The organism is Rhodoplanes tepidamans (assembly GCF_030813915.1).
Classification (GTDB): domain Bacteria; phylum Pseudomonadota; class Alphaproteobacteria; order Rhizobiales; family Xanthobacteraceae; genus Rhodoplanes; species Rhodoplanes tepidamans.
Genome location: NZ_JAUSUJ010000025.1, coordinates 56479 through 112857, shown reverse-complemented (window position 1 = coordinate 112857; position 56379 = coordinate 56479). Strand labels below are relative to the sequence as shown.

Here is a 56379-nt window from a genome sequence, read left to right as displayed (position 1 = left end):
GAGGCGGCGCGGGCCGGCGAGGCCGGCAAGGGCTTCGCCGTGGTCGCCTCCGAGGTGAAGAACCTGGCCGGCCAGACCGCCAAGGCGACCGAGGATATCTCCAGCCAGGTCGGCGCCATCCAGGAGGTCGCCGACCAGGCGCTCGCCGCCATGCGGCGCATCGGCACCACCATCGCCGAGGTGTCGACCGTGGCGAGCTCGATCGCCGCCGCCGTCGAGGAGCAGGGTGCGGCGACCGCCGAGATCACCCGCAACACCCAGGAAGCGGCCCGGCGCACCCAGAACGTCACCGACAACATCGCCGGCGTGCGGGCCTGCGCCGACCAGACCGGCACGGCCGCCGGCGGCGTCGAGTCGAGCGCTGCCGTGCTGACCGTGGAGGCCGCGCGGCTGCGCAACGAGGTCGACAGCTTTCTGGAGAAGATCCGCGCCGCCTGAGCGGCGCGCAGGTCGTGGATCCCTCGTCAGGAAAGCCGGCGGTCGCGAGGCCGCCGGCTCTTTTGTCGCTCCCGGCGCCACCGTTCGGATCCTGGACGGCGAGGAAGAGGAGGCATCGCGTTACCACCCTTAAAAGTTGCTAAACGGAGACTTAATCACGAGTGATTAGAACCAGCTCGTTGCTGTCCAGTGAGCGGATGAAATGTTTCGCACCTTGTCCTCGAACGTTCTTCTCAAGTCCGTCATCGTCGTGATGGCGACCACCATCGTCCTGGTGCTCGGATCGGGTGCCTGGACGGCCTGGCAGACCCTCGCCACGGCGAACCGCGTCTCCGACGTCGCCGGTGCCGCCGGCCACCTGTTCCGGGCGATGTCGACCCTGCGGATGAGCCGCGCCATCACGATCCGCACGCTCAATATCGACGCCCCCGCCAATGCCGACCAGACCAAGATGGTCGCGGGCTTCACCGCCACCATCACGCCGGCCCTGCAGGCGAGCCTGAAGGCTCTCCCGGGCATCGACTTTCCGGGCCGTGCCGAGCGCGTCGCCACGCTCGCGCAGCTCCTGCAGACGCAGATGCGTCTCGACGGCGAGATCGCGGCGAATCTGGCGAAGCCGAAGCCGCAGCGCCGCGCCGGCCTCGCCCGCGAGGCGGAGGCCAACATGACGGGGCTGCTCGACGTCATCAACGCGATCAACCCGGCGATCGCCAAGGTGGTGATGAACAACGAGGCGTTCGTCGACCAGATGATGCAGCTGAAGGACGCCGCCTGGCTGGTGCGCGACAATGGCGGCGCCGCCTCCGCGACGGTCGCCTCCGCGCTCGCTTTCAAGCAGCGCGTGCCGGAGGGCACGGTCCAGACCCTGTGGAACCAGATCGGCCGGCTCGATGCCGGCTGGCAGATCATCGAGTCGGCGAGGAGCGGGCTCGCGCCGGCCTCCCCGCTGCACGCCGCCATGGACAAGGCCAAGGCTCTGTTCTTCGCGCCCGACTATGTCGCCACCCGCCGGCAGACCATCGCGGCGCTGGCGGCCGGGCAGCCGGTCGACATCAAGAGCAGCGACTGGAGCGTCGATTCGATCCCGCGCCTGCAGTCCCTGGTCGCGCTCGCCGAGACGGCGCTCGACGCGGCGACCGACCATGCCCAGGCCAAGGTCGCCGAAGCCCGCACCAACCTGATCGTCAGCCTGGCGCTGCTGATCGGCGCGCTGGCGCTGGCCGCCGGCGGCCTCGCCATCGTCAGCCGCCGGGTCATCCGCCCGCTGCAGGGCATCCAGGGCGCCATGGTCAAGGTCGCCGACGGCGACCTCTCGGTCGAGGTCCCCTATCGCGACCGCACCGACGAGATCGGCAGCCTCGCGGCGGCGCTGGCCACCTTCAAGGAGAATGCGCTGGAGAAGGCCCGCATCGAGGCCGAACAGAGCCGCCGCCGCGATCAGGCCGGCCAGCGCCAGCAGGCGGTCGAGCGCGCCATCGGCGAGTTCGAGGCCGGCATCGGCGCGGCGCTCGAGGCGCTCGGCTCCGCCGCCGGCGAGATGCGCCGCACCTCCGAGACGCTGACCGCGACCGCCACCCAGACCAACGGCCAGGCGCACGACGCCGCCGTCTCTTCCGACGAGGCCGCCCAGAACGTGCAGACGGTCGCCGCCGCCTCCGAGGAGCTGTCCTCCTCGATCGGCGAGATCAGCCGTCAGGTCTCGCACGCGGCGACCGTCGCCAAGCGCGCCGTCACCGAGACGCAGGAGACCGACGCCACCGTGCAGGGCCTCACCGACGCGGCCCATCGCATCGGCGAGATCGTCAGCCTGATCACGGCCATCGCCAGCCAGACCAACCTGCTCGCCCTCAATGCGACGATCGAGGCGGCCCGCGCCGGCGAGGCCGGCAAGGGCTTCGCCGTGGTCGCCTCCGAGGTGAAGAACCTCGCCGGCCAGACCGCCAAGGCGACCGAGGACATCTCCAGCCAGGTCGGCGCCATCCAGGAGGTCGCCGACCAGGCGCTCGCCGCCATGCGACGCATCGGCACCACCATCGCCGAGGTGTCGACCGTGGCGAGCTCGATCGCCGCCGCCGTCGAGGAGCAGGGAGCGGCGACCGCCGAGATCACCCGCAACACCCAGGAAGCGGCCCGGCGCACCCAGAACGTCACCGACAACATCGCCGGCGTGCGGGCCTGCGCCGACCAGACCGGCACGGCCGCCGGCGGCGTCGAGTCGAGCGCCGCCGTGCTGACCGAGGAAGCCGCGCGGCTGCGCAGCGAGGTCGACAGCTTTCTGGAGAAGATCCGCGCCGCCTGAGCGGCGCCTGCTCGACAAGATCCGCGCCGCCCGAGCGGCGGCGCCGATCGCACCGATCCTCGTGAAAAAGCCGGCGGTCGCGAGACCGCCGGCTTTCGTTCGTCTGGCGTCGAGTCCCGGCGGCACGCCGCCGGGACGACCACGGCCGTCACATCATCAGCCTCGGCAGCACCAGGAAGCAGGTGCCGACGATGACGATCCAGAACACGCCGATGAACGCCATGAAGCCCCACACCTCCTTGAGCTTCATGCCGACCAGTGCCAGCGCCGGAATGACGTAGAGCGGCTGGATCATGTTGGTCGCCTCGTCGCCGTGGACGAAGGCGTTGAACACCAGCGGCATGTTCGCCTTGAGGGCGAGCGCCGCCTCGGTGAGGATCGGGCCCTGGACGATCCACTGCCCGCCCTGCGACGGGATGAACAGGTTGATGAAGCAGGCCGAGAGGAACGACCAGAGATAGATGGTGTCGACGGTCGCGACCTGGATCAGCAGCCCGGCCAGCACCTTGCCGAGCCCGGACGCGGTCATCATGCCCATGATCCCGCCGTAGAACGGGAACTGCAGCATCACCTCGGCGGCCGGCCGCATCATGTCCTTGAAGGCGGCGACGAAGCGGCGCGGCGTGTTGTAGAGGAACGCGTTGAGCGTGAGGAACAGGAAGATCACGAAATTGAAGTCGAGCGACTTCATCACGCCCTTGGTGACGATGCTGTCGACGATCACGGCGATGCCGGCGACGCCGATGATCAGCATCAGGATGCGGCTCTCGTTCATGCGGTCCGCGAAGGTCCGCTCGCCCGCCTCCTCCTCGACCTCGACGACCGGGACCGGATCCACCTTCGGCGCGAAGGCGATCACCTCCTCGGCCGGCGGCCGGGTGAACACGCCGATCAGGATCACGGTGACCACCATGATGAAGAAGATCGTGGTGTTGACCGGGTTGTAGACCGTCTGGTCCTGGGTCCACACGCCGATCGAGCTCTCCAGGAAGTGGCCCTTGGTGGCGACCAGGGCGTAGACGCTGGCGCTCGGGCCCCAGGTCTGGCCGATCACCATGGTGGCGTAGCCGGCCGCGATCATCAGCGGGAAATGCATCCCCTTGACGTTGCGCGACAGCTGCATGGCGAGGATCGGCGTCAGGATCGTCGAAAACGCCCAGTTGATCAGGCTGGAGACGAAGCCGAAGACCAGCAGCACGACCATGCCGACCCACGGCGCCCGCGGCAGGCGGGCCACCGCGGCGAGGCCGCGCTCGATCAGCGGCGCCTTGGCGGCGGCGCCGCAGCACACCACCATGAACGACATCTGGAAGGCGAAGCCGATCATCGACCACAGGCCGTTGTACCAGCCGATCACCAGGCCCATCGGCTTGTCCGGGCTCACCATCAGGCCGCAGACATAGGCGAGCAGCGTGAGGATCACGCAGAAGACGAACGAGTCCGGGATGTACCGGTCGGCGGCGAATTGAAACGACTTGGACAGTCGCCAGAGCATCTGATTTTCCCCCGTGTGTTCTTGTCGGTTCCGACGCGGCTCACGCGTAGAACGCGGACGCCTTGAGCTGATGGACGAGCTTGCGCATGAACTGCTTGCGGATCGCCGCGACCCGGTCGGGCGGATAGGTGAAGAACCCCTCCCCCGACTTGAGGCCGAGCTTTCCCTCCCGCACCTTGGCGCGCAGCATCTCGTTGGCGCGGCGGGAGTCGTCCATCACGGCGAGCAGGTTGTCGCCGACCACGCACCAGATATCGAGGCCGCCGAAGTCGGCGACCTCGAGCTGGCCCGTGGTGGCGTAGCGGAACGCCGGCCCGAACTTCAGCGCCCGGTCGACGTCCTCCGGCGCGGCGATGCCCTGCTCGATGATCGAGAACACCTCGCGGGCGACGCCCTGCTGGATGCGGTTGGCGACCAGCCCCGGCACGTCCTTGAGCACCTTGACGGTCTGCTTGCCGATGGCGCGGTGCAGCGCCTCGACCTCGGCGTAGATCTCGTCCGGCATGTTGCCGAAGAAGGAGAGCTCGACGATCGGCATCAGGTGCGCCGGGTTGTACCAGTGCGTCACCATGATGCGGCGCCGGCGCTCGGGCCCGAGCCGGGCCGTCATGCCGTCGAGCGGCAGGCTCGACGTGTTGCTGGCCAGCACCGCGTCGGGCCGGCAGATCGCGTCGAGCTCGGCGAACAGCGTCTGCTTCAGCTCGAGCGTCTCGGGCGCCGCCTCGATGACGAAGTCGCAGGACGCGACCGCCTCGCTCAGGTCGGCGACCGGCACGATGCGGTCGAGGGCCGCGGCGGCGGCCGCGGCGTCGACGTAGGCCTCCTCGACCAGGAGGTCGAGCTCCTCGCGGATCAGCGGCTTGGCGGCGGCGAGCACCGCCGCGCTCGGATCCTGGAGTCTCACGTCGAAGCCGCCGAGCGCGAAGGCCTCGGCGATGCCGTGGCCCATCGTTCCGGCGCCGACGACTCCGATGGTTCTGATCATCGTCGCCCCCTAGCGCCGCAGGTCCAGGATCTCGCGCACCTCGGCCGGGGTCGCGACCTCGTTGTTGGCCTCCCGGATCAGCCGCGCGGCCCGCTCGACGAACTCGGCGTTCGACTTCGCCAGCCGCCCCTTGGCGTAGTAGACGTTGTCCTCCATGCCGACCCGGACGTTGCCGCCGAGCGCGATGGTGGCGAACAGGATCGGCAGATGCGCGGCACCTATGCCGAACGCCGACCACTTGGCGTCGGGCGGCAGCAGCCCCTTCAGGAAGACCAGGTTCTCCACCGTCGCGGCGATGCCGCCGGCGGCGCCGAGCACGAACTGGAAGTAGCCGGGCGACGGGATGACGCCCTTCTTCATGTAGTGCTGGGCGTTGTAGAACATGCCGGCGTCGAACACCTCGATCTCCGGCCGCACGCCGTGCTCGCCCATCGTCCGGCCGAGCGCCTCCAGGAAGTTCGGATGGTTGATGAACAGGGACGTGTGCATCCAGTTCATCGAGCCGCAGTCGTAGGAGGCGAGCTCCGGCTCCAGCGCGATCAGATGCGCCATCCGGGTCTCGTCGGTGGCGTTCAGGTCGCCCGAGGTGGTGAGGTTGAGGACGATGTCGCACCTCTCGCGGATCAGCGCGACCGTCTCGGCGAAGCGGTGCTTGTCCATGGTGCCGCGGCCTTCGGCGTCGCGCATGTGCAGATGCGCGATCCCGGCGCCGGCCTGCCAGCACTCGTAGACGTCGGCGGCGATCTCCTTCGGGGTCAGCGGAACGTTCGGATTGTGCTCCTTGGTGGGCCAGGCGCCCGTGGTGGCGACGGTGATGATCTGTTTGGCCATGCGATCGTGTCCTCGACGGTTGTGCCGAGGACCGGGCAGCAAGATGAAAGCCAGCAACAATCGACGGTGCACGAAGGACTTTTCGGCGGGCCCCGATGCGCCCCGTCATCGCGATCCCGCGATCCGCGCGTCGGACCGCACGGCCACGGGGCCTCCGCCGCGATGACGAACGGCATCACGACCGATGACGTCCGTCATCGCTCGATGCGCAGGCCGAGCCGCTTCGCCTTCTTCACCACGGTCGACTGGTCGATGCCGAGCAGCTCGGCCGCGCGCCGGGTGCTGCCGCCGGTCGCGAGCGCCCCTTCGATCGCCCGGCGCTCCACCTCGGCGACGATCGCCTGGAGGCTGCGCTCGGACACGGCGCAGCGGCCGGCCGGCAGGTCGAGCAGCGGCGCCAGCAGCGCCTCGTCGATCACGGCGGCGCGCTCGGAGACGATCACCAGCCGCTCCATCAGGTTCTGCAGCTCGCGCACGTTCCCGGGCCAGGCGTAGCGCATCATCATGTCGAGCGCCCGCCGCGCGAGCCGGACCGTCTTGTCGTACTTGGCGTTGCCGGCGGCGAGGAAGTGGCCGGCCAGGACCTCGACGTCCTCGGGCCGGCCGCGCAGCGGCGGCAGCACGATCGGGAACACGTCCAGCCGGTAGAACAGGTCCTCCCGGAACCGGCCCTGCCGGGCGAGGTCGCGCAGGTCGCGATTGGTGGAGGCGAGGATGCGGACGTCGAGCCGGTGCCGGCGGGTGCCGCCGACCCGGGTGATCTCCTTGTGCTGGATCGCCCGCAGGAGCTTCGCCTGCAGCTCGATCGGCATCTCGCCGATCTCGTCGAGCAGCAGCGTGCCCTTGTCGGCGAGCTCGAACAGCCCCATCCGGCCGCTGCCCGACGCGCCCGTGAAGGCCCCCTTCTCGTGACCGAACAGCTCCGACTCGAGCAGGCTGGCCGGGATCGCCGCGCAGTTGACCTTGATGAAGGGGCGGGCGCGGCGGCTGCCGCGGCGGTGGATCTCGTCGGCGACCACCTCCTTGCCGACGCCGGTCTCGCCACCGATCAGCACCGTCACGTCGAGGTCGGCCACCTGCTCGATCTGGGTCAGCACCGTGCGGATCGCGTCGCTGCGCCCGAGCAGGCTGCGGTTCGGCGCCTGCCGGCGCAGATGCTCGATCTCGCGGCTGGTCTTCACGGTGGCGTCCGCCACCGCCTTCATCTTCTCCTGGGTGGCCTCCAGCTCGGCCTGCATGGCGGAGAGGTCGGTGATCTCGCGGTCGACCACCACCACCATCTTGACCTGCCCGGCGCGGTCGAGCAGCGGATTGCCGCTGATCAGCATCTTGGTGCCGTTGCGCACGCTCTCGCCGACCGCGTTGACCTGCCGGCGCCGGCGGATCACCTCCGGCGTCACGGCGTTGCGGTAGAGGCCGGCCTCCAGCAGATCCTCCACGTTGCGGCCGACGATCTCCTCGGCGGCGATGCCGGTGATGCGCGTGTAGGCGCGGTTCACCCACAGGGTCCGGCCGCTGCCGTCGGCGATGTAGATGCCGTCGTAGAGATGATCGCCGATCTCGCGGAAGTCGAGCTCGCGGGCGCGGCGCAGGGCGTCCCGCACGGCCTCCAGGTCGCGCCGCAGGGCCACGGGCTCGAGCGCCGCGGCGCCGCCGGCCGCGATCGTGTCGATCAGTCCGTCCAGGATGGCGGCGGCATCGGTCTCGCCGGGCACGGGCATGGCGCGTCTCCGATCGGGCGACGGGGCCGGAGCGGAGACGGAGAGGACGCGCGGACCGCCGGGCGTCCGGACCGCCGCGACCGGCGCGGGGTGGGACCGGCGAACACTACGGCACGGCGGAACGCCGGCCATCGGGGACGCTACCGAGGCCCGGTCAGCGGACGAGGTCGCGCACCACCCGGACGCCGACGATGGCGCTGCGGTCGTCCGGCCGGTTCATCACCCGGGCGGCGGCGCGCAGCCGCTTCGCGTCGTCGACCCAGGAGCCGCCGCGCAGCACGCGGCGCGTGCAGTCGCCGGTCCGTCCGGCCTCGCCGTTCACCGGGACGGCGGCATGGCCGTCGCGCCAGCAGTCGGCCGTCCACTCGGCGACGTTGCCGTGCAGGTCGAACAGCCCGAAGGCGTTCGGCGCGAAGCTCCCGACCGGCGCCGTGTAGACGTGGTCGTCGCGGCACGGCACGAACAGGGTCGGGCCGCGGCCCTTGAGGGCGTTGCGCAGCGTCAGGTCGGCCGCGTTGGCGTAGCCGCACATCGCCGCCTGATCGTCGCCGAACGACCAGCGCGGCGCCGGCCCGGGCGTCACCACGCCGCGCGCCGCATACTCCCACTCGGCCTCGCTCGGCAGCCGGTAGGGCCGGCCCGTGGTCCGGGCGAGCCAGTCCACATAGGCCGCGGCGTCGTGCCAGCCGATGCAGGCGACCGGATGGGTGCCCGTCTGCGGGAAGCCGGGGTCGCGCCAGGAGCGGCCGGACCGCTCCTCGACGAGGCCGTCCTCCAGCGTGTAGCAGGCGGTCGCGACCGGATGGCCGGTCGCCGCCACGAAGGCGGCGTACTGGTCGACCGTCACCTCGAAGGTGCCGGCCGCGAACGGCCTGCCGATCGCCACGACCCGCTGCGGCCCCTCGTTGGCGGTGCGCTGCGGCTCGGTCTCCGGCGATCCCATGGTGAAGCGGCCGGCCGGCAGCACGGTCATGTCCGGGCAGCCGAGGCAGTCGGTGAAGCGGTCGCCGGGGGCGAGCGCGCGCTCCTGCGCCGCGGTGAGCGGACCGGCCAGCGTCCGGCCGGACGGCGTCTCGGCCGGCCGCGCGATGCCGACCGCCGGCACCGGCTCCGCCTCGCGCGGCGCGGCCTCGCGCGGCCGCGCGGGGGCGACCGGCGGCGCCACCGCGGCGATGCGGTCGCGCGGCGGCCCGGCCTCCCCGCCGCCGGCCAGATAGACGTCGCCGCCGACGATCTGGTCGTAATAGGCCGGGAACTGGTCGTAGCCGACCGCCCGGGTCATGGCGACGACGCGCCGGCGCGTCTCGGTCGCCACCGCCTTGAGGTCGAGGCCGGGGGTCTTCAGGGTCTCGGCGAACACCCGGGTGAACACCGAGTTCGGATGCGGGTCCTCGGGCCCCAGCCGGTCGAGCGCCGACTGGCCGAAGCCGGCCGCGTAGATGGTGAACACGCCCTGCGCCGCGGCCCCCGCCGCCAGGCCGCGCGTCCCTCCGACGGCGCGGCGGTCGCTCCCCTGCAGGGGATTGTCGCGGCAGGCGTCGAGCACCACGATCGACACCCGCGCGCCGGACAGCACCAGCCGCTCGAGCACGCTCGCCTCGGAGACGGCGTGCTCGGCGAGCCGCCCCTCCTCGCCCCGGCCGGCCGTGCGCGGCGCCGGGATGTCGCTCGGCAGCAGATAATTGGCGCCCGTGAAGGCGACCCCGTGGCCGGCGAAATAGACGAAGGCGGTGTCGTCGCGGCCGACCCGCGCGGCGAGGTCGGACAGCCGGTCGACCAGGCTCCGGCGGTCGACGTTCTCGGCGAAGATCACCTCGAAGCCGAGCCCGGCGAGGGTGTCGCGCATCAGCCGCGCGTCGGCGATCGCGTTGCGGAGCTGCCGCTCGGGCCCGAGATGGGCGTAGCTGTTGTTGCCGATCACCAGGGCGTAGCGCCGCTCCGCGGCGGCCGCCGCCGTGCCGGCCCAGGCGATCGCCAGCAGGGCGGCGATCAGCAGAACCGCCGGCCCCGGGCCGCGACGCCTCGAAGGCCTCGACCACCTTCGTTCCGGACGCCACCACATGGCGAGCCCTCCCGGCTCGAACCGGGACGAACGTCCCACCGTTCGATGTGGTGCAGGCCCGGGCCGGCGCAACTCCGTAAGGACGCGGAGAGGCACCACGTCGCGGTCGTGCTCGACCCGAGGCTACAACTCGTCCGAATGGACTATAAAGATCACTTTAATCGGTACTTAACTCGAAGTTGCAATGGTTATGATCGAATAAGTTCCTCACGATTACAGACCGTCCCCAAACCGAAGAGCCGCGCCATGAGCGACCCGGATCTGCGTGCCCGCCTGCAGTTCGCCGACATCGACGACGAGACCCGCGCGCTGCTGCGGGAGATGCGGCCTCTCGTCGAGAAGCACCTGCCGGGAATCCTCGACGCGTTCTACTCGCAGGTGGACCGCTTCCCCACCGCGGAGAACATGTTCGCCAGCGCGGCGCGCAAGCAGCACGCCAAGCAGAAGCAGCTCGAGCACTGGACGACGATCGTCAAGGCCGACTTCAGCGACGACTACGTCCGCTCGGTGAAGCGCATCGGCGAGACCCACAACAAGCTCGGCCTCGAGCCGCGCTGGTACATCGGCGGCTACAGCTACGTGATGGTGCGGCTCGTCGCCATGATCGAGAACGAGGTCCGCGACGGCTGGCTCGGCTCGAACGCCGCGCGACGCACCAAGCTGATCGGCGCCCTCGTCAAGGCCGCGATGATCGACATGGACTTCGCCATCTCGGTCTACATCGAGGCCGGCGAGCGCGACAAGCGCGAGTCGATGAGCCGCATCGCCGGCGATTTCCAGGCGAGCGTCGGCGGCATCGTCGACACCGTGTCGTCGGCCGCGCGCGGGCTCGAGGATTCGGCCCGGCAGCTCACCCGCACCGCCGAGGACACCCGCAGCCTCGCCGTCTCGGTGGCGGCCGGCTCGGAGGAGGCCTCGACCAATGTCGAGACCGTCGCGGCGGCGGCCGAGGAGCTGTCGAGCTCGGTGCAGGAGATCAGCCGGCAGGTGCAGGAGTCGAGCCGCATCGCCGGCGAGGCGGTGAAGCAGGCGGAGCGCACCGATGCCCGCATCACGGCGCTGTCGCAGGCGGCGAGCCGCATCGGCGACGTCGTCAAGCTGATCACCAGCGTCGCCGACCAGACCAACCTGCTCGCGCTGAACGCCACCATCGAGGCGGCCCGCGCCGGCGAGGCCGGCAAGGGCTTCGCGGTCGTCGCCCAGGAGGTCAAGGCGCTCGCCGCCCAGACCGCCAAGGCGACCGAGGAGATCGCCGGCCAGGTCGCCGGCATGCAGTCGGCCACCGCCGACTCGGTCACCGCCATCAAGGAGATCAGCACCACCATCGCGCAGATCTCCGGTATCGCCAACGCGATCGCCGCCGCCGCCGAGCAGCAGGGCACGGCGACCCAGGAGATCGCCCGCAACATCCAGCAGGCCGCCGCCGGCACCGCACAGGTCGCGACCAGCATCAGCGACGTGAACGCCCGCGCGGTCGAGTCCGGCGATGCGGCCGGCGGCGTCCACGCGGCGGCGCAGTCGCTGGCGACCGAGAGCGGACACCTGAAGCAGGAGGTCTCGCGGTTCCTCGCCTCGATCACCGGGGGCGAGGCCGCGTAATACGTGATCGTTCCGGCGGCGTTGCATGCACGGGCGACCTACCGGGCCGCGCATCGGCACGTCGGCACGATCGCAGACGGTACCGCGCGACCGCCCGCCCGCGGCCACGGGCCGCGACTCTGCCCAGCATTCGGTCTTTCGCTGCCGAAATGCACGCCGTGAGGCACCGGCGCGTCGCGAAACCTTGACGCTTCAACCTTCGGACGGTGGCACCGTAATTGCTTTTCCAGCGCCGAACCCCCGCTGGAGAACTCGATGCGTGTCCTGCTGTCCGCCCTGTCCCTGAGCCTGCTCGTCGCCGGAGCGTCCGGCGGCGGAACGCCCGCGCGAGCCGAATCGGTCGTCCGCTACGGCATCTCGCTGGCCGACATCCCGCTCACCTCCGGCCAGCCGGACCGCGGCGCCGGCGCCTATCAGTTCACCGGCTACACGCTCTACGATCCGCTGGTCGCCTGGGAGATGGACGTCGCCGACCGGCCCGGCAAGCTGATCCCCGGCCTCGCCACCAAGTGGGAGGTCGACGGCACCGACAAGAAGAAATGGATCTTCACGCTGCGCGAGGGCGTCACGTTCCACGACGGCAGCGCGTTCGACGCCGATGCCGTGGTCTGGAATCTCGACAAGGTCCTGAACGACAAGGCGCCGCATTTCGACAAGCGCCAGAGCGCCCAGGTGAAGCCGCGCCTCCCCTCGGTCGCGAGCTGGCGGAAGATCGACGCCCGGACGGTGGAGATCGCCACCAAGGAGATCGACAGCTTCTTCCCCTACCAGATGCTGTGGTTCCTGGTGTCGAGCCCGGCCCAGTACGAGAAGCTCGGCCGCGACTGGGACAAGTTCGCGGCCAGCCCGTCCGGCACCGGTCCGTTCAAGCTCGACAAGCTGGTGCCGCGCGAGCGCGCCGAGCTCGTGAAGAACACCGCCTACTGGAACAAGAACCGCATCCCCAAGACCGACCGCACGGTGCTGATCCCCATGCCGGAGGCGCTCAGCCGCACCAACGCGCTGCTCGCCGGCCAGGTGGATCTCATCGAGACGCCCGCCCCGGACGTGGTACCGCGCCTGAAGCAGGCCGGCATGACGATCGTCACCAACGTCACGCCGCACGTGTGGAACTATCACCTCAGCCAGCTGCCCGGCTCGCCGTGGACCGACGTGCGGCTGCGCCGCGCCCTCAACCTCGCCATCGACCGCGACGCCATGCTGGAGCTGCTCAACGGCCTCGCCAAGCCGGCCGTCGGCCAGGTCGATCCGTCGAGCCCGTGGTTCGGCAACCCGTCGTTCAAGATCAAGTACGACCTCGCCGAGGCCAAGCGGCTCGTGAAGGAGGCCGGCTACGGTCCCGACAAGCCGCTGAAGACCACGTTCGTGATCGCCCAGGGGGGCACCGGCCAGATGCTCTCGCTGCCGATGAACGAGTTCCTGCAGGAGAGCTTCAAGGAGATCGGCATCCAGGTCGACTTCAAGGTCGTCGAGCTGGAGGCGCTCTACACCTACTGGCGCAAGGGCGCCAAGGACGAGATGTCGGCCGGCCTCACCGCCAACAACATCGCCTATGTCACGTCCGATCCGCTCTACGCCATCATCCGCTTCTTCCACTCGGGCCAGGTGGCGCCGGTCGGCGTCAACTGGGGCTTCTACAAGAACGAGAAGGTCGACGCCGTCATCGACGAGGCCAAGCAGACCTTCGATCCGAAGAAGCAGGACGAGCTGATGGCCGCGGCGCATTCCATGGTGGTCGACGACGCGCCGCTGGTGTGGGTCGTGCACGACACCAACCCGCACGCCCTGTCGCCCAAGGTGAAGAAATTCGTCCAGGCGCAGCACTGGTTCCAGGACCTGACCACCATCGGGCTGGAGTGAGGCATCGCGGCTTCCCGTGAACGCGTCATGGCCGGCCTTGTGCCGGCCATCCACGAGCAGCGTATGCCGCGCGAAAGACGTGGATGGCCGGGGCGAGCCCGGCCACGACGACGGCGAAGCGACGATCGACGCACGGTCTCGGCCGTTCGTCTTCTGCTCTGATCCCGTTTCAGGAGCATCGCAATGGCATCCCGGACTCTTGCATTCCTCCTCGCCGCCACCCTGCTGACGCCGCTCGCCGCCCTGCCCGCCCAGGCGCAGGGCACGCTGCGCATCGGCATGACCGCCTCCGACATCCCGCTGACCACCGGCCAGACCGACAATGGCGGCGAGGGCATGCGGTTCATGGGCTACACGGTCTACGACGCGCTGGTCGACTGGGACATGTCGTCGGCCGACAAGCCGTCCGACATCCGGCCCGGCCTCGCCGCCTCGTGGAGCGTCGACCCGGCCGACAAGACCAGGTGGACCTTCAAGCTGCGCGACGACGTGACGTTCCACGACGGCTCGAAGTTCGATGCCGCCGCGGTGGTGTGGAACCTCGACAAGCTGCTCGACGACAAGGCGCCGCAATACGATCCGCGCCAGTCGGCGCAGGGCCGCACCCGCATTCCCGCCGTCGCCTCCTATCGCGCGATCGATCCGACCACGCTGGAGATCGTCACCAAGGTGCCGGACGCGACGCTGCTCTACCAGCTCGCCTGGATCATGATGTCGTCCCCGGCCCGGTGGGAGAAGGTCGGCAGGAGCTGGGAGGCGTTCGCCCGCACGCCGTCCGGCACCGGCCCGTGGAAGCTCACCGGCTTCGTGCCGCGCGAGCGCGCCGAGATGGTGCCCAACGCGGCCTACTGGAACAAGGCGCGGGTGCCGAAGCTCGACAAGCTGGTGCTGGTGCCGCTCCCCGAGGCGAACGCCCGCGTCGCCGCGCTGCGCTCCGGCCAGGTCGACTGGATCGAGGCGCCGGCGCCCGACGCCGTCGAGTCGCTCAAGAAGGCCGGCTTCAAGATCGTCACCAACGCCTATCCGCACAACTGGACCTGGCACCTCTCGCGCGCCGAGGGCTCGCCGTGGAACGACATCCGGGTGCGCAAGGCCGCCAATCTCGCGGTCGACCGCGAGGGTCTCAAGGAGCTGCTCGGCGGCCTGATGATCCCGGCCCAGGGCTTCTTTCCGCCCGGCCACCAGTGGTTCGGCAATCCGAGCTTCAAGATCGGCTACGACCCGGCGCAGGCGAAGAAGCTTCTCGCCGAGGCCGGCTTCTCCCCCAGCAAGCCGCTCGTCACCAAGGTGCTGATCTCGGCCTCCGGCTCGGGCCAGATGCAGCCGCTGCCGATGAACGAGTTCATCCAGCAGAACCTCGCCGAGGTCGGCATCAAGGTCGAGTATCAGGTGGTCGAGTGGAACACCATGATCAACATCTGGCGGGCCGGCGCCAAGCACCCGACCGCGATGGGCACCACCGCGATGAACTACTCCTACTTCATCCAGGATCCGTTCACCGGCTTCATCCGCTTCTCGCAGTGCGACCTCGCGCCGCCGGCCGGCGTCAACTGGGGCTACTACTGCGATCCCGCGATGGACAAGCTGCTCGACGGCGTCCGCAACACCTTCGACAAGGCCGAGCAGGACAAGGTGCTGCGCAAGGTGCACGAGAAGATGGTCGACGACGCGCTCTGGCTGATGGTGACGCACGACGTGAACCCGCGCGCCATGAGCCCCAAGGTGACCGGCTTCGTCCAGGCCCAGAACTGGTTCCAGGACTTCTCCCCGATCTCCATGGCGAAGTGAGAATGCCGTCATGGCCGGGCTCGTCCCGGCCATCCACGCCTCTTCTCGCTGACGCGCCGTCGAGACGTGGATGCCCGGCCCGAGGCCGGGCATGACGACTCAGAGGGTCCACCATGCTCGCCTTCACGCTGCGCCGCCTGATCTACGTGACGCCGGTCGCCATCGGGGTCACGGTGGTGTGCTTCCTGCTGGTGCACATCACGCCGGGCGATCCGCTCACCGCCATCCTGCCGGCCGACGCGACGCTCGAGCTGCAGGAGCAGATGAAGGCCGCCTACGGCTTCGACAAGCCGCTGCCGGTGCAGTACGGCCTGTGGTTCTGGAAGGTGCTGCACGGCGACCTCGGCCATTCCATCGCCACCGGCCGGCCGGTGGCGACCGAGGTGCTGCGCGCCGTCAAGAACACCCTGATCCTCGCCACCGTGGCGACCCTGATCGGCTTCACCTTCGGCACGCTGTTCGGCTTCGTCGCCGGCTATTTTCGCGACTCGTGGCTCGACAAGCTCGCCTCCTTCGTCTCGGTGCTCGGCGTCAGCGTTCCGCACTACTGGCTCGGCATGGTGCTGGTGATCATCTTCTCGGCGCAGCTCGGCTGGCTGCCGCCGACCGGCGCCGGCCCGGACGGCTCCGGCGACTGGCGGCCCGACGCGGCCCATCTGCGCTACATCATCCTGCCCGCCGTCACCATGTCGGTGATCCCGATGGGCGTCATCGCCCGCACCGTGCGGGCGCTGGTCGGCGACATCCTCTCGCAGGACTTCGTCGAGGCGCTGCGGGCGAAGGGCATGAGCGAGTTCGGCGTGTTCCGCCACGTGGTCACCAACGCGGCGCCGACCGCGCTCGCCGTCATGGGCCTGCAGCTCGGCTATCTGCTCGGCGGCTCGATCCTCATCGAGACGGTGTTCTCGTGGCCGGGCTCCGGCTTCCTGCTCAACGCCGCGATCTTCCAGCGCGACCTGCCGCTCCTGCAGGGCACGATCCTGATCCTGGCGATGTTCTTCGTGATGCTCAACCTCGCCGTCGACGTGCTGCAGACGGCCCTCGATCCCCGCATCAAGCGGGGGTGACGGAGAGAACCCATGGCCGTGACGACCGTCGATTCCGCCCCGGCCCCCGCCGTCGTGCCCGCGAAGAAGCTCGGCCGCGGCTACTGGGCGGGCGTGCTGCGCCGGCTCGCGCGCGATCCGGTCGCCGTGACGGCCGCCGTGATCATCCTGCTGATCGTGCTCGCCGCGATCTTCGCGCCTTACGTCGCGCCGGCCGACCCCTACAAGAGCTCGATGATCCGCCGCCTGCGTCCCATCGGCACGCCGGGCTTCCTGCTCGGCTCCGACGAGCTCGGCCGCGACATGCTGAGCCGGCTGATCTACGGCGGCCGCCTGTCGCTCGTCATGGGCGTGCTGCCGGTGTTCTGCGCCTTCGCGGTCGGCTCCTTCCTCGGCGTCGCGGCCGGCTATGCGGGCGGCTGGCTCAACACCATCATCATGCGCACCGTCGACGTGTTCTACGCCTTCCCCTCGGTGCTGCTCGCCATCGCGCTGTCCGGCACGCTCGGCGCCGGCATCCTCAACGCCATCGTGGCGCTGACCGTGGTGTTCGTCCCGCAGGTGACGCGCGTCGCCGAGAGCGTCACCACCCAGATCCGCAACCGCGACTACGTGGAAGCCGCCCGCGTCTCCGGCGCCGGGCCGTTCACCATCGTGCGCGTGCACGTGCTCGGCAACGTGCTCGGGCCGATCTTCGTCTATTCGACGAGCCTGATCAGCGTGTCGATGATCCTGGCCTCCGGCCTCTCGTTCCTGGGCCTCGGCTCGAAGCCGCCCGAGCCCGAATGGGGCCTGATGCTCAACACGCTGCGCACCGCGATCTACACCCAGCCGATGGTCGCGGCCCTCCCCGGCGTGATGATCTTCGTCACCTCGATCTCGTTCAACCTGCTGTCGGACGGCCTGCGCTCGGCCATGGAGGTGAAGGCGTGACCGAACCGGCCTCCGACGCGACCTCCGATCCCGCCTTCGATCCCGCCGCGCGCGACCGTGGCGGGCCGGCCCAGCCGCTCCTGTCCGTCACCGGCCTCGTCAAGCACTTCGGCGGCCGCAGGAGCTGGCGCGGCGAGACCAAGGGCGCGGTGCGCGCCGTCGACGGCGTCGACTTCTCCATCGCCAAGGGCGAGACGCTCGGCGTGGTCGGCGAATCCGGCTGCGGCAAGTCGACGACGGCCCGCCTGGTCATGCAGATCATCGCGCCGGACGCCGGCGAGATCGTGTTCGACGGCGAGGCGCTGGGCTCGCGCGCCCTCGATCTCACCACCTACCGGCGCGAGGTCCAGATGGTGTTCCAGGACAGCTACGCCTCGCTCAACCCGCGCCTCACCGTGGAGGACACCATCGCGTTCGGGCCCCGCGTGCACGGCGTCGGCAGGCGCGAGGCGACCGGCCGCGCCCACGACCTGCTGTTCAAGGTCGGGCTGGAGCCGGCCCGCTTCGCCGGCCGCTATCCGCACGAATTGTCGGGCGGCCAGCGCCAGCGCATCAACATCGCCCGGGCGCTCGCCCTGCAGCCGCGCCTCGTCATCCTCGACGAGGCCGTCTCGGCGCTGGACAAGTCGGTCGAGGCGCAGGTGCTCAACCTGCTGCTCGACCTCAAGGCCGAGTTCGGCCTCACCTACATGTTCATCTCGCACGACCTCAACGTGGTGCGCTTCATGGCCGACCGCGTGATGGTGATGTATCTCGGCAAGGTCGCCGAGGTCGGGCCGTCGGACGTGATCCTGAAGAGCCCGAGCCATCCCTACACGGCCGCCCTGCTCGCCTCGATGCCGTCGATGGATCCGGACGCCCGCACCGAGGAGGCGCCGCTGTTCGGCGATCCGCCGAACCCGATCGATCCGCCCTCCGGCTGCCGCTTCCACACGCGCTGCCGCTTCGCCTCCGCGATCTGCGCCAATGTCGAGCCGCGGCTCGCGCCCGTCGCGCGCCCGCACGAGGTCGCCTGCCTGATGGCGCAGCCAGGCTCCGGCCACCCCCGGGCCGCGCCGCTCCGGGAGAACGCCGCATGAGCACCCCGCCCCCCGCTGCGCCGCTGGTCCGCGCCCGGAACCTCACGGTCGACTTCGTCGGCGGCGCCAGGCCGGTCCGCGCCGTCGCCGGCGTCGATCTGTCGCTCGCCGCCGGCGAGGTGGTGGCGCTGCTCGGCGAGTCCGGCTCCGGCAAGAGCGTCACGCTGCGCGCCCTGATGCGCCTGCTGCCGGAGAAGCGCGCCCGGATCGGCGGCTCCATCACGGTCGACGGGCGCGACGTCGCGGCGCTCGGGCGGCGGGAGCTGGCGCGCTTCCGCGGCGGCACCGTGGCGATGATCTTCCAGGAGCCCGGGCTCGCCTTCGATCCCGTGTACCGGGTCGGCGACCAGATCGCCGAGGCGGTGGTGCGCCACGAGCGCGTGTCGCGAAAGGCCGGCCGCGCCCGCGCGCTGGAGCTGTTCGAGCGCGTGCGCATCCCCTCGGCCGAGACCCGGCTCGACAACTATCCGCACGAGATGTCGGGCGGCATGCGCCAGCGCGCCATGATCGCGCTCGCGCTGGCCTGCCGGCCCAAGGTGCTGCTCGCCGACGAGCCGACCACGGCGCTCGACGCCACGGTGCAGATCCAGATCCTGCTGCTGCTGCGCGAGCTGCAGCGCGAGTTCGGCCTCGCCGTGATCTTCGTCACCCACGACATCGGCGTCGCCACCGAGGTGGCCGACCGCATCGCCGTGATGTATGCGGGCCGCATCGTCGAGCGCGGCGACTGCCGCGACGTGATCCGCGCCGCCGCGCATCCCTACACGCGTGGCCTCCTCGCCTCGCGGGCCGACCACGTGTTCACCAGGGGCACGCGGCTCGCGACCATCCCGGGCGCCCCGCCCGACCTCGGCGCGCTGCCGCCCGGCTGCGCCTTCGCGCCGCGCTGCGCCCAGGCCGTGCCGGCCTGCGAGGCCGGCGTGCCGGAGGAACGGCCGGCGTCGGCGACTCACGTCGCCCGCTGCATCCTGCTGCGCCCGCCCGCGCAGGCGGACGCCGGCGCCACCGCCGCCGCCTGATCGCGGCTGCGCGCAGAAGCTGTCCCGAGGCGGCGACTCCGTGGCGACACGGCGGCGATCCTGTGCCCGGCCGACGACGGCGGCGTGACGCCGTGTCCGCTTCGCCGCACCCTCGTCCGGAATGCGTCCAGACTGCTCCACCGGCCCGCTCCGAACATTGACTCGCGCCGGCGAGGCTCCTCTATCGTCGCGCGCGGCTCCACCGCCTTCGCCCGAGTCGGTCTCGCCGGACCAGGCGAGTCCGGGTCGGCGATGCGGCGACCGCATGGAAGGATGTGGAGGTGTTTATGTCTCTGTCTAAGGTTGCTCTCCTGCTCGCCGGCGGCGCGCTGCTCGCGTGCTCGCCCGCGTCGGCGCAATCGCTGGTCAAGGCCGGCACGCTCGCCTGCGAGGTGTCCCCGACGGTCGGCATGGTGCTCGGCTCGAACCAGCAGGCGCACTGCGTGTTCAAGCCGATCCGCGGCCGCCAGCAGGTGTATGCCGGTGCCATCTCGCGCGTCGGCGTCGACGTCGGCCTCAGCCAGGGTGGCCCGGTGGTGTGGACCGTGTGGGCGCCGCCCGTGAAGCGCATCCCGCGCCACGCGCTGGCCGGCCGCTACACCGGCGCCTCGAGCTCGCTCGCCGTCGGCGTCGGCCTGGGCAGCAACTTCCTCTCCGGCGGCCCGGGCGGCGTCGTGTCGCTGCAGCCGGTCGCGCTGCAGAACTACGTCGGCGTCAACGTCGCGCTCGGCATCTCCGGCCTGACGCTGCAGTGAGCGCCTGACGGACCCGAGGGCGTCGCGCTCGTCGGATCGACCAAGGCCGCGGCGCCAGCGCCGCGGCCTTCTTCGTTCGCGGCATGCGGCACCGCAGGCGGCGGGCCCGCCACGGACGATCGGCCCAAGAAACGCGCGTCGTCCCGCGCCAGCCGGTCCCGCAGGCGCAGCTCCAGTGCCCGTCGATGAGCGTGGAGGCGTGGATTCGGACCTCGACAGCCTGTTTCCCGGTCACGAAACGAAACGTCGGAGCGCGGCGTGCAATGATCGACATGATGCTTCACGTCGTCCGGCCGCCGGACTTGGCGCATTCATCCGCGCCGATGATCCGCTTCTGATCCGCGGAGCACGACGGACGAGGGGCTTCGGGCTTGACGTTGGCCCCCATGCGCTCGCGCCTGGGCGAGCGCCAGCAGGTGCCGCAGGGCCGGCACTATCGAAGGCGGAGCACCCAGTACGCCGCAGCCTCTCGACTGAAAACCAACGGAGCTCGGTGGATACTGGGTCATCCGGGGCGCCGTTGCCGGGCACACCGAAGATCAGACAGCCGACCGGTGCGCTGGTCATTCCGGGAATCCGGCCGAGCGCCCGGAGGTTCTCGCTGGACTCCGGGTTCGCGGCTTCGCTGCGCCCCGGAGTGACGGCGAACCGATCACCCGGAAACAGAATCACGGATCCGACGGCCCGCCTCGGATCAATCGTGGCCCGTGCCCGGCCGACTCCCCTCGTATGCGATGTCTCGTAACTCCTTCGGAAGGTAACTTCGCTGAAGGCCGTCGACGATCTCGTCGCGACGGATGATCAGGCCCATGGGCGGCCAATGTCCCTCCGTGCCGGGAACATCGACCGTCACGACGATCTCCCAATCGTCGGCGTCCTCGAGCTGCGCCTGCAGCGCACTGACGACGGCGGGACGCAACATCGCCAGCGAATGGATTTCCACGGTGTTCGAGCGGAAGCCGTAGTTGTCGTCGACGACGAGGTAGTCGCCCGAGCCCAGTGGGTCCGCAACTCCGAATCCGCCCAGCAGCCGGGTGATGCGGTCGTAAAGCCGGCTCCATGTTTCCTCTTGTTCGTCGAGCTGATCGTCAGGCATGATCGTCACTCGCGTCTTTGGACGTCGTTCCAGCAGTCTTCAGCGATCAGCCCAATCCGATAATGACGATCTCCGACTCGCGAGCCCCGAGGGTCCATATCCTGACCCGTGTGGAATTCGTCTGAACACGATGTTTCAGTACGACCTCGCTCAGCACGGTATCGACGACGATCTCGCGGCTCGGAGTCCTTAAGATCCCATCGAACACGAGCTCCCGGGCCGGATTGATCTCCGCGGAAGGACCGACAGACAACTTGGTTGGCCCGAAGCACTCGTTCTGGCAGGAAAACGCAACACAGTCCGAATTGGACCAGCAACTGCCGGCTCTGGTAACCTCCGGAATGTTGTCGACAGCCGGGTCATGAAGAAATAGCAGCCCGTTCATGACATCAATTTCGATCGATGCCGTCATCGTCGGTATCCCAGATAACGCACCGTCCATCCCTGTCTGCTGCTGCAATATGAACACTGAGGGTATTCCCTGACAGGGATGTTTGCAGCTCTTGAAGGTTGATGGTCCCGGATCCAATGTCCACTCGGTGTTCCCGGATTGAGTGTCCCACAAGTATGACACCCATACGTGTCGCCGATCCTGTCCAATTCGGCCCGTTCCTCGGCGGTCAAGCGACCGGCATTTCGGGCGGGTATCCATTCGACCGCGAATGGCCCGGGTCCGATCCCGTTTGCAGCCAGATACGCCGTACGTGCCTCGGCTTCTCGCATCTGTCCTTCATATCTACTGATCAGAATATCTACTGATCAGACCCTCGACCGTCTCATAGGCGCTCGGGCTCGGCGTCCACCGGGGATCATACTCCTGGACGCGTGCGATTGCAGCTTCTGCTTGGGCCTGTGCAACCGCCAAACGCGCGGCCTGGGCCGGCGTCGGTGAGACCACCCTCCCGTTTATCAGGACCGGTGTCGTACCTCGCGGGCCCCGGGGTCCTGCCTGTGCGTACTGCGCCCCTGGGATCCACTCGTTGTCCGGCGTCGCGTCCGAGAGGATTTGCGAGTCGTCGCCTGCGGCAGGTCCGCCTCCGCCCCCACTCGTCCACCGACCGCCGTCCGGATTGCCGGCGGGCACGCGCGGCTGGTTCGGATCGAAGTTGGCCTTGCGGCAGGTCTCGGCCCAGCGGCGGAACGAGGACATGAACCGGGCGAAGGCGATGTCGCTGGCGGCCTTCAGCGCGACGCGTTCCTCGCGGGCGAGCCGCAGATGGAGGCGCAGCAGCTTCACCTCGACGGCGAGCGCGCCGTAGCCGTCGCGCAGGCGCACGAGCTCCGACGCGACGGAGACATGGAGCGGTATGATCCACCTGTGGGTCGTGGAGGCGGAAGGGAACGCCGGAGCCTGTTCGCGTTACCCGGCCGTGAACGTCAGCGCGCCGGCCGACTCCAGCGCCAGCTCGAACGTCACCTCGCCGTCGTGCTCGCCGGCGAACTCGAGGCTGGTGATCTGGAACGGGCCGGTCACGCTGCCGAAGTCCGGGATGACGAGCTGATACGTCCTCACCGCGCCGTCGAAGAAGGCCTGGCGCAGCAGCGCGTCGGAGGCGGCGTCCTTGAACAGGCCGCGACCGGCCACCGAGGCGCGCTTGACGCCGGCGCCGTCGAGCAGCTCGCGCCAGCGGTCGGCCGACTCGGCGTGGGTGACGTCGACGGTCTCGGCGTTGAAGGCGAGCCGTCGCGAGCGCAGGCCCGCGACGGTCGCGAAGCCGGCGCCGTCCTGCATCTTCAGCAGGAGGTCCTTGCCTTTCTGGGCGGCCATGGTGTCTCTCCGATCTGATCAGGACGCCGGCTCGGTGACGGCCCGGAAGCGCACCAGCGCGTGGTAGGTGCGGCCGTCGCTCTCGCGCCGCACGTCGGCGAGCGCGAAGCGCAGGTTGACCAGCCGGTGGCCGGCGAGCGCCAGCGCCGCGTCGTCGAGCGCCTGCAGCAGCGCCCCGGCGATCTGGTGCGCCTCGCGATGGCCGCCCTGGCGCGACCAGGCGTGCAGCGTCAGCTGATGCTCCTCGGCCGGCGCGGCGTCGGCCGAGGCGTCGGTGGTGCGCGCCTCGCCGAGCGTGACGTAGGGAAAGGCCGGACGGCGCGGCGGCTCGTCGTAGACGCGGGCGCCGCCGAGCAGCGCGAGCAGCGCCCCGTCGGCGGAGAGGGCGGCATGCACGGCGCTGCGCAGCGCCACGGCGGACGTGGTCATGACAGGTCTCCGTCTCGAAACGGCGAAGGGATCAGTCGGCGCGCTCCTCGGCGTCGATCGCGAGGAAGCGCCCGGCCGGGTCGTGATCGCGCACCGCGAGCACGCGGAAGACGCGGGTGCCGAGCCGGAACCGGTGACGCGTCCCGATGGCGGGCCCGGCGCGCAGCAGGATGCGGTGCGTGATGGCCGCACCGTCCCCGTCGGCCTCCACGGCGGCCCGCGCGGAGCGCGGCTCCACCGCGGCCCACAGGGTCGCGACCGGCGCGTAGGTGCGCAGGACCCCGCCGGCACCGTCGGCGGTCTCGGCCGGCGCCTCCAGCACGAGGCGGCGGCGGAGCCGTCCGGGATCGGGCGTCACGGCGCCAGCACCCGGTAGGGCGCGATCAGCGCCGCGATGGCGGCCGGCGTCCGCGCCTCCGTCTCGATCCCGCGATGCTCGTGGAAGTGCGCGAGCCACAGCCGCACCGCCTGCACCAGCGGCGCCGGCACCGCGGCCGCGTCGTCGCCGTAGCCGACCGTGACGTCGATCGCGACGCCGGCGACCCGCAGGCCCGGCTCCGGCACGGCGGCGCGGTCGAAGCCGGCGATCCCGGGCGCCGAGGCGGTGTCGAGCCGGAACACCGCCGGGTCGATCGCCCGCGGCAGGCCGTCGGCGTCGAACACGCGCGCCGCCGCGACGCTGCGCAGCGGCGCCGGCAGCACCGCGATGCGGCCGCCCGCCGGCCAGGCGTCGCGCACCAGCCGCCAGGTCTGGGTGATCAGGGCGCGCCGCGTCGCCCGCTCGACCAGCGTTCGGGCCGCGCCGATCAGGCTGTCGATCAGCGCGTCCTCGTCGGCGTGGTCGACGCGCAGGAACGCCTTGGCCTCGGCGAGCGTCAGCGGCTCGCTCGCCGGCCCGGCGAGAAGCATCGAGGACATGGGGGATCTCCGCTCGGTGAAGGTCGGTCCGCGGGCGCCGGGCGCGCCGGGCGGGCGGGCGCGGTTGACAAGGCGCCCGGCCTGCGGCTTGTCGCGCGCATGTCTGTCGAGCGCGCCGTCATCGCCATCGCCGCCGCCGCGGCTGTCCTCGCCGCACCGATCGCGCCCGCCGCCGCCATGGTGGCGACGCCCGACGCGCCGGCGGATCTCGCCCGCCACGTGGTGATGATCGTCGGCTCGCGCGGCACCTCGTGCACCGGCGCGGCGATCGCCCGCAGCCTGGTGCTGACCGCGGCGCACTGCGTGCAGCCGGGCGCCGACTACAAGCTGGTCGCCTTCGACGCGGCGCGCCGGCCGACCCTGCTCGACGTCGCGACCATCGCGCGCCATCCGGGGTTCGAGATGGCGGCGCTCACCGGCCACCGCGCCACCGCCGACATCGCCCTCCTGAAGACCGCGGCGCCGCTGCCGCCGGGCTTCGTGCCGGCGCCGCTGGCGCGCGACGGCGCGGCGGTCGCGCCGGGCGACGCCTTCACGGTGGTCGGCATGGGCCTTTCGGTGCGTGGCGACGGCCGCAGCGGCGGCACGGCCCGGGCCGCGACCCTGGTCGCGACCGGCCGTCCCGGATCCCTGCAGCTGCGCCTGTTCGATCCGCAGACGCGCGGCGAGACGCCGGGCCGCGGCGCCTGCACGGGCGACTCGGGTGCGCCCGTGTTCGCCGCGGCGGCCGCCGGTCCGGAGATCGTCGGCGTGGTGAGCTGGTCGACCGGGCCGAAGCTCGCGGCCGGCTGCGGCGGCCTCACCGGCGTGACGCCGCTCGGGCGCTACCGGATGTGGGTGGTCGAGACGGTCCAGAAGCTGGGTGGCCGACTCGCCGGGCCGTGACCGCCGCGCCCACCGGAACAATTCCGCCGCCGGGACGTTCGCCCAAGTGCCGGAGCCTGTCGTCGCGGCCCCCTCCCCTCGTCTTTCCCTCCCATGGCACCGTCGACAGGCGGCCGCAGTCCCCCGGGATCATGAAGCTGACCACCGAGACATCCCGCCAGCCGAGCGACGACCGCCGATTTCAGCGGCTGGTCGACGCCGTGAGCGACGACGCGATCGCGATGCTGGAGCCGGACGGCACGGTGGCGAGCTGGAACGCCGGCGCCCAGCGCATCGAAGGCTTCGCGCCGTCGGAGGCGATCGGCCAGCCGCTCGCCCGCTTCTTCACGCCCGAGGACCGCGACGCCGGCGTGCCGGACGCCATGATCGAGGAGGCGCGCGGCTCCGGCCGTGCCGAGCGCGAAGGCTGGCGCCTGCGCCGCGACGGCTCGCGCTTCTGGGCCTCGTCGGTGCTGCGGCCGGTCCTCGACTCCCCCGGCCGGCTGATCGGCTTCGCCCTCGTCACCCGCGATCTCTCCGAGCGTCAGGCCGCCCGGGAGGTCCTGGAGGCGAGCGAACGCAGCTTTCGCCTGCTGGTCGACAGCCTCACCGACCACGCCATCTACATGCTCGATCCGAGCGGCGTGATCACCCGCTGGAACACCGGCGCCGAGCGCCTGAAGGGCTTCTCGTCCGACGAGATCGTCGGCCAGCACTTCTCGCGCTTCTACACCCGCGAGGACCGGCTCTCCGGGCTGCCGGTGCGGGTGCTCGACACGGCGATCCGCGAGGGCCGCTACGAGGGCGAGGGCTGGCGCGTCCGCAAGGACGGCACCCGCTTCTGGGCCTCGGTGGTCGTCGAGCCGATCCGTGTCGAGGGCGGACGGCTGGTCGGCTTCGCCAAGATCACGCGCGACATCACCGAGCGGCGCGCCGCCCAGGAGGCGCTGCGCGAGAGCGAGCGCCAGTTCCGCCTGCTGGTGAAGGGCGTCACCGACTACGCCCTCTTCATGCTGGATCCCAACGGCATCGTCACCAACTGGAACGCCGGCGCCGAGGCGATCAAGGGCTACACGGCCGAGGAGATCGTCGGCCAGCACTTCTCGCGCTTCTACACCGAGCAGGAGCGCGCCGCCGGATACCCCGCCCGCGCCCTGCAGCGCGCCGCCGAGGAGGGCCGCTACGAGGCGGAGGGCTGGCGCGTGCGCTGCGACGACCGCCAGTTCTGGGCGCATGTCGTGATCGACGCGATCCGCGACGAGACCGGCACGCTGATCGGCTTCGCCAAGATCACCCGCGACGTGACCGAGCGGCGCGAGGCGCAACGGGCGCTGCAGAAGGCCGAGGCGCATCGCGCCCGCGCCCAGAAGATGGAGGCGCTCGGCCAGCTCACCGGCGGCGTCGCCCACGACTTCAACAACCTGCTGATGATCATCGGCGGCCACCTGCGCACCCTGCAGGCGGTCGCCGACGGCAAGCTCGCCGCCGGGGAGCCCAAGGCGATGCGCGCCGTCGAGGCGATCGGCATCGCGACCCGGCGCGGCGAGGCGCTCACCCGCCAGCTCCTCACCTTCTCGCGCCGCCAGACCCTCAATCCGGTCGTGATCAGGATCGACGAGCATCTCGACGGGTTCAGGTCGATGATGGAGAGCTCGATCGGCGACACCACGACCTTCGCCATCGCGGCGCCGCGCGCCGTCTGGCCCGTGAAGGTCGACGTCAGCGAGCTCGAGCTCGCGCTGCTCAATCTGGTGGTCAACGCGCGCGACGCCATGCCGAACGGCGGCATCGTGACGATCGTCTGCGAGAACGTCGTGCTGGCGGCGGGCGACACGCCCGGTGCGATCGCCGGCGACTTCGTCGCCGTCTCGGTGGCCGACACCGGCACCGGCATCGCCCCCGACGTCCTGCCGCTGGTGTTCGATCCGTTCTTCACCACCAAGCAGGCGCAGCAGGGCACCGGCCTCGGCCTCTCCCAGGTGCACGGCTTCGCCCATCAGTCCGGCGGCACCGTCACGATCGACAGCACCCTCGGCGCCGGCACCACGGTCACGCTGTACCTGCCGCGCTCGCACGAGGCGCCGCGGGCGGACAGCGAGGGTCCGTCGCCGGCGGCGGCCGAGGGCACCGCGCTGCTGGTGGAGGACAATCCCGCCGTCGCCGATCTCAGCGCCGCCATGCTGGCCGAGCTCGGCTGGCAGGTGGAGCGCGTCGGCGACGCGCGCGCGGCGCTCGCGGCGAGCGCGCAGCGCGTCTTCGCCCTGGTGGTCAGCGACGTGGTGATGGCCGGCGACATGGACGGCTTCGCCCTCGCCCGCACGCTGCGCAAGCAGCATCCCGGCCTGCCGGTCGTGCTGGTCACCGGCTACAGCGAGGCGGCGGCGCGCGCCCATGCGGAGTTCACGGTGGTGCGCAAGCCGTTCCGGCTCGAGGATCTCGATCGGGCCATCGCCCGCGCCATCGCCGAGATGCGCGGGACGCCGAGCAACCTGGTCCAGTTCAGCGACGCCCGCCGCCGCCACGCCGGCGAGGACGAGAGCTAGCGCGGCTTCCACTGAAGTAGACCCACCCCTCCGCTCATTCCCGCGAACGCGGGACTCCAGAGCCACGTGTCGGGCGGCCCCTGGGTCCCCGCCTTCGCGCGGACGAGCGGACGTCGGGTCCGATTCATCACGACCAAGCTGCTCGAGCACGGCTTCCGGAGAATCAGTTCGGCCTCGCGTTGCGACGAGCCGCCCTTCCCTCTCCCCTCGCGGGAGGGGGTGGCTCGGACCGAAGGTCCGAGACGGGTGAGGGGGCGTGCCACAAGCTCGGAGTTTGCGGAGGCCCCCTCACCCGGTTCCTCGCTGCGCGAGGAACCACCCTCTCCCGCGAGGGGAGAGGGTCCGAACCCGCGCTGATCAGACGGAATCGGGATAAGTCCTTTCCCGTACCGTTCGAGCTGATCACGTCGCGCGCGACGGCCCGCGGCGCGGGCGCGGCGTGTCGCCGATGCAACATTCACGTGCCGTTAACCGCGATCGTCGGCCCGCCGCCGTACCGACGACCAGCCATGTCGTTCGCTCCATGGTGGCGAACTCGCCACGATGTTAGGAATTGTCACGTCGACGGCCCCGTCGAGAGAGCCGCGACCGCGCCGCGCGTGCATGTCGGCACGATGCTTGCCTCGTGTTCGAGGACGTTATCGCGGGACAAAGGAGCACCCCCATGGAACAGTCCGTCGCCACCATCGTCATGGACGCCATGCCGGTGCTGCTGCTCGCCCTCGCGATCGTGCTGCTGCCGGCGACGATCGAGCCGCCGGGCAGCACGCAGCCGGTACGCGAGCCCGCCCGGCCGCGCCGGCGCTGATCACAGCCCGCGCACCCGCGGGCCGGCGCGAAAGCCGCTGGTCAGCGCCGTGACGGCCCAGACCAGCGCGTCGAGGCGATCGGGCGAGCGGCCGGACGAGAGGCCGTCGAGGCCGAAGTCGCACATCTCGTCCTCCAGCGCCGCGAAGGCGCCGACATGCTTGACGCGGCCCTGCTCGTAGAGCGCCGCGACCGGCTCGGCGCGCAGCCATTTCCCGCGGGTCGCGTGGACGGCCTTCACCGGCACGCTCGCGTCGACCTCGCGAAGCACCGTGCGCACCATCTCGCCGCCCATGTTGACCTCGGCGACGATCGCGTCGGCGTCGAGCCGGCGGACCAGTGCCACGGCGCGGGCCGCCCAGGCGGCCGGAGTCAGCCCGCTCTCGGTCGCATCCTCCAGCACGTAGACGACACCGCCCTCCCCGCGCCCGGCGGCGACCAGGCCGCAGGCGTCGGCGCCGCGGCGCGACGAGCCGGGCGGATCGAGACCGACGACGATCCTGATCAGCGGCGGCGCGGCGCGCACCCGGCACGCCTCGATCAGCGCGCGCGACCACAGCGCGTCGGGCCGGTCGTCGATCAGCTCGCCGTCGAGCTCCTGGCGGCCGAGCCGCGTGCCGGCGTAGCGCGCCACCACGGCCTGCAGGAACACCGGCGAGAGGTTCGCGCGGTTGGCCGCCGTGCCGGCCCGGGTGACGCGGGTGTGCGGATCGGTGATCAGCCGCCGGATCAGCGGGATCGGGCGCGGCGTCGTCGTGATCATCTGGCGCGGCCGCACGCCGAGCCGCAGGCCGAACTGCAGCATGTCGAAGGCGGCGTCGGCGTAGCGCCACTTCGCCAGTTCGTCGCACCACGCCGCGTCGAACTGCGGCCCGCGCAGCGAATCCGGATCGTCGGCCGAGAACACCCGGGCGACGGCGCCGTTCGGCCATTCGAGCCGGCGCCGCGTCGGGATCCAGGCGGGCCGCTCCGCGCGCGGCGACAGTCTCAGGAGGCCGGAGACGCCCTCGACCATCACGTCGCGGGCGTCGCGCTCGCTCTCGCCGACCAGCGCGAGCGCACCGTAGCGCTGCGCCGCCCAGGGCGCGGTGCCGTGCACCAGCGCCCGCACCCATTCGGCGCCGAGCCGGGTCTTGCCGGCGCCGCGGCCGCCCAGCACCAGCCAGGTCGTCCATGGCCCGCCGTCGTTGCCGGTCTCGGCATGCTCCTGATGCGGATGGGCGAACAGCGCGAAGTCAGCCGCGATCCGGCGCAGGATCGCCGGCGGCATCGCCGCCAGCAGCGTCTCCGTCAGTCCCGCCGCGGACGATCTGCTCAATGCGGCGCGCAAGCACGCGACGGAACTCGTCGATGTCTCGGGGCAGGTCGTCATCGGGATCGCTCGCGGCCGGCTCGCGCATGCGGCGCACCTTGGCGAGCGTGTCGGTGAGGCGTTCGAGGCTGCGCACGACGCGCTCGGTGTCGGCGGCCGACCCGGCCCGGCGGGGCGGCACCCTGCGGCTCGCCTCCAGCACGGCGATCTCGCGGGCGACGGCGCGCTCGAGACGCTCGACCAGATCCTCGGGCACCGCCGGCGGCTCCGCCTCGGCCGCAGCCGAAGCCGTCGCGGCGGGGTCCTCCGCCTCGGGTGCGGGCTCGCCCGGCCGGCGCCAGCCTTCGCGGCGGATGAGGTCGCGCACCGTCGACGGCGGCAGACCGTGGGCCTTGGCGATCGCATGCGGCGAGGCGTCGGTCTGCTCGACGCAGCAGCGCAGCGACCGCAGCACCTCCGGCGCCCAGGCGCGCCGCTTGAATCGGTCCGTCATGGCGGCCCCGCGGGAGGTTCGGGCGATCTGGACTGCGGCTTCCGGATGCGAGCAGCGGCATCCGCCGGCGAGGCGGCGCCTCGCCCGCCCGCGATCACCGGGCGACAGCAGGCGACCGGCGGCCCGCCGGTGCGGCAGCATCGGACCTCCGGCGCCCCGGGCCGCGGCGACGCGGCCGGGCGCCCGGGATCACGGCTTCGGGGTGCTGACTTCCTTGCAGTTCATCGTGCCCCACGGGGCGCGCGTGCACTCGCGGGTGACGACGTAGGTCGGGCGCGGCGCCTCGGCGAGCTTGGCGGCCGCGGACGGCGCCGCCGCCGTCGACGCGGGCGGAGCCTTGGACGCGGTCTGGCCGGCGGTGGCCGGAGCGGGCTGGCGCTTGGAGGCGAACGGGATCTTGTCGAACGCGAACAGCACCGCGACCAGGGCCACGAGGGCGAAAACGATGCGCATGACGACTCTCCGAAATGGGGCGTCCGGCTCGATCGACGACGTCAGCGACAGGAATGGCCGGCCGCCAGAAAAAATCCGTTCGAAACAATTCCAGATCGGCAGTACCCGGGTGCCGGCACGGGGTCAAGGGGAGGCGGCCTCCGGCATGCCACGTACCGGCCGCACGTCGCGCTCCGGATCGGCCGCACGCGGCCGTGGCCGGCAGCGCCGCACCGGCGGCAGGAACTTTCGACTGGCGCCCCGGTTGAGCCAGCGACCGGCCGCGGCGGCGGCCCGATACGCTGGAGGCGAGGCATGAACAGCATCATCTACATCATCGGCCTGATCGTCGTCGTCGTGGCCATCCTGTCCTTCCTCGGCCTGCGCTGAGCCGGCCGTCACGTCCGCCGCGCGGCCACCGCTCCGGCCCGCACGCCGCGGGCAGGGACCGCGGCCTTCCCCCCGTCTGCCGTCCTGAGGAGAGTGCCATGGGTCCGAACGACCGCGGCTCGACCGCGTCCCGCCTGCTCGGCTCGACCACGCTGGCTGCGAGCCTTCTGGCCGCGGCCGTCGCGCTTCCCGCGATCCTGACCCCGGCGGCGCCGGCGGCTGCGCAGGAGCGCGTCGAGGTCTCGACCGAATTCCGCACCGCGCTGGAGCCGCACGGCAAGTGGCAGCGCCATCAGCGCTGGGGCGAGGTGTGGGTGCCGGCGAGCGTCGGCCGCGACTGGCGGCCCTACACGCGCGGCCGCTGGGTCTACACCGACGACTACGGCTGGTACTGGAACCCGATCGAGGAGGAGGCCAGCTGGGGCCTCGTCGTCTATCACTACGGCCGCTGGGTCGACGACGGCGACACCGGCTGGGTGTGGGTGCCCGGCCGCGAATGGGGCCCGGCCTGGGTCGACTGGCGCCGCGGCGACAAGGCGGTCGGCTGGGCGCCGCTGCCGCCCGACGAGATCGTCGTCGAGGTGCGCGAGCGGCCGGCCTACTGGAGCTTCGTGCGGCCGCAGGATCTCGTCGCCGCATCGATCGCCTCGGTGCTGCTGCCGCCGCGCGAGCGCGACGTCTACATCCGCGAGACCGTGATCGTGAACCGCACCGTGATCGTCTCCGACCGCGGTCCCCGCTTCGCCGTCAATCCGGGCATTCCGCCCGCCTATATCGCGGCGGCCTACGGCCGGCCGATCCGCACCTGGTCGGTGCAGCCGCGGGTGCTGGTCGGCACCGGCCGGATCCCCGGCGCGGTCGAGATCCAGGCGAACGACCTGCGCGACCGGCGCAGCCGGGTGGTGCGCGACCGGAGCTGGATCCGCGAGACCCGCACCACCGTGGAGCCGGCCCGCAACGTCCCGGCCCCGCAGGCGCTGGAAGGCGACCGCGGCCGCCTCGGCGACAATCCCCCGCGCGCCGCCCGCGAGGCGGGGCGCGGCGAGCCGGGCCGGACCGAACCGGGCCGCGACGCACCGGCCGGCGCCGCCGAGCGGCGCGAGCCCGGCCAGCAGCCGGGGCAGCAGCCCGGACAGGCGACCGGCGAGCGTCGCGACGGCAGCCCGGCGCAGCGCGAGGGCACCGGCCCGCGCGACCGCGACACCCAGAAGGACGGAACCGCCGCCCGCGACCGCGACGAGTCGCGCGAGAACCGCCGCGAGAGCGGACGGTCGGACGGCGACCGCAACCGGGCCGGCCGCGATGCCGACCGTGACGAGCCGCGTCAGGGCGCCGAGCGCCGCCAGGAGCGTCGCGAACAGCGGCAGGAGCAGAGCGAGCGCGGCGGTCGCGACGCGACCCCGTCGCGCGGCGACCGACAGGGAGCCGAGCGCTCCGGCCCGGATCGATCCGGGTCCGGGCGCAGCGGCGCGGCGGAACGCAACGAGCGGCCGGCGGCGACCGAGCGGTCCGGCTCCGGCCGATCGTCCGGGGCCGAGCGCGGCGCGGCGGATCGCGGCGAGCGCTCCGGCGCGACCACCGGGCGCGGCGGTGACGGCCCCGCCCCGGCGCGCGGCGGCGGAGCGGCCGAGCGCGGATCCTCTGGCGGCGGCGCCTCGGGCGGCGGTGCCGCCGGTGGCGGTGCCGGCGGTGGCGGTGCCGGCGGTAGCCGGCCGGGTGGTGGCGCGGCAGGCGGTGCCGGCGGGGCGTCGCCGGGCGGTTCCGGCGGTGCGGGCGGCGGCGGTGGCGCCGGCGGCCCGGGCGGCCCGCGCTGATCGTCGGTCTTGCGGGCGGGCGCTGCGGCGCCCGCCTTCTGTTCGAGGCGCCGATGCCGGGCAAGCGCGTGCAGTTCGAGGACGAGACCTGGCAGGCGATCGCGCTGCTGTCGCGCGACTCGATGAAGGACTTTCAGGAGCTCGCCGACGCGGCCTTCGCGGATCTCCTGAAGAAGCACCGGCGCCCGGTGGGGCTGAAGGACGAGCTGCGCCAGAGCCTGCGGCAGGCCGCCGCCAACGACGCGCCGTCGCGCCATGCGGCGCGGCCGGCCACCCGGCGCCCCGCCAAGCGGACGCCGCTGCGACCCGGTGCCGCCCGCCGGAACTGACACCGGCCCGGCGCGGTTGGCCGAGGATTGTCCAAGGAGGTATCGATGCAAGCCATTCTGCTCGCGGCCGTGCTCGGCGTGCTCGTCCTGGTCCTGTCGGGGCGCCTGTCCCCGTTCGACGACACGTCGACCGAACAGGTGAGCTCGGCGCCCACCCAGTCGGCGCCTTCGCCGTCTCCGGGCCCGTCGCCCGCGCCGGCTCCGAGCCAGCAGGCCGGCCAGACGCCGCCCCCTGCGCCCGCTCCGAACCAGCAGGCCGCCCAGGCTCCGGCTCCCACGCCGGCCCCGAGCCAGCAGGCCGCCCAGACGCCGCCTCCCGCCCCCGCTCCGAGCCAGCAGGCCGGCCAGACGCCGCCTCCCGCCCCCGCTCCGAGCCAGCAGGCCGGCCAGACGCCGCCGCCGCCCTCCTCTCCTCCGGTCAGCGGGCCGATCCAGGACCGCGGCGTCGCCGCGGCGAAGGCGACGCAGTCGCCCGGCCCCAATCCGGTGCCGCCGCAGGGCGGCGTCGCGGCGCAGGCCGACGCGGCCGCCAAGGGCGCCACGGTGCCGGAACGCGAGGTGATGCCGGGCCGCACCGCCTACAACACCGAGCGGATCTGCGCCCGCAGCTTCTGGGGCTCGCTCAGCTGCACCGAGAAGGCCGTGCAGTGAGGCCGGCCGCCGGGACGAGCGACGTCGGCGTCGTCCCGGTCGGCTCGCGGCGCGGTCAGCTCGCCGCGAACTTCAGGAGCTTGATCGCGTCGAAGTCCTGCACGCCGCCGCCCACCCGCTTGGTGGTGTAGAACAGCACGTAGGGCTTGGCGCTGTAGGGATCGCGCAGCACCCGGACGCCGGCGCGGTCGACCACCAGGTAGCCGCGGCGGAAGTCGCCGAAGGCGATCGCCAGGGCGCCGGCGGCGATGTCCGGCATGGCGTCGTCGACCACCACCGGATGGCCGAGCAGCGTCGCCGGCTGGCCGGCGGCGAGGCCGGGGCTCCACAGATACTGGCCGGTCGAATCCTTGAACTTGCGCACCGTGCTCTCGGTCCGCCGGTTCATCACGAACACGGCGTTGCGCCGGTAGCCGGCGCGCAGCGCGTCGGCGAGATCGATCAGCACGTCGGCCGGATGGCTCGCCGGGAAGGCGCCCGCGGCGCCGCTCGCCACCACGCCGATGCTGCCCCAGCTCCACGCCGCGTTGGCGACCGTCGGATAGGCGAGGAAGCCCTTCGGCTTGTTGACGCCGTCGCCGGAGACGAACGCCGCCCCCTCCTGCTCGGCGAAGGCCTGGTCGACCTCGGAGGCGAGCCACGCCTCGATGTCGACCATGGCGTCGTCGAGCAGCGTCGCGGTCGCCGCCGGCATGGCGTAGAGCTCCATGGTCGGGAAGGACAGCTCGGCGAGCGCCGGCGTGGCGGTCTGCGGCCGCGCCTCGGTCTCGCCGATCCAGCCGACCGTCGGACCGGCGGTCATGAACGGCTTCTTGTAGACGCTCGCCGAGACGGTGCGGCTGCCGGCGATGGCGCGGATCGGGGACACGTCGGCGAGGCGCCGGCCGATCTCGTGCTCGACCTCGGGCGGGACCAGGTAGCCGCCGTCCGGCGCCGCGCCGACCGACAGCGCCTTGCGCTCGACCGCCAGCAGGCCGGTCGCGTCGCCCTTGCGCACATAGGCGTCGAACGCCGCCTTGTGCTCGCGCCCGGCCGGCTCGTCGGCGGCGTCGCGGCCGAACGCCGGGCGCGCGCCCTTCAGCGCCAGCTCGTCGACCCGCCGCTGATGCTCGATCAGGGTCGCGTCGATGCGGGCGAGCCGGTCCTCGGTGAGCGGATCGGCGGCGCCGCGCCGCTCGATCTGGCCGAGCCGCGCGTCGTTCACCTGCTTGTAGGCCTCGAAGGTGCGCATGAAGTCGTCGAGGGTGAGGCGGGCCTCCGGCCCCGCCTTGGTCTCCGGCGAGGCGACGGGCCCGCGGTCGGCGGGCAGGCGGTCGATGTCGATGTCCATGATGACTCCTCGTGGTTGTCGCGCGCGAAGACGCGCCGCCGCCCGCGGCTGCGGGTGGACCGGGTGGTCGATGAGGGTGATCGGGCCCGTGCAGCGGCGCCGGACCAGGGTCGCCAGCCGGCGGCGCGGCAGCCGCGGCGCGGCAGGCCGGCTCCGGCGGATCGTGGCCGCGGCCCGGCGCGACCGCGGCAATCGTTAAGACGCGCGGTGGCGACCGGGCCGGCCGAATCCGGAAGGCCGCCACAAAGATCGAAATTCGGAATTTATTGGAGGGTGGCGGGTTAGCCCGCCCGGACCGGCGATCAATTAACACGTGTGTGGTGTTAAAATACCATTTTGTCGCCACCGCCGCGCCGGATCCCGGGACGGGATTTGCCCGACTTATTGACGACCATCTCCCCCGTTCCGGCTACCGAGCCTAGTCAGTTTAGGTGATGTTCATGTACAATGTGAAGCGTGGCGTGCTGCTCGCCGGCGGTCTGTGTCTCGCCGCCTCGTGTCTCGCCCTTCCGGCCCGTGCGGCGGACCTGACGACGATCCCGCTGAAGCCTTTCTCCACTCCTGCGCCTCCGCCGATCGCCTGGTGGACCGGCCCGTATGCCGGCGGCTATCTCGGCGCCGCGCACGCCGTCACGTCGGAGGACGCGTTCTGGTCGTTCGACATCCTCAGCCGGTGCCGGCGCGAGACGGCCCACATGAGCAGCACGGCCGAGGCGGACGCCGACGGCATCGCGGGCGGCGTCTTCGCCGGCTACAATTATCAGGTATCGCCGTTCCTGGTCGTCGGGCTCGAAGCCGAGATCGGCGCCACCTCGGCCGAGCCGAGCCTCGCGATCTACGGCAACGGCACCGTGTCGACCGAGTACGGCGCGTTCGGCTCGGTGCGCGGCCGCATCGGCTACGCGTTCCGGCGCCTGCTCGTCTACGGCACCGGCGGCCTCGCCTTCGCCGACATCTCGCACCCGATCGCCGGGACCAGCGGCGACAACGACAGCTGGCGGACCGGCTACACGGTCGGCGCCGGCGTCGAATACGCCGTCACCACGCATCTGTTCGGGCGCGCCGAGTATCTCTACGCCAACTACGGCGACGTGACGGTGAGCGACAGCGCGCGGCGGCGCGCCGACTTCTCGGACGAGCTGCATCTCGTCCGTGTCGCGCTCGGCTATCGGTTCTAGCACGCCCTCCCTTCTGCGTGCGGCGCCGAGACGCCGAGGATGCCCCTCCCCGCCGCCCCTGGGGAGGGGCATCGTATTTTTGCGCGGCGCCGCGGGCGCCGCCCTCAGCGCCGGAGGCCCGGCCCGCGCCGGATCGGGCGGCCATCGGCGCCGCCGCGGCGCGGCGCGGCCGACTTCACGGCCCGCACCCGGGCGCCGGCGAGCAGCGGAAAGGTGACGATCGAGATCTCCCACAGGTCGATCGCCTCGAGCTTCCTGATCCGGGTCGCCGGATCGATGCGTCCCTTGACGGTGCGGAAGCCGATCGACAGGCCGTCGACGGCGCCCTCCCGCACCAGCGCCAGCACCTCACGGGCGCGCGCCACGTCGGGGATCAGCCGGCCGCGCGCCTTGAGCCCGCGAAAGTCCTCGACCAGCTCCAGCCAGATGCCGATCGGCTCGGACGGGTCGTGCTGGAACAGCATCGGGATGCGGCGCAGCCCGCGGGTGCGCAGCGTCTGCGCGAAGGCGCCCGGCATCACCATGTCGCGCGCCTGGTCGATCTCGCCGAACAGCGAGGCGTAGCCTTCCACGGTTCCGTCGGGCTCGACGGTCGCGGCGGGACGGACGAGATCGGCGAGCGGCGCGTGCATGGGACGGTCCGGGTCGGCGACGGAAACGAGGCCGGCGCCGTCCGCCGAAAGGTGGACGGCCCGGCCCTTCCGGGCGGCGGGCGATGGGGCTACAACCGGGGCGGCAGCCGGTCCCGGTGGCGGGCGCGGCCGAAGCGTGCGGAGCGGATGGCGTCGCGATGCTGAAGCACCTCAAGGCCAACAACGCCGCCTGGGCGAAGCGCATGGTCGAGCACGACCCGGACTTCTTCCGGCGGCTCGAGCGGCAGCAGGCGCCCGAGTATCTGTGGATCGGCTGCTCCGACAGCCGCGTGCCCGCCAACGAGATCGTCGATCTCGATCCGGGCGAGCTGTTCGTCCACCGCAACGTCGCCAACCTGGCGCCGCCGCAGGACGCGAACTACCTCTCGGTGCTGCAGTTCGCCGTCGACGTGCTGAAGGTGAAGCACATCATGGTGGTCGGCCATTACGGCTGCGGCGGCGTCAAGGCCGCCGTCGACGGCATCCGGCGCGGGCTCGTCGACCACTGGCTCCACCCGATCCGCGAGGTGTGGAACGACCATCTCGACGAGCTGATGGCGATCCCCGACGAGAAGGCGCGGCTCGACCGGCTGTGCGAGCTCAACGTGATCCGCCAGGTGAAGAACGTCGCCTCCGACATCTTCGTCCAGGAGGCGTGGGGACGCGGCCAGCCCCTGTGGGTGCACGGCTGGGTCTACTCGCTGGCCGACGGCCTCGTCACCGATCTCGACGTCACGGTCGGCGGCATCCAGCCGGCCAGGTGAGCCGGCGGTCTTTCTCACTTCGCCGCGCGCCGGCGCCGGGTGCGCACGCGCTTCTGCGGCTCGCCCGGGTCGCGCCGGCCGATGCGGTCGAGATGATCGAAGAACTCGCGGAACACCGCGACGTGATCGGGCCGCGCCTTGGTCTCGCCGCGCAGGCTGCGCAGCACGGCATGCAGCGTGTCCATCAGGATCGCCTCCGGAGATTGTCGTTGAACCGGGACAGCGCCGCGACGAAGTCGTCGAACCGGCGCGACGACGCCGCCAGCGCCCGCAACGCCTGGACGGCCAGCAGGCTCGACGACGACGCCCACAGGAACAGCGCCAGATGCGCGAGATCGCCCCGCTGGGTGAAGGTGTCGACGAGATCGGTCATGGGGATTCGGGACAGTCGCATTCGTCGGACCGGCGGCCGAGACGGGCTTGCCGACAGCCTATCGATGGTCATCGTCCGCGACGGCGAGGGCTTTGCATAATTCGTCATTCCGGGACGACGCGGAGCGTCGGACCCGGAATCCAGCCCAGAATGCCGAGTTCGGAGCTGGATTCCGGGTTCGTGCCTTCGGCGCGCCCCGGAATGACGAATTATGCAAGCCCTCGCGAAGGCGGACGATCCAGTGTCCACCGGCGTTCGAGATCGACCCGACCCGCTGCGGCGTACTGGGCGCTCCGCCTGCGCGGAGCACGACGAAGGAGAGACTTCGGACCGGCATGATCACACCCCGTCGCCGCCGGCGATCGGGCCGAAGCCGACCATGGCGCGCTTCTCGTTGACGGTGAGGAACGGGGCGGCGGTGACGCGCTCCCACAGCGCGGCGCGGTCGCCGGCGAGCGCGTCGACCCGGTCGGTGTCGATGTCGAGCCGCAGGCTCCGTCCGTCGGCCGCGCCGAAGGCGGGCGCCAGCCACTGCGCCAGCGCGCTGCCGATGCGGGCGCCGAGCGGCAGCACGGTGTGGCGCCAGAAGGCGCGGTTCGCCTCCTGATAGTTCGCATAGGTGTTGTCGCCCGGGATGCCGAGCAGCATCGGCGGCACTCCGAAGGCGAGCGCGATCTCCCGCGCGGCGCTGTTCTTCGCCTCCAGGAAGTCCATGTCCTTCGGGGTCAGCGACATCGCCTTCCAGTCGAGGCCGCCTTCGAGCAGCAGCGGCCGGCCGGCATTGGCGGCGCCCTGGTAGCTCGCCTCCAGCTCGCGCTTGAGCCGCTCGTACTGGTCGTCCGCCAGGATGGCGCCGTCGGGCGCCGCGTAGACCAGCGCACCGGAGGGCCGCGCCGCGTTGTCGAGCAGCGCCTTGTTCCAGCGCGCCGCGGCGTTGTGGGTGTCGACCGCGACGGCGGCCGCCTCCAGCGCGCCGAGCCCGTAATGGTCGTCGAGCGGATTGAACAGCACGAGATGCAGGATCGGCGGCGGCGCGCCCGCCTGCGCGAAGCGCACCGTGCGGCCCGCCACCGTGTAGTCGTAGGCCTGCGCCCAGCCGTCCGGCCCCGGCACCACGCGCATGCGGTCCGGCCGCAGCGCGAAGATTTCGCGCGGCGTGCCGTCCAGCGACACCAGCTCCAGATAGCCGTTGCCGGAGATCATCAGATGCGCGGTCAGCGCCTCCAGCAGCGCTGCGCCGTCCTGGCGTGGATTGGGCCGCGCCAGAAGATCGGTGAGCGGATGGCGCTCGTGCAGCGCGTCGCCCTCGTAGGCCAGGAAGGTCAGCGCCGCGACGTTCTCGGCCACCAGCTTCACGGCGCGGTGGACGACCGCGTTCCTCACGAAGCCCTCGCGGGCGAGCGCCGCGTAGTCGCGCGGCGTCCACCGCGCGGTGCCGCCCGGCTCCAGCCGGATCAGCCGGGCGGTGCGCGAGCTCTTCTGCTCGGCCGGCGCAGGCTCGGCGGGCGCGCGCAGGGGCCCGCGCCACAGGCGCGTCAGAGGATTTCGCATGAGGGTGCTCTCTCGATGGCGACGCGCGCCGCACTGCGGCGGCACCGCCGCCGGTCGGCTCCACGGCCCTGTGTCCCGGCGCGGCGCACCGCGCCATGTCCGGGACACGAGTTCTCGATCGGTCGAGTTGTCGTCGGCCGGCCTAGGCCGAGAAGAACCACAGATAGACGATCGCCAGCGCGACGACGGCGCCGCCGACGCCGAAGCCCAGCACCCAGCGGACGTTGTGGCCGGTGGTGCCCTGCCGCGCCTCGGGGGCCGACTTGGTGATCGGGGTCTCGTCGGTCGGTCGCGCCATTCGCCAGCTCGTCCAGGGTCCGGTCGTGCACTGCGGGGCGGCCCTCCGCCCCGGGGGCGAGGCGGAGGACCGGAGCGGCGACGGGGGTCGCGCCGCTGCCGGACCAACGCGATGCCGCGCCGCCTGTTCCGGGGCGCCGCACCATCCCGGCCCGGACGCAAGTCTCGACCGTGCCCAAACGCTACCGGAGCAGCGTCACGCTGTCAAGGACTATTTTCCGATTGAAGGATGATTATCCTCTGCGGAGTCCCGCCGGCCCGATCCGCCGTTCCGCCCCGGTCGAATCCCTGTTAGGTGCTGCGCCATGACCCCGCAGCAATTCATCAGGAAATGGAAGCCCGTCGCCCTCACCGAGAAGGCGGCGGCCCAGACCCACTTTCTCGACCTCTGCGCCATGCTGGGCCACGACGACCCGGTGACGGCGGATCCGGCCGGCGAGTGGTTCGCGTTCGAGAAGGGCGTCACCAAGACGGGCGGCGGCGACGGCTTCGCGGACGTCTGGAAGAAGGGATTCTTCGCCTGGGAGTACAAGAAGAAGAAGCGCAACCTGGACGACGCGCTGGCCCAGCTCGTGCGCTACGCGGCGGCGCTGGAGAACCCGCCCCTGCAGGTCGCCTGCGACACCGACCGCTTCCTGATCCGCACCGCCTGGACCAACGCGGTGCCCAAGACCTACGAGCTCTCGCTCGACGATCTCGACGAGCCGAAGAATCTCGAGATCCTGCGCGCCGTCTTCTTCGAGCCGCACAAGCTGCGGCCGACCCGCACGCGCGCCGCCGTCACCAAGGAGGCGGCCGACAAGTTCTCCACCATCGCGCTGCGCCTGCAGGGCCGCGGCACGCCCGAGGAGATCGCGCATTTCGTCAACCAGCTCGTCTTCTGCTTCTTCGCCCACAGCGTGAAGCTGCTGCCCAACGAGTTCTTTCCAAAACTCCTCAAGCGCGCCGCCCAGCGCCCCGAGAACGCGAAGCGCTATTTCGACGGGCTGTTCGCCGCGATGGAGAAGGGCGGCGACTACGACCTCACGGAGATCGCGTATTTCAACGGCGGCCTGTTCGACGGGCGCCGCGCCCTCCCCCTCGATGCTGGCGACTGCGGGCTCCTGCTCGACGCCGCGAGCCTCGACTGGAGCCAGATCGACCCGATCATCTTCGGCACCCTGTTCGAGCGCTTCCTCGATCCGGAGAAGCGCGGCCAGATCGGCGCCCACTACACCGACGCCGAGAAGATCATGATGATCGTCGATCCCGTGATCGTGCGGCCGCTGGCGAAGGAGTGGGAGGCGGCGCGCGCCGAGATCGAGGCGCTGCTCACGAAAAAGCAGAAGCCGCCGAAGCGGGCCAGGACCGGCCGCGCGATGAGCCCGGTAGAGGCTGCCGAGGAGGTGCGCTCGCGCCACCTCGAACGGCTGCGCACCGTGTCGATCCTCGATCCCGCCTGCGGCTCGGGAAACTTCCTCTATCTCGCCCTGCAGGCCGTGAAGGACCTCGAGCTGCGGGCCAATCTCGAATGCGAGGCGCTCGGCCTCTCGCCGCGCACCCCGGCGGTCGGCCCCGAGATCGTGCGCGGCCTCGAGATCAACCCGCTCGCCGCCGAGCTGGCCCGCACGACCATCTGGATCGGCGACATCCAGTGGGGCATCCGCAACGGCATCTATGCCCGCCCCGAGCCGATTCTCCGCACCCTCGACACCATCGAGTGCCGCGACGCGCTGATCACCCGGGTCGCACCGGCTTCGCCCCAGTCTCCGTCACCCCCGGGCTCGTCCCGGGGGTCCACGTCGTCCGGAGCGTCCACACATCAAGGCGTGGATGGCCGGGACGAGCCCAGCCATGACGACGGAGGGGCCGCGTACGTCGAGGCCGAATGGCCGGCCGCCGAGTTCATCGTCGGCAACCCGCCGTTCCTGGGCGGGAAGCTGATGCGGACCGGGCTCGGGGACGACGCCGTCGATCGTCTGTTCACGGTCTACGATGGGCGGGTGCCGCGTGAAGCCGATCTCGTCACCTACTGGTTCGAGAAGGCGATGAAAGCGATCGTCGCCGGACGGTCCAAACGGGTCGGATTGGTCGCGACGAACTCCATTCGCGGCGGCGCCAATCGTCGGGTGCTCGATCAGATCGCCGCCGAAAGCCGCATCTTCGAAGCGTGGAGCGACGAGCCTTGGGTGATCGATGGCGCGGCAGTTCGTGTATCGCTGGTCTGCTTTGGCGTCGGGGAAGACGGCGTTCAGTTGAACGGAAACGCAGTCGATTCGATGAACCCTGACCTTTCGACAGGTTTAACTGATGTTACGAAAGCTGAACGCCTCGTTGAAAATCTGAACACCGCATTTATTGGCCGCCAGAAAGATGGACCGATCGACATATCGGGTGAATTTGCGAGAGAGCTTATTTCTGCGCCGCTCAATCCAAACGGGCGATCGAATACCGATGTCGTACACCCTTGGATGAATGCATCGGCCATCGTGAGAATAAACCCTGACAAGTGGCTAATCGATTTTAAGGAACTCGATGAAGAAGCGGCATCACTCTATCAAGCTCCGTTTGAATTCCTCCGAACGGTCCTGAAGCCAATCCGAGAACAGAACAGGGATCGGCAGCGCCGATCCCTGTGGTGGCGTCCGGGTAGGTCCGGGGAAGACCTCCGGACAGCACTATCTGAAGTAAGCCGATTTATCATCACCCCGAGAGTGGCAAAGCACCGTGTGTTTGTTTGGGCTCACCCCAGCATTATTCCAGACTCCGCCACAGCAGCGATCGCCCGCGACGACGACACCACGTTCGGCATTCTGCATTCGCGCTTTCACGAGGCGTGGTCGCTGCGGCTGTGCACCTGGCTCGGGGTCGGCAACGATCCCCGCTACACGCCGACCACCACGTTCGAGACCTTCCCGTTCCCTGCGGGCCTGACGCCGAACATCCCGGCGGAAAAATACGCCGACGACCCGCGGGCCGTCGCCATCGCGGCGGCGGCCAAAAGGCTCGACGATCTGAGAAGCGCGTGGCTCAACCCGCCGGACCTGATCAGGATCGAGCCCGAGGTCTTTCCGACCGCGGAGCAGCGCGCCGCCGGTGCAAAGCCCCTCTATCCCGACCGCATCCTGCCGAAGGACGCGCAGGCGGCCGTGATCCTGAAGAAGCGCACGCTGACCAATCTCTACAACGAGCGGCCGCAGTGGCTTTCGGACGCGCATCGCGACCTCGATGCCGCCGTCGCCGCCGCCTATGGCTGGCCGGCCGACATCTCGGACGAGGACGCGCTGGCGAAGCTCCTGGAGCTCAACCTCTCCCGCGCCTCGGCCGGCACCGCCGCACCGCCCGCCTCCGAGGAGGAGGACGACGAGGAGGCGTGATACTGTTTCCGGGTGATCAGTTCGCCGTCATTCCGGGGCGCGGCGCAGCCGCGAACCCGGAATCCAGCGGCAGACTCCGAATTCGCCGCTGGATTCCGGGTTCGGCGCTTCGCGCCGCCCCGGAATGACCACCGAGTGAATCAGCCGGATGCCGTATGAGACCGCTGCGTCGGTCAGGCCGGGCAGCGAAGTCCTGACGTCCTCCTCATGGTGAGGAGCGCTCCGCAGGAGCGCGTCTCGAACCATGCGGCCACAGGCGGCGCCTTTCGGCGGGGCGGCTGCGCCGGCTTTTGTGCGGTGTCTCCACAGCTTGGGAGTCACGAGCGAGCGTCCACAGGCGCGATCCGGCGGGCCGGTCCGGCTGCAAAAATATTTCGGCACGTCCCGGGCGCGCTGCGCTACCTTACCGTGCATCGAGCGACGGTATCGCGGAACCGGACAGGTCCGGTCGCACCCGCCGGCGCCGAATCCGGTCCGTTTCGCCTAGCCGAATGGAACGACGACAGAATCCCTCCGGCAGCGTGGCGACTTCGGTGACGGACGGCGGCGGCGCGCGCCGGCGCGACGGCGGCGGCCCGTCCGGTTGCGGACAGTTCGATGAAAAGACGCCAGCGATTTTTCGCTCGGATCGAATGAAATCGGCCAATGTTCACTCAACATCGCCGATCAACATACCGTGGTGGCAGGGGAGAACCGCCCTGCCCCATGCGTTTCACGAGGAGAACGTTCCGGCTCCGGCACGGATCGGACAGGACCCGGAATGAGCGACGACACCCCCATCGCGTTTCCCCGTTTCGGCCGGCGCCGGATCACGCCGCATGCCTGCGTCGTCACCGAGCGGGCGCATCTGCGCGCCTTCCTGGCCGACTCGCTGACCGAGCTCGGCTTCGTGGTGCATGCCTGCGCCGATGCGGAGGCCGTCGCGGCCGCGGCCGCGGCGGCGCCGCTCGACCTGGTCGTGCTGCCGCTGCCGGAGGGGCTCGCCACGGCCGAGCGGCTGCGGCTGCTCGCGGCCGCGAGCCCGGAGGCCAGCGTGCTGCTGCTCGGGCCGGCGGCCGCCCCGGCGCTGGTCGCGGCGCAGGAGCTCGCCGAGGCGCTCGGCCTGGCGGTGCTGCGGCCGCTCGGCACGCCGTTCCGGATGGCCGATCTCGCCGCGCGGGTCGCCCATCTGGCGCCGCGCCGCGCCACCCTGCAGGCGCCGGTCGACGTCGAGGAGGCGCTCGCCAGCGACTGGCTGGAGCTGTGGTACCAGCCCGAGGTCGACCTCGCGACCCGCCGGATCCGCCGCGCCGAGGCGCTGCTGCGGCTGCGCCATCCGGTGTGGGGCGTGATCGAGCCGGCGCGCTTCCTGCCGACCGGCGCCGACCTGCCGTGGCGGGCCGTCTCCGACTTCGTGGTGCGCCGGGCGGTCGCCGACTGGCTCGGCTTCGCCCGCCGCGGCACCCCGGTCGACCTCGCCGTCAACGTGCCGCTCGCGGTCCTGCGCGAGGAGGACTTCGTGCGCGGCCTGTGGCGGACGCTGCCGGATCACCCGCTGTTCAACGGCCTCACCGTCGAGATCGACTGCCGCGCCATCGTCGCCGAGCTGGACGCCGCCGTCGCGGTCGCCCGCGAGCTGCGCTTCTGCAATGTCGGCGTCTCGATCGACGATGCCGGGCCCGGATGGACGCCGCTCGCGACGCTGCGGCATTTCCCCTTCGTCGAGATCAAGGCGGACGCCGGCGTCGTCGCCGGCTGCGCGCGGGATCCGGCGAAGCGGGCCGTGTGCGAGGCGCTGATCGAGCAGGCGCGGCGCGTCGGCGTGCCGACCGTCGCCGAGGGCGTCGAGACCGAGGAGGATCTCGCCGCCGTGCGGGCGCTCGGCTTCGACGGCGTCCAGGGCTTCGTCTTCGCCCGCCCGATGGAGCCGAAGCGGTTCGCCCGGCTGCTGCCCCGCCAGGAGCTCCCGGCCACCCGCCCGCCCTCCGCCGGCTGATACCGAGTGCGGCGACGCCGCGGACCCGGCCCCCGGATCACGGCTCGCCGCGCGGGCCGGGGCCGGCGAGCGGGCGCTCCTCCATGCGCAGGAAGGCGACGAAGCCGCCGGCGATCGCCACCGCCGAGGCGGCGAACAGCCAGCGATAGACGGCCGCCGCGTCCGCCCCGTGGAGCAGCACGCCGGCCGCCCGCGCCCCGCGCTCCGGCACCACGCCGAAGCCGGCCAGCAGGATGGCGCCCAGCACCGCCACCAGCAGCGCGCTGAGCAGCGCGCGGGAGAAGTTCATCATCCCGGTGGCGGTGCCGACCCGGTGCGGCGCCACGGCGTTCTGGATGCACACCGTGCACACCGGGATCGCCGTGCCGGTGCCGAACGCGACGACGCACAGCAGCGCCATGGCGAGGCCGAGCGGCGCTCCCGGCAGCAGCGCCAGCGCCACGGCGGCCGCCACGGCCGCCGCCAGCCCGATCGCCGGCATCCGCTTGTAGCCCCGGCGTCCGGTCATGGCCCGGCTCGACAGCATCGATCCGGGCGCCGAGGCGAGCGCCACCGGCACCAGTGCGACGCCGGCCATGGCGGCCGTGAGCCCGTGCACGGTCTCGTAGTAGAGCGGCAGGAACACCGTCATCGACATCGGGGTCGACACCGCGCTGGCGCTCGCCAGCGTGCCGAGCCGCACCACCGGGTTCTTCAGGATCGCCGGCGACAGGAACGGCTCCGCCGCGGTGGCGAGCCGCCAGGCGAACAGTGCGGCGAACAGCACCGCGACGGCGGCGAGCCCCGCGATGATGCCGGACAGCCACGGCACCCGCGTGCCGCCCCAGCCGAGCGCCAGCAGGGCGGCGATCGCCGCCACCGTCATCAGCGCGGCGCCGAGCCAGTCGATGCGGTGCGGGCGGTGCAACTGCGGCAGCCGGGCGAGCGCCCGCCAGCTCGACAGCGCCACCACGGCGCCGAGCGGCAGGTTGGCCCAGAAGATCATCGACCAGTGGCCGTGCTGGGCCAGCACCCCGCCGATCACCGGGCCGCCGAGGCCGGCGACCAGCCAGACCACGCCGATATAGGCCTGGTACCGGCCGCGGTCGCGCGGCGCCACCACGTCGGAGATCACCGTCTGGGCGAGCGGGAAGATGCCGCCGCCGCCGATCCCCTGCAGGCCGCGCCCGGCGATCAGGGTGGCCATGTCGGGGGCGAGCGCCGCGACGGTCGAACCGGCCATGAACAGGGCGACGGCCGCCATCAGCATCACGCGCCGGCCCCAGGCGTCGGCGAGCTTGCCGTAGAGCGGCGCCGCCACCGTGGTGGCGAGCAGATAGGCGGTCACCACCCAGGTGAGGTCGGCGAAGTTGCCGAGCGCGCGGCCGATGGTCGGCAGCGCCGTGGTGACGACGGTCTGGTTGACGGCCGCCAGGAACATGGCGACCAGCACGCCGAACACGATGCGGCGCACCGCGGCCTCGTCCAGCGCCGGTGCGTCGAGCGGCGGCCCCGCCATGGGAAGCTCGTCGGCGGGCGCCTCGGACGGCGCCCCGGATGCGGCGGACAGGGACGGCGCGCTCACCGGCCCGGCAGGCGCTTGGCGCGCGGCGGGATGCGCTCCGGCCAGGAGACGATGCGGTCCTCGAGATCCTCGCCGCCCATGGCGTCCTCGAACAGCCCGACCCGGCCGCGCACCGAGACGCCGGCGGCGTGCACGGTGTCGCGGTCGCCCGACACCAGCGGGTGCCACCAGTAGAGATCGCGCCCCTCGGCGACCAGCCGGTAGCCGCAGGTCTTCGGCAGCCATTTCAGCCGCGGCACGTTGGTCGGCGTGAGGCGGTCGCAATTGTGCACGATCGCGTGCCGGTTCGGGTAGTCGCGGCACCTGCAGGTGTGGCCGTCGAGGAGCCGGCAGGCGACGTCGGTGTGGAAGATCTCGCCGGTGTCCTCGTCCTCCAGCTTGTTGAGGCAGCAGCGCCCGCAGCCGTCGCACAGGCTCTCCCACTCCGCCGCGGTCATCTCGGCGAGGGCCTTGCGCTTCCAGAACGGGACGGAGGGATCGGACATCGGAATCCTTGGCGGGCGCCGGCGGATCGGCCCGGCGCGAACGTCTCAGATGTCACGGGCGCGACGGAGTTTCAACCTCGCGCGGGCAATCACCGGTCATTCCGGGGCGCGGGCGAAAGCCCGTGAACCCGGAATCCAGCCGCACGGTCGGAGCGTTCCGCTGGATTCCGGGTTCGCGCTTTCAGCACGCCCCGGAATGACGGCAGCTGCAGCCATGCGGTACTCCCCTCACAGGAACAGCCCCGCCACGTCGAGGGTCGAGCGCCGGCCCACCGCGTCGGCATTGTCGGCGAGCCAGGCCGCGGCGGCGGCGCGGCCGGCGTCGCGCAGGCGCGACAGCAGGCCCCAGTCGGGATGGAACTGGGTGACGCCGCCGAGCTCCGCCATGGTGGCGTCGTCGCCGATCCAGTGCATGAACATGCGGTGGTGCTTCTCGGCGTCGAGCTCGTGGGCGTCGATCAGCTGCGTCACGAAGGCGATCGCCCGCATCTCGCGCACCAGCGACGAGTTGAAGCTGATCTCGTTCATCCGGTGCAGCACCTCGGCGGCGGTGCGCGGCAGCTCGGGCCGCGCCCGGGCGCCGACCTGGACGACGATCACGTCGCGGGCGCCGTCGCGATAGACCAGCGGATAGATCGCCGGGTTGCCGAGGAAGCCGCCGTCCCAGTAGTGCTCGCCGCCGATCTCGACGGCCTGGAAATAGGGCGGCAGGCAGCACGAGGCCAGCACCGTCTCGACCGTGATCTGCGGCGTCTCGAACAGCGCGATCTTGCCGGTGCGCACATTGGTGGCGTTGAGATAGAGCCGGATCGCCCCGGCGTCGTTGACGCGGTCGAAGTCGACATGCTCGAGCAGCAGCCTGCGCAGCGGGTTGAAGCGGAACGGGTTGAGGAGGTCGGGCGGCAGGCTGTGGGTGAGCGCGTGCACGGCGGCGTGCGACGGCATGTATTCGGGCGGCAGGCCGACCGCCTGGGCGAGCCGGTCGAAGGCCGACCAGGCGAGCCCGAACACCGCCTCCATGCACGACACCGCCCGCCAGAACGCCGCGAGCTTCTCGCGCGCCCGCGCCGGGCCGCCTTCGACCAGGCCGTCGGCGAGCAGCACCGCGTTCATCGCCCCGGCGCTGGTGGCGCTGACCGCCTCGACGGCGAGCCGCTCGTCCTCGAGCAGCGCGTCGACGACGCCCCACGCATAGGCCCCGTGCGCCCCGCCCCCCTGCAGCGCCAGCGCGACGGGCTTGCGCTGATTATGGGCGGGAAGGGGCTCAGACATCACGACGGCCTCGATGACGGGTCGGCTCGACACTCACGAGAGGCTCGGCATCAGGGCGCGACCGAAAGAGCCCCCCACCCCCGACCCCTCCCCGCCACGCACTGCGTGCGTGGGAGGAGGGGAGCGTCGGCGCCTCGATCCTTCTTGCTCCTCGATCACGCGGCTGCGGCTCCCCTCCCCCCGCTCGCGAAGCGAGTGGCGGGGAGGGGTCGGGGGTGGGGGGCTCTTGCTTGTGACGATCGAACATCCCCCTACCCCTTCTTCCGTTTCCTGCCGCCGCCCTGCTCCAGCGCGCGCGCGATGGCGTCGCACAGGGTGTCGAGCACCTTGATGCGGGCGTAGAGCTTATTGTTGGCCTCGACCAGCGTCCACGGCGCGATGGCCGTCGAGGTGCGGTCGACCATGTCGCAGATCGCCGTCTCGTAGCGGTCCCACTTGTCGCGGTTGCGCCAGTCCTCGGGCGTGATCTTGAACCGCTTGAACGCCACCTTCTCGCGCTGCTTGAAGCGCTTGAGCTGCTCGGCCTTGCTGATCGCCAGCCAGAACTTCGCCACCACGATGCGGTGGCGCACCAGCGCCTCCTCGAAGTCGTTGATCTCGCCGTAGGCCCGCATCCAGTCGGCCTCCGAGCAGAAGCCCTCGACCCGCTCGACCAGCACCCGGCCGTACCAGGAGCGGTCGAAGATCGCCACCTGGCCGCGCCCCGGCAGGTGGCGCCAGAACCGCCACAGATAGGGCTGCGCCCGCTCCTCCTCGGTCGGCGCCGCGATCGACACGGTCTGGTAGGAGCGCGCGTCGAGCGCCCCGGTGACCCGGCGGATGGCGCCGCCCTTGCCGGCGCTGTCGTTGCCCTCGAACACGGCGACCACCGCCATGTCCTTGAAGCGCGGGTCGCGCACCAGCGCGTTCAGCCGCCCCTGCAGGGCCTCGAGCCGCGTGCGGTAGTCCGCACGGGTCAGCGGCTGATCGAGATCGAGCGCGCTCAGCACCGTCACCTTGTCGGCCGGGGCGAGCAGCGGCGGCGTCTTGTCGGGCAGCTTCTTGACCGGCTTCTCGTCGAGCCGCTCGCGCAGCGCGGCGAGCAGGTGGCGCCCGAAGGTGAGCGCCCGGAAGCGCGGATCGGCGCCCGGGATGACGATCCACGGCGCCTCGCCCGTGGAGGTCTCGCGCAGGAACGGCTCGCTGATCGAGACGAAGCGGTCGTACATGGCGTGGAAGGCCCATTCGTGCTCGGTGACGCGCCACCGCGTCGCCGGGCTTTTCTCCAGCGCCTTCAGCCGCTTCTTCTGCTGCGGCTTGGACATGTGGAACCAGTACTTGAGCAGCAGCACGCCCTCGTCGCACAGCATCGTCTCCAGCCGGCGGATGTCGCCGATCGCCTGGGCGAACTCGGCCTCGGTCGACTCGCCCATGGCGCGGCGGACGATCGGCATGGTGTGCCAGGCACCGAAGAACACGCCGATCCGGCCCTTGGGCGGCAGCGCCCGCCAGAACCGCCAGGCATCCGGCCGCTCGCGCTCCTCGTCGCTCGGCTGGAAGAAGGCGCGCACGCCGATATGGCGCGGGTCCATCCACTCGTTCAGCAGATTGACGGTCTCGCCCTTGCCGGCCCCCTCCACCCCGGCGATCAGGATCAGCACGGCGAAGCGGCGCTGCGCCGCGAGGTCGAACTGGGCGTCGAGCAGCGCCTCGCGCAGCGCCGTCTCCTCGCGCTTGAAGACCGACTTGGGGACGTGATGGGCGAGATCGGCGGATTCGAACATGGCATCACCCCGGCTGGCGTGCGACATGATCACGAAATCGGCAGGCCGCCGGGCTGATCCAGATCAAGACCGCCGGCCGAAGCCGGGATACGCTCCGCACCGTGCGCGGAGCGCCGCGAGCCGCGAAGCGCCACGAACCACGCGCGAAGCGCCGCGAGCCGCGGAGCGCCACGAATCACGCGCGAAGCGCCGCGAACACCGCCGCGCCGGGCGGAATTCCTTCGCTGGACGAACGGGTTTCCCTCGCTCGACGCGGCCGGTATACTCGACCACGGGATGGGCCTTTCTGGCGAGGGCCGCACGATGAGACGGTTTACGACGAGACTCCTCACCGCTTCGGCGGCGGCCGCGGCGTGCGCCACTGCGCTCGTGATCGCACCGACCGCGGCACGAAGCGCGTCCGGCGTGCCGGTCGCCGTCGTCGAGGAGGTCAAGGGCAAGGTCTCCGGCCTCGAGTTCATGGACTACGTGGAGGCCGGGCGGGTCATCAAGCTGGGCGCCAAGGACACGATCGTCCTCGGCTACATGAAGTCGTGCCTGCGCGAGACCATCACGGGCGGCACCGTGGTGGTCGGCACCGAGCGGAGCCTGGTGCATCAGGGCCGGATCGACAGCGTCAAGGTCGAGTGCGACGCCACCGCCCAGCTCGCCGAGCGGCAGAGCGTCGAGAGCGCCGCCACGGTGTTCCGCCGCCTCGGGCCGCCGCAGCCGGGGCCCGGCCAGGCCGGACCCGGCCAGCCGGCGCCGGGCCAGCCCGGACCGAACCAGGCGCAGCCGCCGAACGGCGAGCCGCCCCGCACCCTCGTGCTGTTCGGCCGCTCGCCGGTGTTCGAGGTGAAGGGACCCGAGACGCTGACCATCGAGCGGCTCGACAAGGCCGGCGAGAAGCAGTCGATCACGTTGAAGCCGAAGGCGCTGGTGCGCGGCCGCTTCTACGACATGGCGAGAGCCGACAAGGCGCTCGCCGCCGGCGGCAGCTACGTGGCGACCGTGAACGGCCGCAAGGTCGCCTTCAAGATCGCCGCCGACGCCAGGCCCGGCGCCACCGCCGTGGTCGGCCGGCTGGTGCGGTTCGAATAGGGGACGCGGCTGTCCGAGCCTCCCCATTCGTCATTCCGGGGCGCGCCGAAGGCGCGAACCCGGAATCCAGCGACGTGCTCCCGGGTCTCGGCTGAATTCCGGGCTCGCCGCTGCGCGGCGCCCCGGAATGACGAGCATGCGGCGCCCCCCGGCGCGAACGAAGCGCGACAGGCCGGCCGGGTGCCGCGATGAGACGCTATCGCAAGCGCGACCTCGGGGCCGTCGCGGTGGTCGTGCTGGTGTGCGGGGTCGTCTTCGCCTCGCCGGCGCTCGACCGCTTCGCCGGGGTGTCGCTCGACATCCTCACCGCGCTGCGCTGGCAGGCCTTCGGGCTGCGCCACGATCCGGCGAGCGCGCCGGCCGTTGTCGTCGCCATCGACGAGGAGACGTTCCGCACCCCGCCCTTCGCCGGCTCCCCGAGCCTCACCTGGACGCGCGAGATCGGCCGCGTGCTGACCGCCGTGGTCGACGGCGGCGCCGCCGTGGTCGGCTTCGACATCGTCTTCCCGTCGTCGATCGAGCAGTCGGAAATCCCGTTTGGCGAGGAGCCGCTCGGCACCCGGCTGCGCGGCTTCGACCGCGATTTCCTGCGCGCGCTCGCCAGCGCCGCGAAGAGCGACAAGGTCGTGCTCGGCGAGGTGCTGCACCAGGACCGGCCGGTGCGCCCGGCCGCCGGCCAGCGCATCGCGGTCGGCCAGCAGAAGAATATCCGCGCCCTCAACACCCATGCCGACCCCGACGACGTGGTGCGCCGGCTGCCGCTGTGGTTCTCGGTCGGCGGCCGGCCGCTGCCGTCGATGGCGCTGGAGCTCGCCGCCCGGGCGCTCGGCACCGCCCCGGTGCGCGAGCCGGACGGCACCACGGTGCTGGCCGGCTGGCGGGTGCCGAGCGCCGTGCCGGGCACCCAGACGCTCGGCTTCGAGGGCGGCGCCGACGCCGTGCCGACCTACTCGTTCGCCGACCTGCGCGCCTGCGCCGAGACCGGCGACGCCGACTTCTTCCGCCGGACCTTCGGCGGCAAGGTGGTGCTGTTCGGCACCCTGTTCGACATCGAGGACCGCAAGGTCACCTCCAAGCGCTTCGCCACCGGGGTCGAGGCGGCCCGCGGGGCGCGCTGCGCCCTGCCCCTGCCCGCCGCGCCGGCCGAGCCGCCGCCGGCCCGCTCGTCGATCGCGGGCGTCTACATCCACGCCACCGCGGTCAACGACCTCCTGCGCCGCACCGTGCCGCACGAGCTCGGCCGGCTCGGCACCACGGCGACGGCGCTCGCCGCCGCCGGCCTCGCGGCGCTGGGGGCCATGCTGCTCGGTCCCGGCCTCGCCGTGCTGGCGGTGCTCGGCCTGCTCGCCGCCTGGACGGCGGCCGGCACGGTCGCGCTCCAGCACGGGCTGGTGCTGCCGCTGGTCGGCCCGACGCTGGCGGCGCTCACCGCCACGGCCGGCACCATCGGCTGGCGCCTGGTCGCCGCCGACCGCGAGGAGCGGTTCCTGCGCAGGAGCTTCGCGCTCTACCTCTCGCCCCAGGTGATCGACCGCATGCTGGAGGCCGACGAGCCGCCGGCGCTCGGCGGCGAGATGCGCGACGTCACGGTGTTCTTCTCCGACATCGCCGGCTTCTCGTCGATCGCCGAGACGATGACGCCGGCCGCGCTGGTCGCCTGGATGAACGCCTATCTGTCGGAGATGACCGACATCGTCGAGGGCTGCGGCGGCTATGTCGACAAGTATATCGGCGACTCGATCGTCGCCGTGTTCGGCGCCCCGGCGAACGATCCCGACCACGCCCGCAACGCCGTGCGGGCGGCGCTGCGCTGCCGCGAGCGGCTCGCCGTCCTCAACGAGACGGCGGCGTTCCAGGGGCATCATCTCGCCCACCGCATCGGGCTGAACTCCGGCGAGGCGCTGGTCGGCAATATCGGGTCGCGCCGGCGCTTCAACTACACGGTGATGAGCGACGCCGTGAACCTCGCCTCGCGGCTCGAAGGGGCCAACAAGTATTTCGGGACCTCGATCATGGCGTCGGAGGAGACCGTCTCGCGCACCGGCGATGCCTTCGCCTGGCGCGAGCTCGACGCCATCAGGGTCCGGGGCCGCACCCGGCCGGTCCGCATCCTGGAGCCGATCGCCGAGGCCGGCCGGGTGCCGCCCGAGGCGGCGGCCCGCGCCGCCGTCTACGCCGACGGCCTCGCCCGCTTCCGGGCCCGCGACTTTTCGGGCGCCGCCGAGGCGTTCGGACGGATCGCCGCCGGCGACCCGCCCGCCGCCCTGTTCGAGAAGCGCGCCCGCGAGCTGGCGGCGGCGCCCCCCGGCCCGGACTGGGAGCCGGTGTTCACCCTGGAGGGGAAGTAGGCAGCACGGCTGCGGCCAAATCTCTTACTGCTGACCCTAGTTGCTAAACCCAGCGGTCACGCCGTATATTTGCATCCACGCATTGCCGATAGGAGAGACCAATGAACAATCCACTTCCGAAATATGCTGTTTGGAACAACAAAGGAGGAGTTGGAAAAACATTTGTTACGTTCGTAATCGCCGCAGAATACGCCTCCGTGCACAAGGATAAAACCGTCGTTGTAATTGACATGTGTCCGCAAGCTAATGTCAGCGAAATTCTACTCGGAGGAAACGGAACGGGAGCAGAGAATCTTTCGAGTCTACTGAAGGCCTCCCCACGCCAGACTATTGGCGGGTATTTTGATCAGCGGATTACATCTCCTCACGCAAAGACAGGGACGGAACTAAGCTTCTTAACTGCAGCGCATACATTCAACAAAAATCTTCCAGAGAATCTATTTTTAGTTGCGGGAGATCCGTCGCTCGAACTTCAAGCACAAGCGATAAATCAAATTGCCGCCCAAACCCTTCCAGCCAACGCCTGGGCCAACGTTCACTCCTGGGTTTTAGATTTGATTTCAGCCATAACAACCCAGCACCCAGAGGCCGTGTTTTTTATTGATTGCAACCCCAGCTTTGCGGCGTATACTGAAATCGCCCTACTCGCATCGACACGACTTGTTATTCCCTGCACAGCCGACGGGTCGTCCGCTCGCGCCATCGATAATGTTGGGCAGCTACTTTTTGGATTAGGCGTTCCAAAAGCCTATACTGGCGTCAACTTCGCCTCAAGAGCCAAAACCGCTGGAATGTCGCTTCCATCGATTCACGTCGTGCCGCTAAATAGAAGCACCCAATATGATAAGAAGGCATCAAAGGCATTCGGCGCAATGTATACAGAAATAAAAGATCGCGTCGGGGAGTTGCGAAAGCAAATTCCGGCCAACTTCTCACTACCTGGAGCAACTGACGCATTTCTCGACATACCTGATGCGCACGCCGTTTCCGTCGTCTCCTCGCACCACGGACTACCGCTTGGGAAAATAAAGATCAAGAAATACAATATCCATGGGATTGACACCCAGGTTAACGCTGACCCACTTAATCGGTACAAATCCGCCGTCAGCAGCCTCGTTTCGCTGCTGTAGATCACGCTTCATTCGTGTAGAGCGCACCCACGGTCGGACTAGCGAGGGTGATCACCCGAGGTTCCCCGTCCCCCTGCCCCGTCGTATGGTGCGGCCCGCATGACCAGTCTCGCCCGCCGCACCGCCTTCGGCTTTCTGCGCCTTTCCGCGATGATGACCCTGCTGGTGATGGTGCCGGCGGGATCGCTCGGCTACTGGCCGGGCTGGCTCTTTCTCGTCTCGTCGCTCGGCTCGGCCGGCGTGATCGCCATCTGGCTCCTCTATGCCGACCCGGCGCTGCTGGAGCGGCGGCTGGAGGTCGGCGCCGCGGCCGAGCGGCAGCCCACCCAGAAGCTCATCCAGGCCGCCGCGTCGGTGATCGGCATCGGCCTGATGGTCGTCCCCGGGCTCGACTGGCGGTTCGGCTGGTCGACCATGCCGACCGTGCTCGTCTGGGTCGGCAATCTCGGCATCGTCGCCGGCTATGCGCTGTGCTTTCTCGTGTTCCGCGAGAACACCTGGACGTTCGGCACCGTGCAGGTGAGCGAGGGCCAGACCGTGGTGTCGACCGGCCCCTACGCGGTGGTGCGCCACCCGATGTATGCCAGCGCCCTGTTTCTCTTCCTGTTCGGACCGCTGGCGCTCGCCTCCTGGTGGGCCTTCATCCCGGCCGCCGCCATGGTGCCCTCCGTGATGGCCCGCATCGTCGCCGAGGAGCGCTTCCTCGCCACGCACCTGCCCGGCTACACGGCCTATCAGGGCGAGGTGCGCTGGCGCCTCGTCCCGGGGATCTGGTAAGCCGTCCTGCGACATCGGCGCCGCGTGGCGAGCGGGTTTCCACCCGCCGGCCGACGCGCTAGAACGCCTCCAATCCGCACCGCCGGCATCCGGCCGGCCGAAAAAACCACCAGAACGCCCGAGGTCCGACATGCCGCAGTACCGCTCCCGCACGACCACGCACGGCCGCAACATGGCAGGCGCCCGCGGCCTGTGGCGGGCGACCGGCATGAAGGACGCCGACTTCGGCAAGCCGATCATCGCGGTGGTCAACTCGTTCACCCAGTTCGTGCCCGGCCATGTCCATCTGAAGGACCTCGGCCAGCTCGTCGCCCGCGAGATCGAGAAGGCCGGCGGCGTCGCCAAGGAGTTCGACACCATCGCGGTCGACGACGGCATCGCCATGGGCCACGACGGCATGCTCTACAGCCTGCCGTCGCGCGAGATCATCGCCGACAGCGTCGAGTACATGGTCAACGCGCACTGCGCCGATGCCATGGTGTGCATCTCCAACTGCGACAAGATCACGCCCGGCATGCTGATGGCGGCGCTGCGGCTGAACATCCCGGCCGTGTTCGTCTCCGGCGGGCCGATGGAGGCCGGCAAGGTGGTGCTCGGCGGCAAGACCAAGGCCGTCGACCTGATCGACGCGATGATCATGGCGGCCGACGACCGCCAGAGCGACGCCGACGTCGCCGCGATGGAGCGCTCCGCCTGCCCGACCTGCGGCTCCTGCTCCGGCATGTTCACGGCCAACTCGATGAACTGC

Annotated in this window: 53 protein-coding genes (1 of these 53 only partly in view); 26 read left to right on the top strand and 27 right to left on the bottom strand. The window is 71.0% G+C overall.

Features of this window, described 5'->3' with window-relative positions; translation table 11 throughout:
- On the top strand, positions 1–438 hold a 438-nt coding region (locus tag J2S22_RS24760), incomplete at its 5' end, for a methyl-accepting chemotaxis protein (RefSeq protein WP_307155887.1).
- Positions 439–640: 202 nt separating this feature from the next.
- Positions 641–2737 carry a methyl-accepting chemotaxis protein gene (locus tag J2S22_RS24755; protein WP_307155886.1) on the top strand — a complete coding sequence of 699 codons (2097 nt, stop codon included), beginning with the start codon at positions 641–643 and terminating at the stop codon, positions 2735–2737.
- 148 nt (positions 2738–2885) lie between these two features.
- Here J2S22_RS24755 and J2S22_RS24750 read toward each other — a convergent pair whose 3' ends face one another.
- The 5 genes from J2S22_RS24750 to J2S22_RS24730 form a co-directional block, all read right to left on the bottom strand.
- Positions 2886–4232 (bottom strand): short-chain fatty acid transporter, encoded by a 1347-nt coding sequence (locus tag J2S22_RS24750; protein ID WP_272778450.1) that lies wholly within the window; start codon positions 4230–4232, stop codon positions 2886–2888.
- Positions 4233–4272: 40 nt separating this feature from the next.
- Positions 4273–5217 carry a 3-hydroxyacyl-CoA dehydrogenase family protein gene (locus J2S22_RS24745; protein WP_272778449.1) on the bottom strand — a complete coding sequence of 315 codons (945 nt, stop codon included), beginning with the start codon at positions 5215–5217 and terminating at the stop codon, positions 4273–4275.
- Positions 5218–5226: 9 nt separating this feature from the next.
- On the bottom strand, positions 5227–6048 hold the full coding sequence (locus J2S22_RS24740; RefSeq protein ID WP_272778448.1) for a beta-keto acid cleavage family enzyme: 822 nt from the start codon (positions 6046–6048) through the stop codon (positions 5227–5229).
- A 194-nt stretch (positions 6049–6242) separates the two neighbouring features.
- Entirely contained in the window at positions 6243–7769 is a 1527-nt protein-coding gene (locus tag J2S22_RS24735) for a sigma-54 interaction domain-containing protein (RefSeq protein ID WP_272778447.1), read from the bottom strand.
- 154 nt (positions 7770–7923) lie between these two features.
- The gene (locus tag J2S22_RS24730; RefSeq protein WP_272778446.1) at positions 7924–9831 is read right to left on the bottom strand and encodes an SUMF1/EgtB/PvdO family nonheme iron enzyme; all 1908 of its coding nucleotides are present in this window, start codon (positions 9829–9831) and stop codon (positions 7924–7926) included.
- Positions 9832–10077: 246 nt separating this feature from the next.
- Here J2S22_RS24730 and J2S22_RS24725 point away from each other — a divergent pair, with 246 nt between their 5' ends.
- The 8 genes from J2S22_RS24725 (at position 10078) to J2S22_RS24690 (ending at position 19910) form a co-directional block, all read left to right on the top strand.
- Positions 10078–11430 carry a globin-coupled sensor protein gene (locus tag J2S22_RS24725; protein ID WP_272778445.1) on the top strand — a complete coding sequence of 451 codons (1353 nt, stop codon included), beginning with the start codon at positions 10078–10080 and terminating at the stop codon, positions 11428–11430.
- Positions 11431–11685: 255 nt separating this feature from the next.
- Positions 11686–13290, top strand: coding sequence for an ABC transporter substrate-binding protein (locus J2S22_RS24720; RefSeq protein WP_272778444.1), 1605 nt, complete (start codon positions 11686–11688; stop codon positions 13288–13290).
- A gap of 183 nt (positions 13291–13473) precedes the next feature.
- Entirely contained in the window at positions 13474–15078 is a 1605-nt protein-coding gene (locus J2S22_RS24715) for an ABC transporter substrate-binding protein (protein WP_272778443.1), read from the top strand.
- A 113-nt stretch (positions 15079–15191) separates the two neighbouring features.
- Positions 15192–16145 (top strand): ABC transporter permease, encoded by a 954-nt coding sequence (locus tag J2S22_RS24710; RefSeq protein WP_272778442.1) that lies wholly within the window; start codon positions 15192–15194, stop codon positions 16143–16145.
- Between the two features lie 12 nt (positions 16146–16157).
- Entirely contained in the window at positions 16158–17057 is a 900-nt protein-coding gene (locus J2S22_RS24705; RefSeq protein ID WP_272778441.1) for an ABC transporter permease, read from the top strand.
- Positions 17054–18136 carry an ABC transporter ATP-binding protein gene (locus tag J2S22_RS24700; RefSeq protein ID WP_272778440.1) on the top strand — a complete coding sequence of 361 codons (1083 nt, stop codon included), beginning with the start codon at positions 17054–17056 and terminating at the stop codon, positions 18134–18136. Before J2S22_RS24705 ends, J2S22_RS24700 begins: the two co-directional genes overlap by 4 nt.
- Positions 18133–19155: an ABC transporter ATP-binding protein gene (locus tag J2S22_RS24695; RefSeq protein WP_272778439.1), complete on the top strand. Its 1023-nt coding sequence runs from the start codon at positions 18133–18135 to the stop codon at positions 19153–19155. Before J2S22_RS24700 ends, J2S22_RS24695 begins: the two co-directional genes overlap by 4 nt.
- A gap of 287 nt (positions 19156–19442) precedes the next feature.
- The gene (locus tag J2S22_RS24690; protein WP_272778438.1) at positions 19443–19910 is read left to right on the top strand and encodes a DUF992 domain-containing protein; all 468 of its coding nucleotides are present in this window, start codon (positions 19443–19445) and stop codon (positions 19908–19910) included.
- A gap of 694 nt (positions 19911–20604) precedes the next feature.
- Here the strand turns inward: J2S22_RS24690 and J2S22_RS24685 are convergent.
- The 7 genes from J2S22_RS24685 to J2S22_RS24655 all read right to left on the bottom strand — a co-directional run bounded on the left by J2S22_RS24685 (position 20605) and on the right by J2S22_RS24655 (position 24121).
- Positions 20605–21006: a hypothetical protein gene (locus tag J2S22_RS24685; RefSeq protein WP_272778437.1), complete on the bottom strand. Its 402-nt coding sequence runs from the start codon at positions 21004–21006 to the stop codon at positions 20605–20607.
- A 46-nt stretch (positions 21007–21052) separates the two neighbouring features.
- Complete coding sequence (locus J2S22_RS24680) at positions 21053–21418, bottom strand: hypothetical protein (RefSeq protein WP_272778436.1); 366 nt, start codon at positions 21416–21418, stop codon at positions 21053–21055.
- Positions 21419–21742: 324 nt separating this feature from the next.
- Complete coding sequence (locus J2S22_RS24675; RefSeq protein WP_272778435.1) at positions 21743–22282, bottom strand: hypothetical protein; 540 nt, start codon at positions 22280–22282, stop codon at positions 21743–21745.
- Between the two features lie 84 nt (positions 22283–22366).
- Positions 22367–22774, bottom strand: a complete 408-nt coding sequence (locus J2S22_RS24670; RefSeq protein ID WP_272778434.1) for a phage major tail protein, TP901-1 family — start codon at positions 22772–22774, stop codon at positions 22367–22369.
- A gap of 18 nt (positions 22775–22792) precedes the next feature.
- Positions 22793–23203, bottom strand: coding sequence for a DUF3168 domain-containing protein (locus tag J2S22_RS24665; RefSeq protein ID WP_272778433.1), 411 nt, complete (start codon positions 23201–23203; stop codon positions 22793–22795).
- A 31-nt stretch (positions 23204–23234) separates the two neighbouring features.
- Entirely contained in the window at positions 23235–23561 is a 327-nt protein-coding gene (locus J2S22_RS24660) for a phage head closure protein (RefSeq protein WP_272778432.1), read from the bottom strand.
- The gene (locus J2S22_RS24655; protein ID WP_272778431.1) at positions 23558–24121 is read right to left on the bottom strand and encodes a head-tail connector protein; all 564 of its coding nucleotides are present in this window, start codon (positions 24119–24121) and stop codon (positions 23558–23560) included. The genes J2S22_RS24660 and J2S22_RS24655 overlap by 4 nt, the downstream gene beginning before the upstream one ends.
- A gap of 99 nt (positions 24122–24220) precedes the next feature.
- Between J2S22_RS24655 and J2S22_RS24650 the strand changes: the two genes are divergently transcribed.
- The 3 genes from J2S22_RS24650 to J2S22_RS24640 all read left to right on the top strand — a co-directional run bounded on the left by J2S22_RS24650 (position 24221) and on the right by J2S22_RS24640 (position 28336).
- Entirely contained in the window at positions 24221–25006 is a 786-nt protein-coding gene (locus tag J2S22_RS24650; protein ID WP_272778430.1) for a S1 family peptidase, read from the top strand.
- A gap of 131 nt (positions 25007–25137) precedes the next feature.
- Positions 25138–27528, top strand: a complete 2391-nt coding sequence (locus J2S22_RS24645; protein ID WP_272778429.1) for a PAS domain S-box protein — start codon at positions 25138–25140, stop codon at positions 27526–27528.
- A gap of 664 nt (positions 27529–28192) precedes the next feature.
- Positions 28193–28336 (top strand): hypothetical protein, encoded by a 144-nt coding sequence (locus J2S22_RS24640; protein ID WP_272778428.1) that lies wholly within the window; start codon positions 28193–28195, stop codon positions 28334–28336.
- Here J2S22_RS24640 and J2S22_RS24635 read toward each other — a convergent pair whose 3' ends face one another.
- From J2S22_RS24635 to J2S22_RS24625, 3 genes are all read right to left on the bottom strand, one after another.
- The gene (locus J2S22_RS24635; protein ID WP_272778452.1) at positions 28337–29605 is read right to left on the bottom strand and encodes a DNA-packaging protein; all 1269 of its coding nucleotides are present in this window, start codon (positions 29603–29605) and stop codon (positions 28337–28339) included. It lies immediately after the preceding gene.
- Complete coding sequence (locus J2S22_RS24630) at positions 29571–30101, bottom strand: hypothetical protein (protein ID WP_272778427.1); 531 nt, start codon at positions 30099–30101, stop codon at positions 29571–29573. Before J2S22_RS24630 ends, J2S22_RS24635 begins: the two co-directional genes overlap by 35 nt.
- Positions 30102–30329: 228 nt before the next feature.
- Entirely contained in the window at positions 30330–30593 is a 264-nt protein-coding gene (locus J2S22_RS24625) for a hypothetical protein (RefSeq protein WP_272778426.1), read from the bottom strand.
- Between the two features lie 467 nt (positions 30594–31060).
- Between J2S22_RS24625 and J2S22_RS24620 the strand changes: the two genes are divergently transcribed.
- Genes J2S22_RS24620 through J2S22_RS24610 form a run of 3 tightly spaced genes read left to right on the top strand, consistent with a single transcriptional unit; the run spans position 31061 to position 33756 of the window.
- On the top strand, positions 31061–32776 hold the full coding sequence (locus tag J2S22_RS24620; protein WP_272778425.1) for a DUF6600 domain-containing protein: 1716 nt from the start codon (positions 31061–31063) through the stop codon (positions 32774–32776).
- Between the two features lie 53 nt (positions 32777–32829).
- Positions 32830–33105, top strand: coding sequence for a hypothetical protein (locus tag J2S22_RS24615; RefSeq protein ID WP_272778424.1), 276 nt, complete (start codon positions 32830–32832; stop codon positions 33103–33105).
- Positions 33106–33150: 45 nt separating this feature from the next.
- Positions 33151–33756: a hypothetical protein gene (locus J2S22_RS24610; protein ID WP_272778423.1), complete on the top strand. Its 606-nt coding sequence runs from the start codon at positions 33151–33153 to the stop codon at positions 33754–33756.
- 55 nt (positions 33757–33811) lie between these two features.
- Here the strand turns inward: J2S22_RS24610 and J2S22_RS24605 are convergent, their stop codons facing one another.
- Complete coding sequence (locus J2S22_RS24605; protein WP_272778422.1) at positions 33812–35086, bottom strand: phage major capsid protein; 1275 nt, start codon at positions 35084–35086, stop codon at positions 33812–33814.
- A gap of 440 nt (positions 35087–35526) precedes the next feature.
- On the opposite strand from J2S22_RS24605, the gene J2S22_RS24600 reads away from it, so the two are divergent.
- A complete protein-coding gene (locus tag J2S22_RS24600; RefSeq protein ID WP_272778421.1) occupies positions 35527–36264 on the top strand; it encodes an outer membrane protein in 738 nt (245 codons plus the stop codon).
- A 104-nt stretch (positions 36265–36368) separates the two neighbouring features.
- Here J2S22_RS24600 and J2S22_RS24595 read toward each other — a convergent pair whose 3' ends face one another.
- The gene (locus tag J2S22_RS24595; RefSeq protein WP_272778420.1) at positions 36369–36896 is read right to left on the bottom strand and encodes an HK97 family phage prohead protease; all 528 of its coding nucleotides are present in this window, start codon (positions 36894–36896) and stop codon (positions 36369–36371) included.
- Positions 36897–37054: 158 nt separating this feature from the next.
- Here J2S22_RS24595 and can point away from each other — a divergent pair, with 158 nt between their 5' ends.
- Positions 37055–37660, top strand: a complete 606-nt coding sequence (can, locus tag J2S22_RS24590; RefSeq protein ID WP_272778419.1) for a carbonate dehydratase — start codon at positions 37055–37057, stop codon at positions 37658–37660.
- 14 nt (positions 37661–37674) lie between these two features.
- Here can and J2S22_RS24585 read toward each other — a convergent pair whose 3' ends face one another.
- From J2S22_RS24585 to J2S22_RS24570, 4 genes are all read right to left on the bottom strand, one after another.
- Complete coding sequence (locus J2S22_RS24585) at positions 37675–37845, bottom strand: hypothetical protein (RefSeq protein ID WP_272778418.1); 171 nt, start codon at positions 37843–37845, stop codon at positions 37675–37677.
- Complete coding sequence (locus J2S22_RS24580; protein ID WP_272778417.1) at positions 37845–38033, bottom strand: hypothetical protein; 189 nt, start codon at positions 38031–38033, stop codon at positions 37845–37847. The genes J2S22_RS24585 and J2S22_RS24580 overlap by 1 nt, the downstream gene beginning before the upstream one ends.
- A 339-nt stretch (positions 38034–38372) precedes the next feature.
- Positions 38373–39584 carry a phage portal protein gene (locus J2S22_RS24575; protein WP_272778416.1) on the bottom strand — a complete coding sequence of 404 codons (1212 nt, stop codon included), beginning with the start codon at positions 39582–39584 and terminating at the stop codon, positions 38373–38375.
- A 142-nt stretch (positions 39585–39726) separates the two neighbouring features.
- The gene (locus J2S22_RS24570; RefSeq protein ID WP_272778415.1) at positions 39727–39882 is read right to left on the bottom strand and encodes a hypothetical protein; all 156 of its coding nucleotides are present in this window, start codon (positions 39880–39882) and stop codon (positions 39727–39729) included.
- Positions 39883–40186: 304 nt separating this feature from the next.
- Between J2S22_RS24570 and J2S22_RS24565 the strand changes: the two genes are divergently transcribed.
- Positions 40187–43237, top strand: coding sequence for a class I SAM-dependent DNA methyltransferase (locus J2S22_RS24565; protein WP_272778414.1), 3051 nt, complete (start codon positions 40187–40189; stop codon positions 43235–43237).
- Between the two features lie 27 nt (positions 43238–43264).
- On the opposite strand, the gene J2S22_RS24560 is transcribed toward J2S22_RS24565, so the two are convergent.
- Positions 43265–43558, bottom strand: coding sequence for a hypothetical protein (locus J2S22_RS24560; RefSeq protein WP_272778413.1), 294 nt, complete (start codon positions 43556–43558; stop codon positions 43265–43267).
- Between the two features lie 200 nt (positions 43559–43758).
- On the opposite strand from J2S22_RS24560, the gene J2S22_RS24555 reads away from it, so the two are divergent.
- Positions 43759–44001: a hypothetical protein gene (locus J2S22_RS24555; protein WP_272778412.1), complete on the top strand. Its 243-nt coding sequence runs from the start codon at positions 43759–43761 to the stop codon at positions 43999–44001.
- The gene (locus J2S22_RS24550; protein ID WP_272778411.1) at positions 43998–45212 is read left to right on the top strand and encodes an EAL domain-containing protein; all 1215 of its coding nucleotides are present in this window, start codon (positions 43998–44000) and stop codon (positions 45210–45212) included. The genes J2S22_RS24555 and J2S22_RS24550 overlap by 4 nt, the downstream gene beginning before the upstream one ends.
- A gap of 37 nt (positions 45213–45249) precedes the next feature.
- On the opposite strand, the gene J2S22_RS24545 is transcribed toward J2S22_RS24550, so the two are convergent.
- From J2S22_RS24545 to J2S22_RS24525, 5 genes are all read right to left on the bottom strand, one after another.
- On the bottom strand, positions 45250–46710 hold the full coding sequence (locus J2S22_RS24545; RefSeq protein ID WP_272778410.1) for an MFS transporter: 1461 nt from the start codon (positions 46708–46710) through the stop codon (positions 45250–45252).
- Between the two features lie 62 nt (positions 46711–46772).
- Positions 46773–47261, bottom strand: a complete 489-nt coding sequence (locus J2S22_RS24540; protein WP_272778409.1) for a YcgN family cysteine cluster protein — start codon at positions 47259–47261, stop codon at positions 46773–46775.
- Positions 47262–47489: 228 nt separating this feature from the next.
- Positions 47490–48533, bottom strand: coding sequence for a patatin-like phospholipase family protein (locus J2S22_RS24535; protein ID WP_272778408.1), 1044 nt, complete (start codon positions 48531–48533; stop codon positions 47490–47492).
- Between the two features lie 251 nt (positions 48534–48784).
- On the bottom strand, positions 48785–50296 hold the full coding sequence (pap, locus tag J2S22_RS24530) for a polyphosphate:AMP phosphotransferase (protein ID WP_272778407.1): 1512 nt from the start codon (positions 50294–50296) through the stop codon (positions 48785–48787).
- A gap of 29 nt (positions 50297–50325) precedes the next feature.
- Positions 50326–50730, bottom strand: a complete 405-nt coding sequence (locus J2S22_RS24525; RefSeq protein ID WP_272778406.1) for a hypothetical protein — start codon at positions 50728–50730, stop codon at positions 50326–50328.
- On the opposite strand from J2S22_RS24525, the gene J2S22_RS24520 reads away from it, so the two are divergent.
- The 5 genes from J2S22_RS24520 to ilvD all read left to right on the top strand — a co-directional run.
- Complete coding sequence (locus J2S22_RS24520) at positions 50702–51376, top strand: hypothetical protein (RefSeq protein ID WP_272778405.1); 675 nt, start codon at positions 50702–50704, stop codon at positions 51374–51376. The genes J2S22_RS24525 and J2S22_RS24520 overlap by 29 nt on opposite strands.
- 188 nt (positions 51377–51564) lie before the next feature.
- Positions 51565–53724, top strand: coding sequence for an adenylate/guanylate cyclase domain-containing protein (locus J2S22_RS24515; protein ID WP_272778404.1), 2160 nt, complete (start codon positions 51565–51567; stop codon positions 53722–53724).
- A 101-nt stretch (positions 53725–53825) separates the two neighbouring features.
- Positions 53826–54854, top strand: a complete 1029-nt coding sequence (locus J2S22_RS24510; protein ID WP_272778403.1) for a ParA family protein — start codon at positions 53826–53828, stop codon at positions 54852–54854.
- Positions 54855–54953: 99 nt separating this feature from the next.
- The gene (locus tag J2S22_RS24505) at positions 54954–55631 is read left to right on the top strand and encodes a methyltransferase family protein (protein ID WP_272778402.1); all 678 of its coding nucleotides are present in this window, start codon (positions 54954–54956) and stop codon (positions 55629–55631) included.
- A gap of 130 nt (positions 55632–55761) precedes the next feature.
- Positions 55762–56379, top strand: the 5' portion of a protein-coding gene (gene ilvD / locus J2S22_RS24500; RefSeq protein ID WP_272778401.1) for a dihydroxy-acid dehydratase. The gene runs 1233 nt beyond the window's last position; the window shows 618 of its 1851 coding nt (coding positions 1–618); its start codon is at positions 55762–55764; the stop codon falls past the right edge of the window.

What these genes read in the sequence shown, in the direction of transcription:
- J2S22_RS24705 (WP_272778441.1), top strand. Translation starts at nt 16,158, where the DNA reads ATGGCCGTGACGACCGTCGATTCCGCCCCGGCCCCCGCCGTCGTGCCC.
- J2S22_RS24730 (WP_272778446.1), bottom strand. Translation starts at nt 9,831, where the DNA reads ATGTGGTGGCGTCCGGAACGAAGGTGGTCGAGGCCTTCGAGGCGTCGC.
- J2S22_RS24625 (WP_272778426.1), bottom strand. Translation starts at nt 30,593, where the DNA reads ATGCGCATCGTTTTCGCCCTCGTGGCCCTGGTCGCGGTGCTGTTCGCG.
- J2S22_RS24695 (WP_272778439.1), top strand. Translation starts at nt 18,133, where the DNA reads ATGAGCACCCCGCCCCCCGCTGCGCCGCTGGTCCGCGCCCGGAACCTC.
- J2S22_RS24635 (WP_272778452.1), bottom strand. Translation starts at nt 29,605, where the DNA reads ATGCCGCCGGCGATCCTGCGCCGGATCGCGGCTGACTTCGCGCTGTTC.
- J2S22_RS24670 (WP_272778434.1), bottom strand. Translation starts at nt 22,774, where the DNA reads ATGGCCGCCCAGAAAGGCAAGGACCTCCTGCTGAAGATGCAGGACGGC.
- J2S22_RS24620 (WP_272778425.1), top strand. Translation starts at nt 31,061, where the DNA reads ATGGGTCCGAACGACCGCGGCTCGACCGCGTCCCGCCTGCTCGGCTCG.
- J2S22_RS24550 (WP_272778411.1), top strand. Translation starts at nt 43,998, where the DNA reads ATGAGCGACGACACCCCCATCGCGTTTCCCCGTTTCGGCCGGCGCCGG.
- J2S22_RS24600 (WP_272778421.1), top strand. Translation starts at nt 35,527, where the DNA reads ATGTACAATGTGAAGCGTGGCGTGCTGCTCGCCGGCGGTCTGTGTCTC.
- J2S22_RS24640 (WP_272778428.1), top strand. Translation starts at nt 28,193, where the DNA reads ATGGAACAGTCCGTCGCCACCATCGTCATGGACGCCATGCCGGTGCTG.
- J2S22_RS24710 (WP_272778442.1), top strand. Translation starts at nt 15,192, where the DNA reads ATGCTCGCCTTCACGCTGCGCCGCCTGATCTACGTGACGCCGGTCGCC.
- J2S22_RS24645 (WP_272778429.1), top strand. Translation starts at nt 25,138, where the DNA reads ATGAAGCTGACCACCGAGACATCCCGCCAGCCGAGCGACGACCGCCGA.
- J2S22_RS24545 (WP_272778410.1), bottom strand. Translation starts at nt 46,710, where the DNA reads ATGGCGGGGCCGCCGCTCGACGCACCGGCGCTGGACGAGGCCGCGGTG.
- J2S22_RS24750 (WP_272778450.1), bottom strand. Translation starts at nt 4,232, where the DNA reads ATGCTCTGGCGACTGTCCAAGTCGTTTCAATTCGCCGCCGACCGGTAC.
- J2S22_RS24580 (WP_272778417.1), bottom strand. Translation starts at nt 38,033, where the DNA reads ATGACCGATCTCGTCGACACCTTCACCCAGCGGGGCGATCTCGCGCAT.
- J2S22_RS24615 (WP_272778424.1), top strand. Translation starts at nt 32,830, where the DNA reads ATGCCGGGCAAGCGCGTGCAGTTCGAGGACGAGACCTGGCAGGCGATC.
- J2S22_RS24690 (WP_272778438.1), top strand. Translation starts at nt 19,443, where the DNA reads ATGTCTCTGTCTAAGGTTGCTCTCCTGCTCGCCGGCGGCGCGCTGCTC.
- J2S22_RS24665 (WP_272778433.1), bottom strand. Translation starts at nt 23,203, where the DNA reads ATGACCACGTCCGCCGTGGCGCTGCGCAGCGCCGTGCATGCCGCCCTC.
- can (WP_272778419.1), top strand. Translation starts at nt 37,055, where the DNA reads ATGCTGAAGCACCTCAAGGCCAACAACGCCGCCTGGGCGAAGCGCATG.
- J2S22_RS24725 (WP_272778445.1), top strand. Translation starts at nt 10,078, where the DNA reads ATGAGCGACCCGGATCTGCGTGCCCGCCTGCAGTTCGCCGACATCGAC.
- J2S22_RS24680 (WP_272778436.1), bottom strand. Translation starts at nt 21,418, where the DNA reads ATGACGGCATCGATCGAAATTGATGTCATGAACGGGCTGCTATTTCTT.
- J2S22_RS24735 (WP_272778447.1), bottom strand. Translation starts at nt 7,769, where the DNA reads ATGCCCGTGCCCGGCGAGACCGATGCCGCCGCCATCCTGGACGGACTG.
- J2S22_RS24655 (WP_272778431.1), bottom strand. Translation starts at nt 24,121, where the DNA reads ATGTCCTCGATGCTTCTCGCCGGGCCGGCGAGCGAGCCGCTGACGCTC.
- J2S22_RS24540 (WP_272778409.1), bottom strand. Translation starts at nt 47,261, where the DNA reads ATGTCCGATCCCTCCGTCCCGTTCTGGAAGCGCAAGGCCCTCGCCGAG.
- J2S22_RS24595 (WP_272778420.1), bottom strand. Translation starts at nt 36,896, where the DNA reads ATGCACGCGCCGCTCGCCGATCTCGTCCGTCCCGCCGCGACCGTCGAG.
- J2S22_RS24715 (WP_272778443.1), top strand. Translation starts at nt 13,474, where the DNA reads ATGGCATCCCGGACTCTTGCATTCCTCCTCGCCGCCACCCTGCTGACG.
- J2S22_RS24720 (WP_272778444.1), top strand. Translation starts at nt 11,686, where the DNA reads ATGCGTGTCCTGCTGTCCGCCCTGTCCCTGAGCCTGCTCGTCGCCGGA.
- J2S22_RS24510 (WP_272778403.1), top strand. Translation starts at nt 53,826, where the DNA reads ATGAACAATCCACTTCCGAAATATGCTGTTTGGAACAACAAAGGAGGA.
- J2S22_RS24610 (WP_272778423.1), top strand. Translation starts at nt 33,151, where the DNA reads ATGCAAGCCATTCTGCTCGCGGCCGTGCTCGGCGTGCTCGTCCTGGTC.
- J2S22_RS24570 (WP_272778415.1), bottom strand. Translation starts at nt 39,882, where the DNA reads ATGGCGCGACCGACCGACGAGACCCCGATCACCAAGTCGGCCCCCGAG.
- J2S22_RS24605 (WP_272778422.1), bottom strand. Translation starts at nt 35,086, where the DNA reads ATGGACATCGACATCGACCGCCTGCCCGCCGACCGCGGGCCCGTCGCC.
- J2S22_RS24515 (WP_272778404.1), top strand. Translation starts at nt 51,565, where the DNA reads ATGAGACGCTATCGCAAGCGCGACCTCGGGGCCGTCGCGGTGGTCGTG.
- J2S22_RS24585 (WP_272778418.1), bottom strand. Translation starts at nt 37,845, where the DNA reads ATGGACACGCTGCATGCCGTGCTGCGCAGCCTGCGCGGCGAGACCAAG.
- J2S22_RS24565 (WP_272778414.1), top strand. Translation starts at nt 40,187, where the DNA reads ATGACCCCGCAGCAATTCATCAGGAAATGGAAGCCCGTCGCCCTCACC.
- J2S22_RS24575 (WP_272778416.1), bottom strand. Translation starts at nt 39,584, where the DNA reads ATGCGAAATCCTCTGACGCGCCTGTGGCGCGGGCCCCTGCGCGCGCCC.
- J2S22_RS24755 (WP_307155886.1), top strand. Translation starts at nt 641, where the DNA reads ATGTTTCGCACCTTGTCCTCGAACGTTCTTCTCAAGTCCGTCATCGTC.
- J2S22_RS24535 (WP_272778408.1), bottom strand. Translation starts at nt 48,533, where the DNA reads ATGTCTGAGCCCCTTCCCGCCCATAATCAGCGCAAGCCCGTCGCGCTG.
- J2S22_RS24685 (WP_272778437.1), bottom strand. Translation starts at nt 21,006, where the DNA reads ATGCCTGACGATCAGCTCGACGAACAAGAGGAAACATGGAGCCGGCTT.
- J2S22_RS24650 (WP_272778430.1), top strand. Translation starts at nt 24,221, where the DNA reads ATGTCTGTCGAGCGCGCCGTCATCGCCATCGCCGCCGCCGCGGCTGTC.
- pap (WP_272778407.1), bottom strand. Translation starts at nt 50,296, where the DNA reads ATGTTCGAATCCGCCGATCTCGCCCATCACGTCCCCAAGTCGGTCTTC.
- J2S22_RS24505 (WP_272778402.1), top strand. Translation starts at nt 54,954, where the DNA reads ATGACCAGTCTCGCCCGCCGCACCGCCTTCGGCTTTCTGCGCCTTTCC.
- J2S22_RS24740 (WP_272778448.1), bottom strand. Translation starts at nt 6,048, where the DNA reads ATGGCCAAACAGATCATCACCGTCGCCACCACGGGCGCCTGGCCCACC.
- J2S22_RS24745 (WP_272778449.1), bottom strand. Translation starts at nt 5,217, where the DNA reads ATGATCAGAACCATCGGAGTCGTCGGCGCCGGAACGATGGGCCACGGC.